The organism is Erythrobacter sp. W36 (assembly GCF_057364935.1).
This window is the reverse complement of record NZ_CP200281.1, coordinates 3,136,053-3,191,073: the sequence shown is the minus strand read 5'-3', so window position 1 is coordinate 3,191,073 and position 55,021 is coordinate 3,136,053. Positions and strand designations below refer to the sequence as shown.

Sequence of the window (55,021 nt, the reverse complement as noted above, 5' to 3'; positions counted from 1 at the left end):
GATCTATCGTGATCAGTGGCAAGTCGTCGCAAAGCCGGAGCGCGCGCGGTTCAATTGAGGTCGCGCGCGCCCATCACCACCCCAAATCGCTACTCGCTGCTTTCGCTGCGCCCGCCGGTGATGCCGAAGCCTTCTATCGCGCGGTCTTCGACGTGGCCGCGGTGGTACATGTCGATATGCACCAGCGTTTCGGCCGGTTCGCTGCCCTCACAGGTCACCGCATAGCCATCGACGATATTGCCATAGGGCGACATGCCCATGCTGCCCACGCGGTAGAATTTGGGCCGCGAAAGATCCTGGCAGCGCAGGCGCGAAAGATAGGCGCGCTGACCCGGCGGCATATGCGCGCGCACGGGGTTTTCGGCTGAGCCGAGCGGGTACGCGCTGGCCGCTTCAATAGCCGCCTCCAGCTCAGCGCCGCTGGTGGCGGAATTGCCCGCCAGCATGCTCGCCAGAACATCGGCATCCGCATCGGACGCCGCGCTGGCGGAAGCAACCCGGCTGTCATCGCCAGTGCTGCATCCGGCCAGGATCGCCGATCCCAAAACGCCCAGAACGCTGCTGGTCAAAACTCGCATGATATTGTCTCCCCCTTCAAGTCGCTGCGTCAGACCCTAAAATAAAGCCTGAGATTTTCCCAAAAGAAATGGTATTTATTGCCCCGGTTGTTTGAAATGGGGGGTGAAGACAATGCGATTTTCCATGAAACTCGGCGCGGCGCTGGCGATGATCGCGCCGATCGCGGTGGCGGCACAATCGGGCCTGACCCCGGCCAGCTTGAAGGCGAGCGGACTCAATTACGAGAGCGAAGTCACCGCGCTCTATCTCGGTGATTTTGCCAATGCGCGGATGCAGCCAGAGGGCAATGCCTATGCGTTTCTGCTGAACGAATATATCAACGCTTTCTCTCGGCGGTGCCCGGCGCAATTGCCCGCCAATAAGGTGGAGATCATGGCCACCCGCTGCGTCCGAGAAACGGTGACACGCGATGGTTGGGGCACAGAGATCAGCCGCACCTGCTCACAGTCTGAGACTTACGGCACTGGGCGCCTTGCCGATCCGGCCTTGCTGCGCATATCGAGCAATCTTGAGGCGAAGCAATCGCGCGAAATCCTGGGCAGTATTATCCCCAATGGCAATGATCCCGCCGCCACCGCGCGCCGGATGACCGATATCGCGCTCGCGGCGAAGGGCGATATGGATGCGCTGCTGGGCCAGAACAGTTGCAGCAGCGCGGCGCTCAAACGGTTTCAGGCCAATCTGGAGCGGTTTGGCACAGGCCAAGCGCCCCTGCAGCTCGCGAACAAAGCGACCCTCGCCTCCACACGCGGCGGCACAGCCTATGTGAAATCCGATTACGGCAAGCTGGTCGATGCGCTGATCCGGGAGAACGCGCGCGGTTGGATGATGAACCGCTATGTCGGGGGCAGCGTGTCGGGCGTGTCGGTGGCGAGCACCGATGCCGCTGGCTAAGCCCACCGCGATCAGCGCGCGTTACCAGTTTAACCAGCTGGGCCAGATCACCAATGGCAATGTTCGCGTGACCTACCGCGATGGCCGCCCGGCGTGCCTGTACTTCTTCGACGCCCCCAGCACATGCCGCGTGCCCAGCCCCGGCGTCGTGACCGCCTATGAGAAGGGGGAATTTCGGTAGGGGGATTAATCTATATGTTTCGACGCTCTTAGGATCGCAGCCTCTGCGTTCGTCTTGGGGCAATAGGACATAAACTCGCGCTTACCGAATTTCAGGCCTAGGTCACGCATGAGTGCTTGGTCCGTCTCTGAATAGAGAATCGCAATTCCCATGGGCGCTAGGATGTCCCGCGCTCCTCCATTGCGCCTCACACGTTTCATAAAGTCATCTTGCGCCGCAACGGCTTCGATTTGAACTCTAGAAATTGGCACTTCTTGAAATCGCTCGAAGAGCTTAGCAATCCGGCGAGTGCCGCCTCCTTGCATAATCTCAGTGCGATCCTTTTCCGTGGTGAGGGCCCAGAAGTTCGGTGTGTATTCAAAGCTATTTGCAATCCACCAAATGTTTTTACGGCCTTCAGCTGAGAAGCTCGTCTTTGCATCGCGATTTTTACCGGAACGAAGATAGGCTGGCCGTGCGCGCGCAATACCAAAATCACAAATAGCGTTGATCTCATCAACTTGGATCAGAATGCATAGTTCATCAATGGCCTCTGGAGGGATCATCCAACCTCCAGATTGCGAAGAAGTAGTTGTCTTCACATCGACTTCTTCGCCCCCAATCAGCAGGTCTAGCTTTATCCCTTTGGGCACAGCCAACCAGTCTCGAAGGATTATCTCGAACTTTGTCCCAAGGTAGGTCTTCTCAGTCTTCTCTAAGTCGGCAAAGAAAAAACGACCTGTCCTAGCGGTATCGATCACTTCATCGATCGCAGATCGGAAAAATCCTCTCAGCCTTTCCTCGAAACTGCCCCAGCCACCTACAGCCGAAATTAAGTCTGATTCGAGTTTTGAGAGATCCTCAAAGTCTGCATGCGCATCGGGCAGTGGAGCCCGGGAAAGGTCGCCAAAAAGGCTCACGCAGCCGCCATTGAAATCACTTTGTTGGCGCGAAGAGCTATGCTTAAATTCCGTGCAACAGCCTTGGCCACTGGCGGCGGAAACGCGTTGCCGATTTGACGATAACTGGTCGTCTTACCGCCTGAGAATTGCCAACTATCCGGAAAGCCTTGAATTCGTGCCGCCATTCTCAGTGTTAATCGAGGCATGCCAACAAAGTCCGGTTCAGGAGCGTCGTTTGCCAGACTTTTGCCCTCTACGCCCAGCGATGCCCAAGCACGGCGTGCACGTGTAGGGCCTAAATCAGGGCCGCCATGCTTTTTTGATCCTCCAACAAGAGTTGGAGCAATTTCATTTGCTCGCTCAGCCCACTGATCAACTCCACGCCAACCGTTGGATCCCATCAAGTCCCGCAAACATTCCCCGACGGTCGGTGGGTTCTGTGGTTGGACTTCCGGCCAATCAAAAGCATCGACGAGATCTTTTCGAAGCGCAACGATCACTACTCTAGGGCGGAGTTGTGGTACGCCAAAGTCAGATGAATTCAGCAACCGCCAATCGACATGATATCCAAGTTTCGAAAGCTGCCTTTTAAGCTGCCCGCGATAGTCTTCAAATACAGCAGAAAGAAAACCGCGGACATTTTCGATCATGACCGCTTTTGGTTTAATCTCATCAATCAGTCTAATCGCCGCAGGGAACAGGTTACGCTCATCTTTTTCGCCAAGCTGCTTCCCAGCAACCGAGAATGGTGGGCAAGGCAGTCCCGCCGTTAGCAGTTCTACCCCTTGAAACGGCCTTCCATCGAATTCAGCCATATCCGTTGCTCGAACGTCCCAATGAGGGCGGTTGAGCTTCAGCGTCTTGGCAAACTCAGGTTCAATCTCGACTAGCGCCTCATGCCGAAACCCGGCTTGCTCAAGACCAAGAGCTTGGCCGCCGGCACCGGCGCAAAATTCGATGGAATGCATGCGATACTCCCTATCTATCGCAAGCGATATGTTCTTTATCTGTTCCGGTCAAGCGGAACCCTACTCCGCCGCTTCGGTTTCTCCGAACATATCCGGGCCATCGCTGTCCGCTGCCACTTCGTTTGCGGCGTTGGCTTTCTGGCGGTTGTCGAAGCTGGACCATACGGTGTTCCAGTCGCCCTTGGTCGCGCCTTTTGAATATTCGGTTGCGCGGGTTTCGAAGAAGTTCGCGTGCTCAACGCCGTTCAGCAGCGGGCTGAGCCATGGCAGTGGGTGCTCGTCGATCATGTAGATCGGCTGGAGGCCCAGCTGGCCCAGGCGCCAATCGGCGATGTAGCGGATGTACTTCTTGATTTCCTTCGCGCTCATCCCGTTGACCGGGCCCATTTCAAACGCGAGGTCGATGAACGCATCTTCGAGGCGCACGGACTTCTGGCAGACATCGACGATGTCTTCCTTCACCGCCTTGGTCAGGCAGTCGCGTTCCTCCACGAAGGTGTGGAACATCTTGATGATGCCTTCGCAGTGCAGCGTTTCATCGCGCACGGACCAGCTGACGATTTGCCCCATGCCCTTCATCTTGTTGAAGCGCGGGAAGTTCATCAGCATCGCGAAGCTGGCGAACAATTGCAGCCCTTCGGTAAAGCCGCCGAACATGGCGAGCGTGCGGGCGATATCCTCGTCGGTGTCGACGGTGAATTGCTGCATGTAATCGTGCTTGTCGGCCATTTCCTCATATTCAAGGAAGGCGGAATATTCGCTTTCGGGCATGCCGATCGTGTCGAGCAGGTGGCTGTATGCCGCAATGTGCACCGTCTCCATATTGGAGAAGGCGGTGAGCATCATTTTGATCTCGGTCGGCTTGAACACCCGGCCATATTTGTCGTGATAGCAATCCTGCACTTCGACGTCGGCCTGAGTGAAGAATCGGAAGATTTGCGTGAGCAGATTGCGCTCGTGCTCGGTGATCTTTTGCGCCCAATCGCGGCAATCCTCACCCAGCGGCACTTCCTCTGGCATCCAGTGGATCTGCTGTTGACGTTTCCAAAAGTCGTAAGCCCACGGATATTCGAACGGCTTGTAGGTCTTACGGGCTTCGAGCAACGACATGTGGTGTTCCTTAGATTGGTGTTCTTGAGCTCTTATAGGGAATCAAACTACGAAAACGAAGGCAAGGATGGACTCAACGCCGGGGATAAACCGTGCAAAATGTGAGTCGAACCGTGTGAGCGCTTAAGGGCTTTCCGCAGTCTTGCAGACCATGCAACGAGCACACGCGCGTCTGGTGCAAGTGACACCGCCTGCGCGCATAAAGTTCATAGCATATTACGGGATACTAACCCAGAATTAAGCACCTCTTGCTAAGCACGCGGTAATGGGAGTTTTACAGCAATTCTTTCCAGCGCATGGTGGGCTGGCGCGCGCTGCGCGAAACGCGAAACGCGCGGATGCGGGCGGGCGCGTGGATGCGGCGGCTGGCCGTGCGCCTGAACCGGCGTCTGAGCTGGCACCGCAAGCGCTTTCCTCCGCTCCGATTGCGCCTGCTCAGGATGCGATCGATGCGAAAGCGCGCGCGGCAGAGACCAGCGGGCCTTATCTCGATGCCGCCGCGCTCGACGCGGTGATCCGCGATGGCTCAGCAGAGCGATCCTGGCCCCTGGCGATCCGCCAGAATTATGCGCGTGCAACCGTGGCCCGGCAAAAATCGGACCATCAGTTTTTGCTCGTGCTGGGCTTTCTGGTCGCGGTGTTCACGATTGCGCTCGACTTTATGATCCACCCGGAATCGGCTGTAACAGGAGCATGGCTGAGGGCGCTTACGATCATCCCGATCACCGTGCTCGGCCTGGTCGCGGGCGCACGCGGATGGCACTGGATTATGTCGGTGAGTGTGGGCGCGGCGCCGATCGCCTTTGCGGTGATCATGGTCTATCTGGGCCTGCAAATGTCGGCGGAAAACACCGCGCGCTATCTCACGGCGACGGCGCTGATCATCGGCATTGCCAATATCATCCTGCCCTATTCCATGCGCCAACTGCTGGCCTTCAACGCCGCCTTTATCGCGGCTGCGTTCGGCACGGTGATCCTCACCAGCCCGCATGGCTATGAGCCCTATTACGATTATCTGTTCTTGCTGTGCGTGGTGACCGCCGCGACGGTGCCGCTGGCATTCCGGATTGAGCGCCTGCGCCAGCGCAATTTCCTGCTCAACCTGCGCGCTGCAGAAACCTCGCGCGAGCTGACCCTGGCCAACCGCGCCCTGCGCGACTTGTCAGAGCGAGACCCGCTCACCGGCATGGCCAATCTGCGCTATTTCGAGCAAGCCTTTGCCAAGAAGATCGCGCTGGCGAACCGGGGCGATGATGCTGGCGCCATGCTGTCACGCGGGCGGACGGCGGTGATGATGATCGATCTCGACAGCTTCAAATTGTTCAACGACACCAATGGGCATCAGGCGGGCGATCAATGCCTGTTGCTGGTGGCGCGCGCATTGCAGCGCGTGTTCAGCGACAGCGATGGGATCGTCGCGCGTTATGGCGGCGAGGAATTTGTCGCCGCCATCCGAGAGCGCGCACCGGGCGATGCCGCGCGCCTGGCCGAGGACGTTCGCGATGCGGTGGCGACGATGAAACTGCCCGCCAATGTGAACAGCGCATCGCGTATAACGGCATCTGTGGGCGTTGCTCTAGCACCAGCCAAGGCGGCCTTGCCGCGCGAAGATTTGATCGAGATGGCGGATGCCGCGCTCTACAATGCGAAGCGCGGCGGCCGGGACCGGGTCGAAGTGGTCGAGGTTGAAAAGCCTCTGCGCCTTAGCGCGTAACTCCTGCGGGCACTGCGGTGCGCTTAGCCAGAGCTGCGGCTTTTTGATCCAAAGAAGCTTCCGCCGCCCAGCACCGTAATGCCAAGAAAGAAGCCAAAGTCATACCACGCGCCCTTATTGGGCACGGCGTAGACGGCGATGTCTGGATTGAATAGCGATCCGATCCAGGCCCATGGGAAGACGAACCCGTGCCACATTCCCCACAGGAAACCCGGCGTGCCTTCCTCGGCCGCGACCCCGGCATCAATCTGGCTGGCGCAGGCCGACAGCAACACCATCAATCCGGCGGCGGTGATGATGCGCAGCGGGCTCATGACATCGTCGCCACAATCGCAACCCATAAAAACGGCAGGAAGACGAGGCCCATCACAATGTGCAGCCGCCCAGCATTGGCGGCGTGGCCCGACTGATCGCCGCGGCTGCTGCGCCAACCATTGAAGATGAAAGCGAGCGCAAAAATCGTCCCGGCTATTCCAATCCAGATCTGTGGTTGCATCACTAAAACACCTCGATTGCGCCGATATCCGGCAAGAGGAATTTCAAGATAACATAGGCCAGCAAGGGAAGCGATGCTGAGGCGAGCATCATCAGATTGGCGGCGTTATTGCCCACCATTCCGCGCGCGCGCATGAACATAAAGATCGGAACTTCGGTGATTGCGATGAACAGCAGAATTCCAGGCAGCACAATATCTAGGGTCATGTATGCCTCGCATGGATCAAGAGCGTCGGGCGGCGCTTAGACAAAACGTCGGGCCGATCCGCCCCTGCTTTCATCACGGTACGCCTTTGCCGCCGCATTCCAATCCGCCGCTGCCAGCGCGGTGAAGACCCGGTCTGGCAAGGGCCGGGTAAAGGCCAGCCCCGCATTGCCGCCGATCTGCCAGGCGACCTCGGCCAGATGCGGACCCGTGCCTGCGATATACAGGCGGACATATTCGCCCAGCTTTAGCCGCCCCTGCCGGTCGTGGATCATACAGCCACCAGCGGACAAATCCTCCAGATCAACATCCCACTGCATCCCGCGCGATGTGCGGTATGAACCAGTGGCGTTGAGCGGAACACGTGTGGATTGCCGAGTTTTCATAGCGTTAGCCATTCAACCATGAGTTTGACGCAAAGAAAAGCCCCCATGCGCATTTGCTTGAGGCGGCGGGGAAATGCGGGACGCGGATCGTAGCTCTAAGTGGCGCATCACTGAGCGAGGCGGCCACGAAAAAGCCCCCGAGAGCATGGCGCTCGCGGGGGCTTTTTGTCATTGATTTGGCTCTGAAAACTTACTGGCAGCTCAGGCACTCATCATAATCTGTTTCTGGCACGCCGAGTTCAGCCTTCAGCTCGATCTCTGGTGCGTTGGCGGTGTTGTCCGCCTCCACGCCGTCGGCAAAGCCTGCGCGCTGGATCGATTTCGAGCGGAGATAATAGAGCGATTTGATGCCTTTCTCCCACGCTTGGAAGTGCAGTTGCATCAGGTCCCATTTCTCGACATCGGCCGGGATGAACAGGTTCAGCGACTGCGCCTGATCGACATAAGGCGAGCGGTCAGCGGCGAATTCGAGCAACCAGCGCTGATCGATTTCAAAGCTGGTCTTGAACGATGCCTTCTCTTGGTCGGTCAGGAAGTCGAGGTGCTGGACGCTGCCGCCCTTTTCCAGGATTGAATTCCAGATATTGTTGGAATCCTTCGACTTCTCGCGCAGCACTTTTTCCAGATATGGGTTCTTCACGATGAAGCTACCCGACAGGGTTTTGTGCGTGTAAATATTCGCCGGGATCGGCTCGATACAGGCGGAGGTGCCGCCGCAAATGATCGAGATCGACGCGGTTGGCGCGATCGCCATCTTACAGCTGAAGCGCTCCATGGCGCCCATTTCGGCCGCATCCGGGCATGGCCCGCGTTCCTGCGCCAGCAGCATGCTCGCCTCAGACGCCTTGGCCTGAATATGCTTGAACATTTTGAGGTTCAGCGCCTTGGTCATCGCGCTTTCAAAGCCGAGCCCCTTCGATTGCAGGAAGGAGTGGAAGCCCATGACGCCCAGACCAACGCTGCGCTCGCGCATCGCTGAATATTTCGCCCGCTCCATTTCTGGCGGGGCGCGGTCGATATAGTCCTGCAGGACGTTGTCGAGCATGCGCATCACGTCTTCGATGAATTGCTTATCGCCGTTCCACTCATCCCATTTCTCAAGGTTGAGCGAGGACAGGCAGCACACAGCTGTGCGGTCATTGCCGAGGTGGTCAATGCCGGTTGGCAGAGTAATTTCGCTGCACAGGTTCGACGTTGAAACCTTGAGGCCGAGATCGCGGTGATGCTTTGGCATCATGCGGTTCACTGTGTCGCTAAACACGATATACGGCTCGCCAGTGGCGAGGCGGGTCTCGACCAGTTTCTGGAACAGGCTGCGAGCATCGACTTCGCCGCGCACTTCGCCGGTCTTCGGCGATTTGAGGTCGAACTTGTCGCCTGCGCGGACCGCTTCCATGAATTCGTCGGTCAGCAGCACGCCGTGGTGCAGGTTCAGCGCCTTGCGGTTGAAATCGCCCGATGGCTTACGGATTTCGAGGAATTCCTCGATTTCCGGGTGCGATACATCGAGATAGCACGCCGCCGAGCCGCGCCGCAGCGAGCCTTGCGAAATTGCTAGAGTGAGGCTGTCCATCACCCGCACGAATGGGATGATGCCGCTGGTCTTGCCGTTGAGGCCGACCGGCTCACCAATGCCGCGCACATTGCCCCAATAGGTGCCAATGCCGCCGCCTTTTGAGGCGAGCCAGACGTTTTCGTTCCAGGTACCAACGATGCCGTCGAGGCTGTCTGACACAGAGTTCAGATAGCAGCTGATCGGCAGGCCGCGCGCCGTGCCGCCATTCGACAGCACTGGGGTTGCGGGCATGAACCACAGCTTAGAAATGTAGTCATACAGACGCTGGGCGTGATCCTGATCATCGGCATAGGCATCGGCCACGCGGGCGAACAGGTCCTGGAAATCTTCACCGGGAAGCAGATAGCGATCGATCAGCGTCTCTTTGCCGAATTCGGTCAGATTGTCATCGCGCGAGGAATCGGTTTTCACGTCGAACCGGCGGTCGTTGACCTTCTTGCTATCAGGTTCAGCCGCAGCCTTCGCCACTTCCGTCATCGCGCCAGCCAAGGCCTCGCCCGCTTTCGCGGCGACCAGTTCTTCGCTGCCTTTATCGTCTGCTTGCATGTCAATCGCCTGCTTTTCGGTTGTGCTGCCTTCATCGGCTGATTTGGCCTCTGCTGGGGCCACATCAGTCTGCTGGTCGAGACCGTCGGTCACACCCATGGCTGCATCATCTCCGTTCCGAAAATCCATTATATCCTAGCCCCGCTTGTGCCTCGCACTGGTTTTATCCGCACCCGTGCGATGTTCTTTATGTGTTCGACTCGGCGAGATGTGTCTCACCTAGCATTATTTATCTCCCGGGGCGCGGATTACTTATCCCCGCTACCCACAGCCCTGGCCGCATTTCCACCCACCTTCAGACCGAATCTGCCCCCATCGCAGATATGGTGTCTGCGCCTGACTTTAACTAGGTCTTGTGGGTGTCCTTGCGGCAAGAACCACTAAATACTGAATCAGAGGGGCCTCAGACGCAAGAGGGTAAATGTAAATTTACCATCCAGATCGGCTCAAACGGCCGGTGTGTTATGTGGCTGCAACGCCGCGACGCGCCGGAAATGCTAGGCTCGTCAATCGCGCAAGCCCTAAAATGAATCTGCGAAAAAATTTTTGCGGGCAAAACCGTGGTGAAGGCCCTTTGAATCATTCGAATCGAGCCGCGCAATTTTTGAATATGCTTGAGCCTCGCCGCGCAAAATGACACAGGCGTTACCTGATCATGAGGGCAAGCAAGACGCAATGAACAGATCAGCGCTCCAACGCAGCTTTAGCCGATCAGTGCTGAAGCGCTCTTTGGGAGTGTCGGCAGTGGTCGGCACCGCATTGACTGCGATCAATCACGGCGATGCGATCCTGGCCGGAGAAACCCCCGACCTCGTCAAAGTCGCGCTGACGTACCTAGTGCCGTTCGTCGTCGCATCATACGGCGCCTATGCCGCCTTTGCGGCGAACATCGACTAGGCCGCCTATGCTTAGCTCTGTCCCAGCCTCCATGCTTGCGGCCCTCAAGGCTAGCCATGCTGAGCCCCAGCGGCACTATCATGATTGGTCCCATATTGATGCTCTGCTGCGCCATATGGATGCGCAGCGCAGCGCATTGCACGATCAGCAAGCGGTGACATACGCAATTCTGTTTCACGATGCGGTTTATAACCCGCGCGCCAATGACAATGAGCGCCAGAGTGCGAAGCTGCTGATGGAAAGCGAGCCGCCACTGCCGGAGGCGAGCCTACTGCTCGCGCGGCGAATGATCGAGGCGACCGACGGGCATTTTCTGCCGGAAGAGTTGGCGGACGAGGCGCGATCCGATTGCGCTCATTTTCTCGACATGGATCTCGCGATCTTGGGCGCAGATGCTGAGCGCTTCGACATCTATGAGGATCAGATCCGCCGCGAATATGCGCATGTGCCCGATGCCGCCTTTAAAGACGGTAGGGCGAAGGTCCTGCGCCATTTTGCGCAACGGGATGACCTCTATTTCAGCGCTTGGGGCAAAGAGCGATTTGAAGAGAAAGCTCGAAGCAACATCGCCCGCTCTTTGGCAAAGCTCGAAGTCTAAGCGGCGACTGTCTCACCGGCACCGACCGACGCAGTATGCTCAGCGATCTCGCCGGCGATCTGATCGATCAGCGGCACGGGCAGATCATGGCCCCAGCCTGGGATCGTCACCAGCTTTGCGCCAGGGATGGCTGCTGCGGTTGCGCGGCCGCCTTCGACCTTTACCAGCGGATCATCCTCGCCGTGCAGCACCAATGTTGGCGTGCTGACACTGGCCAGCCGGGCGGTGCGGTCACCATCGTCGATGATCGCGGCGAGCTGGCGCGGCAGGCCAGCGGGATAGACGCTGCGCTGGACACCGGCGCGCACCCGCTCTCGCTGCCAATCGGGATCGGCGCGGTAGCCGGGCGAACCAATCGCCTGCACCACTTTCATGCCGTGCTCGACCAGATGCTCTTCCTCCATTGAGGTCAGCGGCGCGGTGAGCGTTTCAATCGCTTGCTTATCCGCCTGAGGCAGCTTGGGATTGCCGGTGGTGGAGAAAATCGAGGTCAGCGAGAGCAGCTTGTGCCCGTGATGCACCGCCATCAATTGCGCGATCATCCCGCCCATGCTCGCGCCAACCACGTGCGCTTGGTCGATGCCCAAGGCATCCAGCAAGGCCGCGCCATCATCGGCCATGTCTTTGAGCGTATAGGGCACCTTGGTAGGCCAGCCGATCTTTGCGCGCAGCACCTGCCACACAACGCCGGGTGCCTTCGCGCCTTCAAATTTCTGCGACAGGCCAATGTCGCGGTTGTCATAGCGGATCACGCGGTGACCCTTGGCCACCAGAGCCTCCACCAGCTCAATCGGCCAAAGGGTCATTTGCGCGCCCAGCCCCATCACCAGCAGCACAGGCGGATGGCCCGGATCGCCATGTTCCTCATAAAACAGTTCAATTCCATTGGCGGTGATGCTGGGCATATTGGGTGTTTCCTCTCACTCTTGCGAATGACGATACCACGCGATTCTGCCCGGGCAAGGTGACGTAAGGGAAGCCAATGCCGCCCGCACCGCAACCCGCCCCCTGTTTTGGCAAGAGGCGGGCGCGGGTCATGCCGCCGAGGCGGCAAGGGCGTAAAACGTTAGGTCAATCAGATGCCGACGGAGATGTATTCGCCGTCCACATCGGCGGAAGCCATGCGAGTTTGCTCTGATTTTTTGAGCTTGGCCGCGAGCCGCTCGTGGATGTCAGCATTGTCGGCAAAGATGATGCTGGCCAGAAAGCGCGCCTGTGCCCGGTTCTTAACCGGCACCTCGTCGAGCGTGCCGAGCTTACGCACCGCGCGCTTGGCGATCCGCACAGCGGTCAGATTGGCGCTCCGATCATACAGCTCGATGTTCTCAGCCTTGCCGTCTGCGCCGAGCGTAAAGCTGATCTGGACGATGCCATTGTCAGCCCGGAGCTTTCCGGAGGTCGGGCTGAATGCGAGCGCGCGGTTGAGGTCGCGCGTTGTCTGTTTCTGCCACTGCTCCATCACAGCTTTGGATTGAACAACGATCGGCTCATCGCCGCCCGCCATCGCGGGGGTGGCAGCGGTTAGCGACAGAGACAGGGCAAACGCACTGCTGGCGGCTAGTTTGGTAAGGGTATTCATTGGATCATCCTTTTAAAAACAACTCTGGATGATCGGCCTTGAGACCGTCAGCGCCGAGCACAGTCCCAACACTCGTGCAAAGGCATCTTTGGTCGATCGGACGCGGCGGATTTGCGCAATTCAGCGGGAAGAGAAAAGCACAGGGGGTTTTTCCGCTCGCGTCCAATTGCAAACTGGAACAGGGCCGGGGTCCGCGCAATTGCCGCTCGGCTAGTGCGCGATCAGGCTGGACGAACGGCGGCTGTGATCGGCCAGCGGGCGATGAGAGCCGACGAAGGGAAAGCGGGCTTGTGCGCGAAGGCGGCTTATCGGGCGCGCTTAGGGCCGCCAGTCAGGACCGCCGATCTCAAAACCTAGGCTCTCCAATTGGTCCAGCACGCCGCTCGGCTCCGCCAGCACACGCAAAGGCAGTACGGCCAAAGTGACGCCTTCCACCTCCACAGAGCCTTCGATCATACCGGTCCATTGATCGCGGATTTCCGTGCCCAGCTCTTGATCCGCCCACGGCCAGCATTGGCCCAGCGCAATCTCTAGCGGGTTCGCCATCACGGCGGGCACATCAAAGCTGCGCCAATCATCACCGCGCTTCTCAATCAGCTCTGGCCCGATCTCGGTCGCCGTCATCGCCGCCTCTAGGCACGGGATGTGCGAAGCAGGCTCTGCCGCGGCCAGATCATCGAGCAGGTCTTCACCGCGAAACCGCTCTGGGCGGATAATTGGCACATCGGCCTTAACCGCCGCCTTGCGCACGATATCGGTCGCGTCCTTGGTCGTCTCATCATCAAAATCGAGCCGCCGCGCAAGCAGATCAAACGATGTCATCAGGAAGCTGCCGCGCGCGTAATCCTTGTCATAGGTCTCCTCCAGCGCGCTCAGCCGCGCAAGCTGCGCCTCATCCAAATAATCAGCCGCGACGGTTTTCTTGGGCAACTTGGTGAAGCTCCCGCCGCTGAAAATCAGGCGGAAGACATCGCCCGGCGACACCTTGGGCTGAGCACGGATGATGACGCGCTGCGCCTCGCCCGCGACCTCTTTCAACCGGTCGGGCTGCCACGGCGTCGCCTTGGGCACGGCGGCAATCTCGCCGACCAGAATGATGGTGCCGGTGGCGGTGTCGATGGTCCACATCGGCGCGCCGGATCGCTGAGCGGTGACGACGATTGAATTGGTGGTTCCGCCTTGCGGCGGCTCCTCACCTTGCGCCTGAGCTTGAAGCGGCACGCCGACGATCATAGCAAGCGCAGCGAGGCACGCTGCCGATCCGGCAATACGCTTCATTTGGGTGGCCTTCCGAGTGACGCGGCTATTCGCTGATATCGGACACATCAACAGCCTTCAGCTGAACAATGAATGAAGTCAGGCCATCCTCCTCGCCGCTGGTGCAATTGATCCGGATCAGCTTGCTCCACCCTCGGCCAAAGGAGAAGTATTCGAGCACTTCATCTGGCTTGCAATAAGCCATCGGCAATTTCCGATCAGCGAACATTGCGCGCGTCGATACAGTCGACAGCCGCAGCGATAATCGACGACTGTGCTGGCCATGAAATCAACCAGATTGGACTGAGCACTCGCCACCTCATCCAAGGTAATGCGGTAGTCCGTGTCCGCGCCATAGCTCACCGAAATGGCGTCTTCGCCCGGGATAATCTGGGGTGTGATCCATCCTGCCCTCACAGCGCCGCCCCAAGGAATTGCGTCATGCTCAGCCAAAATCGCATAAGGATTTGCTGGCTCCAGCCCCTCGTCGCGCCGGGTGACGAAGTCGAGCTGGTCGCCTTGCTCGTCATAGTCGCGAAACTGCGTGACCCGGTCCAGCACCCAGCTCTTTTCCTCACCCGTCTCAAGGTCGATCCGCACCAGATGGCTTTCGGACCGCAGGCTTTCATGCAGGCCGAGATTGTCGGTCGATGTGCGGGTGACGAACAGATGCGTGTCGCTGACGCCGAATGGCTCCTCGCGGATGTCGATAACATCGGGCGGGGTAGCGTGGGCGGGCTGCGCGGCGACGGTGAGAGCTAGGGCGGCGAGGAGGTTTTTCAGAATCCTCAAGGCACCAGCACCGTGTCCTGCGGCACCTCATCCATCTCCGGATAATCGAGCGTGTAGTGCAGGCCCCGGCTCTCGTGCCGCGCCAGCGCGCTCCTGACGATCAGCTTTGCCGCCTGTAGCAGATTGCGCAGCTCGATGAGGTCGGTGGTGACGACAAAGCTGCCGTAATAATCCTCAACCTCTTGGCTCAGCAGATCGATCCGGTTGGCCGCGCGTTCCAGCCGTTTGGTGGTGCGCACGATCCCGACATAATTCCACATGAAGCGGCGGATCTCTGTCCAGTTTTGCTTGATCACCACCTGCTCATCGCTGTCCGCCACGCGGGTCGCGTCCCACTCGCGGATGGTGGGCGGCGGCGGCAGGTCGTCCCATTTCGACAGAATGTCAGAGGCGGCCGCTTCGCCGTAGACAAAGCACTCCAGCAGGCTGTTTGACGCCAGCCGGTTCGCGCCGTGCAGGCCGCTTTCGGTGCATTCGCCCGCCGCCCACAGGCCGGGCAGGTCGGTGCTCGCATCCAGCCCCACGACCACCCCGCCGCAGGTGTAGTGCTGGGCCGGGACAACCGGGATCGGCTGGCTCGTCATATCGATCCCCAACCCGGTCAGCTTCTCGTCGATGGTCGGGAAATGCTCGCGTACAAACTCGGCTGGCTGATGGCTGATGTCGAGATGGACATAGTCGAGGCCATAACGCTTGATCTGATCATCGATCGCGCGCGCCACGACATCGCGCGGGGCGAGCTCCATCCGCTCCGCATCGTAATCCGCCATAAATCGGTGCCCGGTTTCCGGGTGCAGCAAATGCCCGCCCTCGCCGCGCACCGCCTCTGTAATAAGGAAGTTTTTGACCTCCAGATTATAGAGGCACGTCGGGTGGAACTGCATCATCTCCATGTTGGAGACGCGCGCGCCCGCTCGCCATGCCATCGCAATCCCGTCGCCGGTTGCCCCGCGCGGCGCGGTTGAGAATTGATAGACGCGCCCCGCACCGCCCGCCGCCAGCACGGTGGCCCGCGCAACATGGCTTTCAACCTCGCCGGTTTCCTCGTTCAGAGCATAGACGCCCCAGACATGGCCCGCGCCGGAATAGCTGGTGCGGTGACGATCGGTGATGAGATCGATGCAGGTCCGCCCAGCCAGCATGGTAATATTCGGATTGGCGTTCGCCGCGTTCAGCAGCGCCTCTTGCACCGCCCAGCCGGTCGCATCATCGACATGCACGATGCGGCGATGCGAGTGCCCGCCTTCGCGGGTCAAATGCAGATCGCCGGAATCCTGATTGAATGGCACGCCCAGCTCCACCAGCCGGTCGATGCTCGCCGGGGCCTGCTCGATCACAAACTCCACCGTCTCGCGGTCGTTGAGGCCCGCGCCCGCCACCATCGTATCGCGCACGTGATTGTCGAAAGTGTCGCCCGCATCCAGCACGGCGGCGATCCCGCCCTGCGCCCATGCGGTTGATCCGCCGGTCAGCGAACCCTTGGCCAGCACCAGCACGCGCTTGGTCTGAGCCATGGCCAGCGCCGCAGTAAGACCCGCCGCGCCTGAACCGATAACGATAATGTCGTGTTTTGCGTCAGTCATGCGGGCCTCATGCCGCGAAGCTGTGAGCCGGGCAAGCGCCCTTGCGCGAATTGCTGCAGCGCGCAGGGGCCCCTGTCAGAGGTCGGACTTGCCAGGCGGGCGATTGCGCGCCAATCCGCTGACATGGCGAAACACACTCCACCGACATCGCGGCAAGCCCTGATCGCGCGCCTCTCCAGCTATTGGAAATTGGAGGCGGGCAATATCGTGCTGCTGCCGGTGATCATGGTGTTTCTGGCGGAGGGTGAGGTGGGTATTGCATCGCTGCTGTCCATCATTCCGATGATGGCTCTGCTGGCGATTGGGGCGGTCTATTGGCGCGCGAAGCTGCACCAGCTTGAGCGTGGCACTTCGCCGGATGAGACGGTCCGCTGGATCGCGGCGCTAGACTTACCCATGGCCATCGCCAGCGTTGTCGCCGCGGGCGCGGCCACCGCCGCTTGGGCGGCTCCAGGGTTCGCAGTGGGCACCGCAGACCGCTGGGTCGCGACCACAGCCGGTGTTTTGGCGGTGCTGGAATATATCAATTACTACCACCGGCAATTGCAGCATTTTGATCATGTCGCCGATTTTATGCGGCTGATCTCAGGCGGCGGCTTTCGCAAAAGCCAGCTGCGGCAGGATATCGACCGATTAAGCGCAGGCTAAAGCGCGTAGCAATCCAAGTCCTGCGCAACGCTTACCGGGCCAGTGTAATTCTTGGCTATCGCGGCCAGGCCATTGTCCAGATCATCCAATGACCGCTTCATATTATGGGTCAGCACCACGCGCGCAGGCTTCATCGCGCCCGCCAGCTGGCCGATTTCCTCTGGCGTGCGGTGCAGGCCGCGCGGTTGGCCCGGCTGACCATTGATCACGTGATGTGCGAACAGGATTGTGGGTTTGGTCCCGGCAAGCTCGCTGGCAAAGATCTCGCTCTGGGCGCTTTGATCGCCAGTTATGACAAAGTTCGCATCCCCCACTTCGACAACATAGCCGAGCGCCGGGACCGGGCCGTGATGGACGGGATGAGCCATGACGGAATAGTCGTTGGAAATATCAAGGCCAACTGGTGCGCCTGCGCCTTCGGCCGTTTCAACCTCGCGCACTATCAGCTCGGGCTTATTCTCCGTCCCATCCTGATAGCCGCCATTATAGGCAAAAGCTCCATCGGCCTTCCCGATGAGGCGCTGCATAAAACTCGCCATACCGGGAAAGCGCGGCGCGGCATTTGGGCCTACTATCATGAGCGGCTGCGTTCGCCCTTCAAAACCACCGGTGTTGAGCACATCTACAAGATCGCCCGCATGATCGGCATGAAGGTGCGTGAGGAATATCGCATCCAGCGCCGCTATCTTACCGCCTGCCTGCGCAAACCTCAGGAAACTGCCCGACCCCGCATCGATCAGCAGCCGCGCCTGGCCATCGATCCACAGCAGATAACTCGTGCCCGCGCGGTCCGCCTCGGCAATCGGCCCGCCGCTGCCCAGCACTTGCAGGGCGGCGCCTTCGCTCGGGCATTTGGCGGGCTGCTCACCGCGAGGGATATTCGCAGCGACATCGGTTGTGTCAGCGACGGAAGCCTGCGCATCGCCGCCGATGCTGGCCGCCCCGCACGCCGACAGGCTGAGCATCGCCGCTCCGCCAAGAGCTATCCATGAAACCGTCCGCATCCTAGTCTCCTACCCGCATCTTTGCCTGACTGGGTTAGCGCACTATCAGCTTAGCGGGCTCAAGACCAAGCGCTGGAATTAGCGCGCAGGCGAGACTAAGCTGATGCTCTTCAAATGGAGGATATCGGCTATGCTCAAACATCTTTCGGCCACCGTTTTGGCGATTCCCATCTTGCTTAGCGCTCCTGCTGCAAGTTTTGCTCAGGACAAACCTAAGGCCGAAGTGCTGCTGCGAATAGACGAGGGCGCAGCGAATGTTCGGGTGGAGAAACAGGCAAGCAAATGCCACCTTATCCAATTCGACAAAGCCAAGCAGAGCGGCTTCACGATCACTATCGCGACGAGCGCATCTTCTAGCCGGTTCGCGCTGATTGGACAGGCCGATCTGGGCGATGATTTCGGCGGCGACATGATGCTACATATGTTCATCCGAGGTATCCCAGCCAAGCGCGCCGGATCATTTTTGAAAACGCCCTATGGCGGCGGCCTCTACCATTACAGCAACCGGCTGACCGATCTCATGCTCGACTACGGCATGCTGCGCCCAGTGCGGGGGTTTGCGCTGATCAACGACCGCGAAAACCCGGGCAGGCTCGACGTGCCATTTGAAGGAGAAGCCTATGACAGGGCCTATGCCGAGTTTGGCAAATGCCTCGATGCATTGCCGGGGTACTGGTCTCTAGAGCTTTAGCGGTACTGCTCGACAGCCAAACGGACACAACCCGCGAAATCTGTCAGCGCCGCCTTTGTGCTGGCCGATCTCTTGGTCAAAGCGCGCATATCCGATCCCTCATCCCTCGCTGACAATCAGGCGATATCCCGCATATAGTGTCTTGCCTGGGTGCCCGAGGTCTCAAATGAGGGCTAATCCTTGTTTTGAGCATCCTGCTTGGCTTGGGCTTCCAAGACTTTCGATGTCAGTGAACCCCACCCAAAAAACAATGCGATACCCGCACCAAACAGCCCGAAACCAATGACAGGATCTATCCCGGTCAATATCAAGCCGAGACCTACCACGCCTATGATCGCAGGTAAGATCCGGAGCTTAGCAAGCCGTGCAGCTGTTTCTTCAGGCGTTCTCTGCTGTTTCATCAATTGTCCCCCTCATGAAATCTGGAATTATTTTTTAGGTGTTCAAATTTGGTGGGGTCTTGCCCAGCTATGCCGTGCTCGTCAACTGGACGAACACATCCTCCAGGTCCGCCTCGCGCGTGGTCACATCCTCAATCGTCAGGCCCTGGCTTTGCAGGATCGCCAGCACCTGACCTGCGTTGAGCTCGTCTTTGTCGTAGGTCACCTCGACCCCGCGCTCCCCGGCGAGCTCCACCTTGGTGAAGGCCTCGTGCGAGGGCGCTTTGGTCAGGTCAGCATCCACTGTGACGGCAACGATTTTCTCGCGCGCCATATCCACCAGCTCGCGGGTTGGCTTATCGGCAATCAACTCACCGTGGTTGATGATCGCGATCCGGTCGCAGAGTTCCTCCGCCTCCTCGAGGTAATGCGTGGTCAGCACCACCGTGACGCCGTCATCATTGAGCTGAGTGACAAGCTCCCACAGCTGTCGGCGCAATTCCACGTCGACCCCGGCAGTCGGCTCGTCCAGCACCAGGATCGGCGGCGAATGCACCATGGCTTTCGCCACCAGCAGCCGCCGCTTCATCCCGCCGGACAAGGTGCGGGCATAGGCATCGCGCTTATCGGCGAGGCGGACAGCGGCAAGCAATTCTTCGCTACGCCGATCAGAGGCCGGAATACCGTAAAAACCGCCTTGGTTTTCCAGCACTTCATAGGGCGTGAAGAACGGGTCAAACACGATTTCCTGCGGGACAATGCCGATCGCGCGGCTGGCGTTGCGGCGCTGGCTATCAATGTCAAAGCCCCAGATGTTCACATTGCCGCTGGTCTTGTTGACCAGCCCGGCGAGCGTGTTGATCAGCGTCGATTTGCCCGCGCCATTGGGACCGAGCAGGCCAAAGATCTGGCCCTGCGGCACATCAAAGCTCACATCATTCAGCGCCAGCTTGCCGGCGGCATCGGCGCCCTTTGCACCTTTGGGCGCGGCGTATCTCTTGGTGAGATTGCGGATCGAGATGGCGGGTTCATTGCTCATGCGCGCAAGCCATAAAGAAGCGCCGGATCGGTGCAAGCCTTGCGCCGCAACTGTCATCGGTCAAAACGTGCAAACGAAAGATTGAATTTGCCCCGCTTCGCGATTATCGCGCGTCCTTATGAATACCGCTCCACCAGAAGTGCTGATCGTTGAAACCCGCCGCGTAAGCTGTGACGGGGCCAGCGGCATTCGCGGCGGCAAGGACTATCGCCCTGCCGCTTTGGGCCATCCGCGCATCTATCTGGAGATTGACGAGCACGGCTATGTCGATTGCGGCTATTGCGACCGGCGCTTTGTCCTGAAAGGCGGACCGGCAGACGGCGCGGATCAAGCGAACCTGCCCGATATTTCCGAAGGCGGCGATCCCGGCCACCGGTAATGGGCACACTGCGCCTGATCATGGTGCGGCCAGCAGCAATTTCGCGACCTCAGCGACTCGTTTCCAGAGTCAGCCATCGTTCACCTGACACGCTTTATCTGCTATGCATAAGGGTCTTAGCGTAGGAGAATGTTCATGGTTCGCTCGTCTAAATTTCTCGCCCTTGCGGCCGCCAGCCTGGCCGGAGCCGCCGCGTTTGGCGCCCCCGCTGTGATGGCGAAGGACAAGCCCACTGGCGAAGAGAAACTTCAAAAAATGCTCGAAGGACGCGTCGCCGGTGAACCGGTGCGATGCATTCGCGAGCAAGCCAACCGCAGAATGCGCACAATCAACGACACAGCCTATGTCTATGGCAGTGGCAACACGATCTATGTTCAGCGCACTCGGCGCCCGGAAAGCATCGATGATGATGACATTCTGGTGATCCGCAAGTTCGGCTCATCTCAGCTGTGCCGCTTGGATCAAATCACGACGGTTGATCGGTTCAGCGGTTTCTTCACCGGCGCGGTCTTCTTTGAGGACTTTGTTCCTTACACCCGCGAGAAAAAACCCGAAGGCGCCGACAGCTAGGGCCAGCGCGCTCTAAGCGTTTCCTTACGGGGCCGGGCAGGCAACCTGCTCTGGCACCTCAGTCTGATAGCGCTCTTCCAAAGCATCGCGGTAAGCGCGGCTGCGCGGGCGCGGTTCATCAATCGGCGGCGCGAATGCAGCCAGGGCATCATCTAGATCTTTCTGGATGTTGGCCTGAGCCATTTGCGTCACCGACACCTTATATTGGCTCAGCACTTCGGCCGCCTCTGGCGCCAATGCCCCTTCGTTCTCGCTCAGCAAAGCGGCCAGCTCCTTGCGGCGCCAATCGGCCTCTTCACTGCGCTGGGTGGGCGTTGGCATCTCTTCGTAAAGCGCGCTGCGCTCGCTCGCCGACAGGTCACGCGTCGCCGCGATGACCCGCTGCGGGCTGAGCGCTGCGTCGATTGCGCCGCTCAACGCGGCATTGGCGGCGGCTAGACTGCGTCCGGGCCGCAAAGCGGTGCGAGGCTTTTCAGCCGAAGCAGACGCGCCATGTTGCATCGTGAAACTGGCGGGCGTGCCAGCAATGCTTGCCGCCTCTTCCACCGTGGGTACGCGCTCTTCCATAAAATTGCGCACCCGCGCAGCGCCGTGAACTTCTCCGAGGATCCAACTAAGAATGCAGGGCGCTGCAATCGCTAAAATCCAAAACTCAAGTGCGATAAATTCCTGCATGGGCAGTCCCCGATTGTGCGCCAGCGTGAGGGCCGGTGCGGCTTTTCCAAGTTGTCGATCCCGCAGCAGGCCCTTTCCGACGCGCTGTAAAACCTAACTACCCGAAAGGTTCCGCTTTTTTCATTCGGTTGACTACTCAGAAGCGCGGTAAGGATTTGGATACCGACATTGCCGCGCGCGCCCTTACAGGCCCGCACTAATGGTTAACCCATAAGGGAATTTACGCAGCAGCGCCGCCCGCGAAACAGCGGATTGGCAGCGACTCGGCACCGCCCGCTCTTTCCGAAAATCAGCCCGCGGCCATTTGCCCGTTCATGCGTGCCAGGATCGTTTCCGCCTCACTCATGATGCCGTCGATCAATTCCTGACAGGTCGGGATGTCATTGATCAGGCCGACCACCATGCCGCAGCTCCACGCGCCCTTGTCCATGTCGCCTTCCATCATGATAGACGGATAGACGCCTGCGACCTCTTCGATGATGTCTTCAAACTTGAGATCATCGCCGAGCCGCTTTTCCTTCTCGATCAGTCGCTCAACCGCGGCATTGGTCATCACGCGCTCTGTATTGCGCAGCGGGCGCATCACCAGGCGGGTGTCGAGTTCGGAAGCCGCGACAATCGCCTTCTTCACGTTTTCGTGCACCGGCGCTTCTTGGGTGGCGATAAAGCGCGTGCCCATATTCATGCCCTGCGCGCCCATCGCCAGGCTGGCGACGAGCGAACGGCCATCCGCCATGCCGCCAGAGGATACGAACGGAATTTCCAGCTCATCGGCGGCGCGAGGCAGCAGGATGAAGTTTGGAATATCATCTTCGCCCGGGTGGCCGCCGCATTCAAAGCCATCGACGCTGACGGCATCACAGCCGATCTCTTGCGCTTTCAAGGAGTGGCGCACGCTGGTGCATTTGTGGATCACCTTGATCCCTGCGTCTTTCAGCGGGGGAAGCAATTCCGATGGATTGCGCCCAGCGGTCTCCACCACTTTCACGCCGCCTTCAATCACCGCCTTCACAATCGCCGGATAGTCTGGCGGGGTCAGCGTCGGCAGGATCGTGATGTTCACACCAAATGGCTTGTCCGTCATATCCTTACAGCGCGCGATTTCATTCGCGAGATCCGCAGGCGTCTTTTGCGTCAGGCCAGTGATAATCCCCAGCCCGCCCGCATTGGAAACAGCCGCCGCCATTTCAGCAAAGCCGACATAATGCATGCCGCCCTGAATAATCGGGTGCTGGATGCCGAACATTTCGGTGATTGCGGTTTTCATGGCTGTGGTTCTCCCAAAAGTTTTCTTGCGGGCAGGGATTACGAAGAATCGCGCCGCTTGCAAGCACGCTTTTGGGGAGGGGACCACGAAACGAAGCGCGTCGTAGCGTAAGGTGCAAGGTCCGGCCTTACCTGACCGCGCGTGTCGCATTCACCGTTAACGCAATGCCGCCCAAGATCAGCGCGCCGCCAATCACCACGCCCATTGTCAGCGCCTCGGCCAGGAACAATGCCCCGCCGAGAGCTGCGACAACCGGTGTTGCCAATTGCACGCTGGCGACCGTTGCCAGGCCGAGTTTTGGGGCGACCTTGTACCAAACGACATAGCCCAGCGCCGATGTGACCACGCCAGAGATCACCGCGAGCAGCGCGCCGTCCCAGCGCGGCATGGTGCTGTCGAGTAAGAGCATCGGGGTGACGATTACGCTGGCGATCAGGAAATATCTTGCGGTGCTGCCCGTCGCCCCGCCCGGCGCAGCGCCAGAGCCGCGGCCGATCAGAGTGTATACGCCCCAGGCCATGCCCGCGCCCGCCATCAACAGCCCGGGCAAGAGGCCCGCCGCGCTGCGCCCTGCCTCCCACGGCGCGAGCACGTAGATCAATCCGCCCAGCGCAATCACCAGGCCGAGCCAGCCGCGCGCAATCAATCGCTCGCCGCGCACCACGCCGATTGTGATGATCGTCGCTTGGACAAAGCCGAACAAGATCAGCGCACCGATCCCCGCGCCCAGATGGAGATAGGCGAGCGAGAACCCGGCGACATAGGCGGCAAGCGCAAATGCTCCGGGCAAATCTCGGCGGGATGGCCTCGCCCCCAGAAACGGCAGCAGCACCAGGGCGCCCGAGGCCAGCCGGATCGCAGAGTAGGCGCCCGCCTCAATCGCGCCATCAGCCAGAGCAGCCCGCGCGAGCAGCGAATTGCCCGCAAAGGCGGCGACCGCCAGCGCAGCGAGCAATGCGGTAACGTGGGCATTGTTCTTCATAAAAATGGCATGCCAGCATGTTCGCAATGCGCAAAGGGTTAAGCCCTCAGCCAGAGTCATCACAACCATAGCAAAGCTCAGGCTGTTCCTGATTGACAAGGCCGCGAACACTCCGCATCGATGACACTTGTAGTCAGAATTTGGGGATTGGGATGAAACTGTATTGGGCAAGTTTGGCGTTGATGCTCACAGCCTGCGGAGATCATGTCCAATCGACGCTAAGCCTCGCCAGAATCCAAGGCCAACCTAAACCAGCTGACTACCTCTGAAAAAATTCCTGAACTAATGGAGGCGTTCGAAGTCTCTGGACTGGCTGTCACTGCAGTTTCTGGCGACAAAGTGCTGCTATCCGCAGGCTTTGGTATGACCGCTGAGGGGGAGCCTTATAGTGCGGCAACGCCTTGCGGACTATATTCCGCTACGAAGGTTTTGGCCTCGCTGACATACGCAAATTTGTCAGCAGCAGGCCGTCTCGATTTGAACGCACCGCTTGGCGATTACATTGAGGACGCGCCAAAAAGCTGGCAGTCGATACCGTTCTACCGCCTGCTCAATCACACCTCGGGCATTACTATGGCCGTGAACAAAGAGGCGTTTGGCAAGTTGGCTTCTGACCCCTCAGCGCGCAACAATGACATCTACCGGCTCGTGCGTGATCTTCCGCTCGACTACCAACCGGGCGAGTATTCTCGTTATCGCCAATCCGGATATGCGACCGCCGAGATGATCTTAAAGGACGAGTTAGGCGCCGAGTTTGATACCTTGGTTGGTGAATACATCACTGGACCTGCTGGCTTATCCGCGACCCGGCATCCCGCCGTGACATCCGCAGATGAACCAGCGTTTCTTCTAAGCGCGGGCGGGTTTCAAACCACCGCCAATGATATGTCGAAGCTGCTGCTGCGCATCAATGATGGAACGGTGATCGCGCCCGCCGCTTGGAAGGCACTGTTGCTGAACGAGACCTATCGTTTCGGCGATTACAGCCTTGGCAGCGTTATCGAAAACAGAAACGATGTCCTCACGCTGGGCCATAGCGGTGGGGGTGCGCGCGCCAACATCCGGTATGCACCGGACCGCCAAATTGGCGTGATGATCTGTACCCATGACCGCGATAACAACGGGCTCGCCATAGTATTGGCGCGGATGCTCGTTGATGAGATCGCTTCAGGCAAGGCGCCGCCCTTGCCGCTGCAGATCGCGATGAAGGGCTACAAATCTATGACCGGGGCCGAGGTGGTTGCCGCATATAAATTGGCTGAGAGCTCTGCCGAGCGCTACGATTTTTCCAATGCCGAGGCTTTCCTCAACAGAATTGGCTATTCGCTGCTGACGCAAGAGAAGAAGACGGATGCGATCGAGGTCTTTTCCCTGAATGCAGAGACTTTTCCGGAGTCGCCCAATGCCCACGACAGCCTGGGTGAAGCCTTTCTTGCCAATGGTGACCGGAACTATGCGTTGCTCAGCTACAGGCGGCTCTTGGAGCTCGATCCCGGCAATGAAAACGCTAAAAAGATGATTGCGCAAATCCTCGCTGACGCGGAGTAGTCGCTAGGCTTGGGCCCGGCCCGTATCGCAATTGTCGCGCGCGGGGCAGCCATCACACGCGGCTTTACGCGGACGGCAATGGGTTTGACCCAATTTCTTCAATAGCAGATGATGCTCGTCCATATCCTCTGCCGACCATTCAGGCGGCACAATCGGCATTAGCGCGTCATAGGTGCGCGCGGTGTCCGCCTTGGCTGGGACGATTCCCATACGCTGCATGATCCGCCGGTGATGCCCATCAATCACCATCGCTTTGCGGTTGAAGGTGCTGGCGTTCATAACCCCGGCGCTGTTCTTGCGCGCGACGCCGGGCAGCGTCTCCAGCCACGCCATCGCCTCTTCAGTTGGCAGATTGGAGAGATGCCGCAGATCAACCGAGCCGCGCTCTTCGATAATCGCATTCAGGCATTGCTTGAGCCGCTTGGCCGCGACGCTGGGGAAGGTCTGGCGCTGCAATCGCGCCTCCAGCTCCGCCTCATCCACCTTGGCCGCCGCTTCCCACGATCGATATTCCGCCAGCAAAGCATCGGTCGATGCGTTGGAGGCCGCCGTCTTGGTCTGCGCCCCGATGACCCCGTGCACGAGCACCCAAACAGGGTCGCGGCGCTTATTATCCGGGCGAATGATCCGGCCAAAGCTCGCGGTCAGCCCCGCCTGCAAACGGCGCAGAGTTTCCGTGCGCGGATCAGAGCCGAGGTCAAGCTGCATTGCCGCCTTACTTAGCGCGAAAAGCGGCCCTGCATAGCGGCCTCACAATTGCGACTCGCTGGCGCGCTTCATTCATGGCACGGTGAAGTTGCTGGTCCGACATTGGGACCGCCCAATAATACGGCGCATAGGAGAATTGCCTGATGACATCCGCCCAAGCCCCCATCACCTCCCCCTTCGGATATCGCTCAACTGCGCGCGAAGTGGCGGACGGGATCGACCTTTCTGGCAAAGTGGTGGTGGTAACGGGCGGCTATTCCGGGCTTGGGACCGAGACCGTGCGGGCGCTTGCTGGCACGGGGGCGAAGGTAATTGTCGGTGCGCGCCGAACGGAACAAGCGCGCGAGGTCTTGGCCGATATGCCGGGCGAGATCGCGATCCTGGAACTGGATCTATCCGCGCCCGGCTCCATCGACGCCTTTGCAATTGCGCTGGCCGAGCACACGGACCGCGTGGATATTCTGGTCAACAATGCCGCGATCATGGCCTGCCCCTTGGCGCGCGATGAGCGCGGATATGAGGCGCAATTTGCGACCAACCACCTGGGCCATTTTCACATGACCGCGCGGCTCTGGCCCATGCTGAAGGCGGCGGGCAGTGCCCGCGTTGTCGCGCTTTCATCCATCGGACACCGGCTCAATGGGCTGGACCTGGATGACCTCAATTTTGAAAGGCGGGATTATGACAAATGGCTCGCTTACGGTCAGGCCAAGTCCGCCAATGCGCTGTTCGCGCTCCATCTCGACAAACTCGGCGAGCCACACGGCGTGCGCGCCTTTGCCGTCCATCCCGGCGGCATCGCCACCCCGCTCCAGCGCCATTTAACAATGGAAGAACAAGTCGCCATGGGCTGGTATGACGAGGAGGGGAACGTGCACGAGGCGTTTAAATCCACCGAGGAAGGCGCCGCGACCAGCACTTGGTGCGCCGTCTCGCCGCTGCTCGATGGGATGGGCGGGGTCTACTGCGAGGATTGCAATATTGGCGCGATGGCGAGTGAGGACACGCCGCGCGGCTCCGGCGTCTATCCGCATATCCGAGATGAGGCCTTGGCCGAGGCTTTGTGGGTCAAATCAGAAGAGCTGACCGGCGTTAAATTCGCGGCCTAAGCGCGTGCTTTCCGCCGAATGATCCAACCGCTCAGCGCCGCAGCGATACAGGGCAGCCAGATCCATTTAAGCTCTGATACCAGCGTCACCACCCCGCGCGCGGAGAAGAAATCCGCGCCAATCGGCGAGACCCGCACCGGCGTGTAAGGCGCAAAGATGCGGGCATTGTCAAACGGCCACCACAATGCCGCGCCCAGCCCGCCGCTGGTCAGCGTATCGAGCAGGCCGTGGCTGGCCATCGCCAAGGTGAGGAACACCCAGGCGCCCAAACTTCGCGCCTCTTTCCAGATCAACGCAGTGGCGGCGGCAAATATTGCGGCAAAGGCAAGCGAATGCGTCGCGCCGCGGTGCCCCCATTCATGCGCATAATCGATCCCAAGCGGGAAGCCGATGACATCAGCATCCGGCAGGATCGCAAAGGCCGCCCCGGCAATGGCAAGCTTAGGCGAAATACGCCCCCGCCCAGCAGCAGCAGCGATGGCTAACGGGACAATGGCGTGGGTGAAGATGGTGGGCATGGGCTTATGAAACTGAGTTTTGACCGATTTGAGGTCCTATTTCTGAGCGAGTTCCTTCGCAATTTCAGCTTCGATCCGCTCAAATTCCTTATCGAACTCGTCTTTTGGGACTGGCGGTGTGGGAAGCCTAGTCGACCCCGTCCCAGACAGTCCCATTTGCTGTGCGCGGTAGGCCCAATAGTCAGCCTGAGAGAACTTATTGTCCAGCATGGAAAGCCAATAATGTGTGTAATAGATCAGGTGCTTTGCAAGCTGATCATCCTGATCTTTGCATTCCTTATGAACTTCGAGGAATAGCGCACGAGACTGCGCAGGCTCTCCGGTGCGGAGCAAAAGCTCAGCTTCATATGCCCTCATTTTCAAAAGGAATGTCGGGGGAGCTCCGATTTTCTTAACTTCGGTTTGAATGTCTCTGGTAGCCAGCAGCTCGGCCTGGCGATCATTTTTAAGTATCGACCATGCGCGACGAAAAACCGCGACAATATAGGCTGGGTGCCGCAGTAATTTCAGGAGCTTACGCATCACTCCCACTCAATCGTGCCCGGCGGTTTGCTGGTGTAGTCATAGACCACGCGGTTGATGCCTTGCACTTCGTTGACGATGCGGGTTGCGCAGCCGGTTAGGAAGCTGGCGTCGAAGGGATAGACATCTGCCGTCATGCCGTCGGTACTGGTCACCGCGCGCAGGCCGCAGACATTGTCATAGGTGCGGTGGTCCCCCATCACACCAACGGTTTTGACCGGCAGCAATACGGCGAACGCTTGCCAAATCGCGTCGTACAATCCGGCGTTGCGGATCTCTTCGAGATAGATCGCATCCGCTTTGCGCAGGATATCGCAGCGTTCTTTGTTCACCTCGCCCGGAATGCGGATCGCGAGGCCTGGCCCCGGGAAAGGATGGCGGCCCACGAATTGCTCGTCGAGGCCCAGTTCGCGGCCCAGCACGCGCACTTCATCCTTGAACAATTCGCGCAGCGGCTCGACCAGCTCCATCTTCATCCGCTCTGGCAAGCCGCCGACATTGTGGTGGCTCTTGATCGTCACCGATGGCCCGCCAGTGAAAGAGACGGACTCAATCACATCGGGATAGAGCGTGCCCTGCGCGAGGAAATCAGCCCCGCCCAATTTGTTCGCCTCTTCCTCAAACACGGCGATAAACTCGCCGCCGATGAATTTGCGCTTCGCCTCTGGATCGGAGACGCCGTCGAGGCCCGCCATAAAGCGTTCCTCCGCGTCCACCACGACCAGCGGAATGTTGTAATGATCGCGGAATAGGCTCTCGACCTGCTCGCGCTCGTTAAGGCGCAGCAGGCCATGATCGACGAACACGCAGGTCAGCTGATCGCCGATCGCCTCGTGGATCAGGATCGCAGCAACGGAGCTGTCGACCCCGCCGCTAAGGCCGCAGATTACGCGGCCAGAGCCAACCTGCTCGCGGATCTCGGCGATCTTGGTTTCGCGGTAAGCGGCCATGGTCCAATCGCCCGCCAGCCCGCACACTTTGTGCACGAAGTTTGCGAGCAACTTGCCGCCGTCGGGCGTGTGGACGACCTCTGGGTGGAATTGCGTACCGTAATATTGGCGCTGCTCATCGGCGATGACGGCGAAGGGCGCACCGTCGCTGGTCGCGACAATCTCAAAGCCGGGGGCGAATTTGGTGACCTTGTCGCCGTGGCTCATCCACACCTGATGGCGCTCACCCTCGGCCCAAAGGCCATCGAACAGAGCGCAGGATTTCGTGACGGTCAGGAACGCGCGGCCAAACTCGCCGCCTTCGCCGGTCTCGTGCCCGCGCCGCACTTCACCGCCGAGCTGGTGCGACATCACCTGCTGACCATAACAAATGCCCAGGATCGGCACGCCTGCATCAAACAAGACCTGCGGTGCGCGCGGGCTACCCTCATCCGGTACGCCCGCTGGCGAGCCCGACAAGATAATGCCCTTCGGCTTCATCCGGTGAAAGGCCTCTTCCGCCTGGGTGAAGGGGGCAATTTCTGAGTAGACCCCGGCCTCGCGCACGCGGCGCGCGATCAGCTGGGTCACTTGGCTGCCGAAATCGACGATCAGGATGGAATCGGGCGTATGGGTGTCTGACATGCGGGCCGGGTTAAGCAGCGGCTGCGGCCAAGTCTAGTGGCGCGCGAGCGGCTTTGCGCAATCATGCGAAGCGTGCATCAAATATGTTGCAAAAAACGCAAACGTTTTGCGAATTTTGGCATTTGTGTTCGATTGCATGAAACACCATTTGCTTCTTGCAGCAACGAACCGAGCCTTCTCTCCCGCTCCCTTCGTTGTCGCACAGGTGATGGCCAAGCTTCCCCCGCTAGCCATCGCCAGCCTGCTTATCGCCCCCGGTCACGGGGCCATGCGAGCCAGCGGACGCGGAAAGCCTGAGGCGCGAGCAATCGCGCCGTACGGCCCAGCCGGACGCAGCCCGCCCGCCAGCGCTCTACCCCGAGCGCATGATGCGGACCCTCCCTTCCCGTGCGAAGGGGGCGATAAGCGCACAGGCATAAGAGACGCGGCCAGCTTGTCCTCCCTCAGGGCCTCCCCTCGGCCCAACTGGCGGCCGCGTCTCGATTGCCTGCGATCTGCATATTGACCGGGACGGCCTGAAATTGCGGCGCATATGCGGCGCGATGCACCCCCTGCGCCTGAGGTCCTGCGAAATATGTGGTCGAGGATACGTAATGAACGCATGATGTCATGTAACTTTATTACGACCTTTGCGAACTAACCGCCGACACCAAGTTAAAGACCCCATTTCAAGGAATTCAAAATGCGTATTATCTCTGAGAAAATTCTCGCCCTGACCGTTGCCCTCGCCGTAAGCGGCGCTTCGTTTCAGGCTATTCTCGTCTAAAATCTGAAAATAATTTCCCAATCTTTTCAGTCCTCTGATCGAAAAGATACGGGAAATGAAAAAAGTCCGCAGGCGCTTGTAACCCAATCGGCAAACCCCGCGAACATCATAGTGTAAGCTCAAGACCACCCTGACTTGAGCCAACACAATGCGCGGTCACCGGCTCACCCCCTGACCCCCCTGAAAGGCTGGTGGCCGCGCATCCCCCTCCCCCTTACGAAGCATCGCTTTACACATGAGTCACGTGGCCGTAGCGTCATGGGATCATATCTCAGGCAGAGCGGGGCAACATGCCAAACATCGTCACAAGAGCTGCATTGCTCACAATTGCCGCAATGATGCCTGCCACCGGATCGGCGCAATCCATCAATCCCGCTTTGGATAGAGCACAGGGAGAGACGCAGGTTGCCGCTGCGATCACCATTCCACTCGGGCATTCGGCCGATCGCACACAAACCGCGCCGAGAGTGGAGCTAATCACTCGCTCGCGAACAGCATCAAGCGAACTCGATTTTACACTCCGCAGTCATCAAACTCAGTGGCAAGAACGGCGGCTGGGTTTTACACTGGATGGCAGTGATCGTTTCATGATCAACGGCCAACCTTTGGCCGCGCCCGATACGAAGAACAATCTCAACACCGGTGAAACTTTCCTCGTGATCGGCGGAGTTATTTTGGTTGGCGCAGTAATCGGCGCTGCCGCTTGGTATAATGCGGTTAACAACGACACGGGCGAATAGAACTTAGAGCGCGGCGCTCACCGCCAAGCGTTCCGCCCGTTCGCGCAGCTCCGTTTTGAGCAGCTTGCCAATATGGCTACGGGGCATTTCATCAATCACATAGAGCGCTGAGACGCGCTGGGTCTTGCCCAGCCGCGCGTTCACCGCGCCGCATATCTCAGCCACATCGCGCGCCGTCCCTTCCAGAACCACAAAGCCAACCGGGGTCTCGCCCCATTGCTTTGACTCGATCCCGACCACGGCTGCTTCGATCACGTCGGCCTCTTTCTCCAGCTCCGCCTCCAGATCGCTGGGATAGATGTTGAACCCGCCAGAGATGATCATGTCTTTGGCCCGCCCGACCAGCTCGACAAAGCCATCCTCATCAACGCGGCCAATATCACCCATCCGCATCCACGCCTCGCCGGTTGCTGGATCGGTCCATTGGGCCTCGGCGGTTTTGCCAGGCTGGTTTTTATAGCCCGCCATCATGGTGTGGGATCGCCCGATAAGATTGCCCGGCGTGCCAGCGGGCACGGGCGTGTCTTCGTCATCCAGCACTTTAAGCTCGCTGCCGGGCGCGGGCCGCCCGACTGTGTGCAGCTTGTCCGGAAACTCGTGACAGGCCAGCAGGCACACGACCCCGCCTTCGGTCATCGAATAGATCTCGATCAGCCCGCCCGGCATGCGCGCAAGCACCTCGCGCTTCAGCTCAGCGGAAAACGGCGCAGAAGTGCAATATTTGAGCGCGATGGGCGAGAGATCAAAGTCATCAAACTGCGCAAAGTCCATCAGCCGCTGATATTGCACCGGGACCAGCATGGTCACATTGGTGCGATCCGCCTGAGCGTGGGTGAGCCAGCGCTCGCAATCAAATTTGCCCATAATGCGCACTGTCCCGCCCGCCAGCAGCGGCGGCAGAAAGGCGACCATGGTCGTGTTGGAATAAAGCGGCGTACTGGCGAGCGAGCGGACCTCCAGCCCCGCTTCCAGATAAGAGGCAGCGGTCGTGGCAAATTGCCGCCAGCGCATTTGATGCGAATGGACGATTCCCTTGGGAATGCCGGTCGTCCCGCTGGAATAGATGATGTTGAAGGCGTCTTTGGGATCGGGCTCAAATGCGGGTGCAGGGGTGCCCGCAGGCGCCATCCAGCTGCGGACGTCTTCGAGCGGCACGTGCTCAAACTCTGGCAGAAACCCAGCGCCCAGCTCATCCGCCTTCACGCCGTCAATAAACAGATGCCGCGCACCGGAATCCTGTCCCATCCCCGCCAATTGCTCAGACGACGCGCTGGTCGTCAGCGGCGCAGCAACACCGCCCGCACGCACGGCGGCCAGAAACACCAAAGCGTAATTGATGCAGGACGTGCCAAGGATCGCGACCGATTGCCCGCGCTCCAGCCCAGCCTCCACCAACCGCGCTGCCAGCCTTGCGGTCAGCTGATCCAGCTCGGCCCAAGTGACCGAGCCCTGCTCATCAAGCAGTGCGGGCTTGTCGGGCTGGATTTCGGCCCATGCGCTGAGGATTTCGGGAAAAGAGCCGTAGGGCTGCGTCAGACGGGCAAGCATTGTGTCGGTTGTCATATCGGCGGACCTTAATGGCCAACGCGCGCCGCGCAATGGTTCAAGATGGTGGCACAATCCGTTAAGGCTTGCCTGCAAGAATGCTCCAAACATTCGCGAAAGGCGCTGAAGACCTATGACACAGCAATGGATCAATGCCGCAAAGGCTAGCCTCACTTGTGCAGCGCTTGCTTGTCTCTCCACGCCTGCACTGGCGCAAGACCAAGTGGAGCAGGACCAAGCTCAGCAAGAAGAAGGCGAACTGGTGCCCGAAAACGCGCCGCAAGGCCTGCGCCGTGTCGGGGGACCGAGCATTCTCGTGATACTCGCGCATCCAGATGATGAGGTGACGATCGCGCCGATCCTCGCCCGTGCGGCCCGTGACGGTGCGGACATCAGCCTGGTCTTTGCCACCAGCGGCGATGCCGGGCCGGGCACCAGCGGCCTCGAACCAGGCGAGAAACTGGCACGCCTGCGAGAGGGTGAGGCTCTATGCGCTGCGTCAGCCTTAGGCCTGGAAGACCCCATATTCTGGGATTTGGGCGATGGCACATTGGCGGACCAACCGCGCGATCCCGGCAGCGCACCGCGCCAAGCGCTCGCCAAAATTGCGGCGATTATCGCGGAAAAACGCCCGCAGGTGATTATGACCTGGGGGCCCGATGGTGGCTATGGCCACGGCGACCACCGCATGATCAGCGCTGCTGTCACTCAGGTTGTGCAAGGGATGGACGGGCGCCGGCCTGACCTGCTCTATTCCGCCATACCCGCTGGATCGCGCCCTGACCTGCCAGAATTTGAAGCCTGGGCGACCACGGCCCCGCAGTTGGTGACGGACCGGCTGCGCTATCAACGGCAAGATGTTGAAACCGCAGCAAGTGCGATCGATTGCTACAAAAGCCAATTCAGCGAGGAAGTTCGCGAGGCGCTTGCACCGCTTTTGCACCGCACAATCTGGCGTGGTTCGGTGCATTTCCGGCTCGCTTTTCCAGCGCAAAGATAGGCGCAGCGCAAGCGCCAAAACCCTAGCCTGATCCGCCCCAAAAATCGGCTTTCGGGCGGACAGTGGAAAACCTCGAACTATACCCTGCATTCGCTTGGGGTTCGCCCGCAGAGCGCCTATATGATGGGCATGGACGACAACACCTCAGAAACACCCGAAAACACTCCTGAAACTGGCTCCAGGCCGGAAAAACAGCAGGGCGAATATGGCGCCGATTCGATCAAGGTTCTCAAAGGCCTTGATGCGGTGCGCAAACGCCCCGGCATGTATATCGGCGACACCGATGACGGTTCGGGCCTGCACCACATGGTGTTTGAGGTGTCTGACAACGCGATTGACGAAGCGCTCGCGGGGCATTGCGACCTCGTTCTGATCGAGATGAACGCCGATGGCAGCGTCAGCGTTGAGGACAATGGCCGCGGCATTCCCGTGGGCATGCACAAGGAAGAGGGCGTCTCCGCCGCAGAGGTCATCATGACCCAGCTGCACGCAGGCGGTAAGTTTGAAAACACCTCTGACGACAACGCCTATAAGGTCTCTGGCGGCCTGCACGGCGTGGGTGTGTCCGTGGTCAACGCCCTGTCTGAATGAGCTCGAGCTGAAAATCTGGCGCGACGGCAAAGAGCACTGGATGCGCTTTGAACACGGCGATGCGGTGAACAGCCTCGAAATTCTGGGCGATGCGCCCAAGGTGGATCAGAACCCGGACGATAACGGGTTTAAGAAGGGGACGCGCGTCACCTTCCACCATTCGAACGACACGTTCAAAAACGTCACCGAATACGATTTTGATAAGCTGGAACACCGCTACCGCGAGCTTGCTTTCCTCAATTCCGGTGTGCGCATCCTGCTGCGCGACAATCGCGGCGAGGAAGTCGTAGAGCATGATCTGTTCTACGAAGGCGGGATCGCTGCATTCGTGCGCTATCTTGACCGCAATAAAGAGGCGCTGATCACCAATCCGATCTCTGTCTCGGCAGAGAAAGAAGGCATTGGGATCGACGTCGCGCTGGAGTGGAACGACAGCTATTACGAGAACGTCCTCACCTTCACCAACAACATCCCTCAGCGCGACGGCGGCACGCACCTTGCGGCCTTCCGTGCGGCGCTAACAACCACGCTCAACAATTATGCTGCCTCCAGCGGCCTACTCAAGAAAGAGAAGGTCACGCTGTCAGGCGAAGATATGCGCGAAGGGCTGACCGCGATTGTCAGCGTCAAACTGCCTGATCCGAAATTCTCCTCGCAGACCAAAGACAAGCTGGTAAGCTCTGAAGTGCGCCAGCCGCTGCAATCGCTGATGGGCGAAAAGATGACCGAATGGCTGGAAGAAAACCCAGCCGAAGCAAAGATCATCATCCAGAAGATCATCGATGCCGCCGCCGCTCGCGAAGCCGCCAAGCGCGCCCGCGAAATGAGCCGCAAGGGCGCGATGTCGGTCGCATCCCTTCCCGGCAAGCTTGCCGATTGTCAGGAACGCGACGCGACCAAGGCCGAACTGTTCCTGGTCGAGGGCGATTCCGCTGGCGGTTCTGCAAAGCAAGGGCGCGACCGCAAGACCCAAGCGATCCTGCCGCTCAAAGGTAAGATCCTCAATGTGGAGCGCGCGCGGTTTGACCGGATCATCTCATCAAAAGAGGTCGGCACGCTGATCCAGGCGATGGGCACCGGCATTCGCGATGAGTTCGACCTTGAGAAGCTGCGCTATCACAAAATCGTGATCATGACCGATGCTGACGTCGATGGTGCGCACATCCGCACGCTGCTGCTCACCTTCTTCCACCGGCAAATGCCGGAGATCGTGAAAGCCGGGCACCTCTTCATCGCGCAGCCGCCGCTGTATAAGGTCGCGAAGGGCCGAAGCGAGGTCTACCTCAAGGATGACCGCGAGCTTGATCGCTATCTGATCCAGGGCGGATTGCAGGGCCGCGTGCTCGACAGCGGAGCCGCGCAGCGCAGCGGCAATGAGCTGGAGGCGCTGGTCGATCATGCGCTTCGCATGCGCAATCTCATCGCTTTTGCGCCGCGCCGTTATAACTCCGCCATTATCGAGGCGATGGCGCTCGCGGGCGTGTTCAACCCCGATGATCTCGGCTCTGCCGAAGCGCTCGATAAAGCCGCCGCGCGCCTGCAATCGGGCGATGCCGATGCGAAATGGAGCGCGCGCCGCACCGAAGATGGCAGCATCGCCTTTGAGCGCCTGTGGCGCGGCGTCACCGATGCGCATTTGTTTGAGGCGAAGTTCCTCGAAAGCGCCGAGGCGCGCAAAATGCACAGCGTCGCTGGCGAAGAGGCGGATGTCTACGGCACGGCCAATGTGCTGGTGAAATCCACCGCCAGCGATAGCGATGACGCCAGCGAAGAAAACAGCGATGATGCGCCGGTCGCCGCTAGCGGTGACGATGCGATCACCCGCCCGACAGAATTGCTCGATGCCGTGCTGGCTGCCGGGCGCAAAGGCCTTTCGATCAGCCGCTATAAGGGACTGGGCGAGATGAATGCGGAGCAGCTGTGGGAGACCACGCTTGATCCAGAAGCGCGCGTGCTGCTGCAGGTGAAGGTCGAGGATGCGGACGTTACGGACGAGATCTTCACCCGACTGATGGGCGATGTGGTGGAGCCGCGCCGCGAGTTTATTCAGGATAATGCTCTCAATGTCGCGAACCTGGATGTGTAGAGGCTAGCGGGGCCGCTCGGCGGCTCCAATCCCCCTACCCATCCGTCATCGCTAACGGGCCTTATGGCGCGGAGACTCTTGAAACCGCCCGTGTTTTAGCCGAGATGGAACTCTATGAGCGAAGTCCATCACAAAACCCCGCTAGAGCAGTCCAGCTTCCTATTGCTGGTTGCCGCTGTCACCGTCTTGTTGCTGGTGATTGTCTGGCCGTTTTTTAATCCGCTGCTGTGGGCTGCGCTGGCCGCCGTCATGTTCCGCCCGCTGCACCGCTGGGTGCTGGCGCGGGTTGGCGGACGGATGAACCCGGCGGCCGGGATCACCATGCTGATCATCACATTTGCGGTGCTGCTGCCGGCGATGTTTATTGGCGGATTGGTGATTGACGAGGCGGCCGCCGTGGTCGCGGCCTTCCAGAATGGCGAGATCGATATCGCCGCCTGGTTCAACACGATTTATGCCGCCGTGCCGCTGTCGATCCGGGAATCTCTGGAAGCCTCAGGCTGGACCGACCTTTCCAATCTTCAGGCCCGCGCGCAGGAAGTGATCGGCGAAAGCGCCGGGATCATCGCGCGCCAAGCGGTAGCAGTCGGAGGCGGGGCGCTCGGCTTCTTCCTCAGCTTCACCATTGGGCTGTATGTCACATACTTCCTGATCCGCGATGGCAAGCGGGTGGGCGAGACGATCCTCTCCAGCCTGCCATTGGAGCGGCCGATCGCAGACCGATTGGCAGAGAAATTCCTCTCTATCGTACGCGCGACGATCAAGGGCTCGCTGGTTGTTGGTGTGGTTCAAGGGGCTTTGGGCGCAATCACATTCTGGATCGCGGGCATTCCCTCCGCGATTCTTTTCGGAGTGGTAATGGCGATCCTCTCGCTGATCCCGGCGGTGGGCACGGCTCTCGTGTGGTTGCCCGCGGCGCTCTATCTGCTCGCAGTAGGCGATATATGGCAGGGCCTGTTCGTGCTGTTTTCCGGCGCATTGGTGATAGGCATGGCCGACAATGTCCTGCGCCCGATCCTGGTGGGCCGCGACACTGGCATTCCCGATTGGATCATCCTGGTCACGACATTGGGCGGGATCGCTTTTGCGGGCTTTTCCGGCATTGTCCTGGGCCCGCTGGTCGCAGGCCTGTTCCTTGCCAGCTGGTCAATCCTGCAGGAACAACGCGCCGAGGGAGAGGATAGCGTTCCTGCCGCGCCGACATACTGACGCACCTCGCGGGCGCACCGATCCGCTGGCGGATTGAAAAATCCGCTGCCCCTGCCCATGTTGGGCGGGTGAGAGACAGCCAAGCAACATCGGATAGCGCCCAGTAATGCAGTCTGTGGTCAAACCCGGCAGCCAGGCCGAGCAGGTCGGGCGACTCATCCTGGCGGTGGTGGTGATCCTGTTCATCCCCGCTTTGCCGTTTGGCAATTACATCATCTATCCCTTCTCGATCCTAACCACATGGTTCCACGAAATGGGGCACGGGATGACCGCGATTTTGACCGGTCAGGAATTTGAGCGCCTGCTGATCTATGCCGATGGTTCAGGCGTTGCCGAGAGCCGTCTTGACGGTGATGCAGGCCCCTTCACCAGAGCCGCGATTGCCGCTGGCGGTCCGCTGGCGCCCAGCGTGGTTGGCGCGGCGTTGATCCTGGCGAGCGCCAATGCGAGATATTGGCGGCCTGCCCTGTTTGCGCTGGCGGGAGCGATTGCGATCTCAACCGTGTTCTATGTCCGCTCCGGCGTGGGACTGGCGATGCTGCCGCTGGTCGGCGCGCTGATCGGTGTGATCGCGTGGCGCGCGCCCGATGGGCTGGCCCGCTTCGCGCTGCAGTTTCTGGGCATGCTGGCGGCGATGAGCATGCTGCGCGATTTCGACTATCTGTTTACTGAGCGCGCGGTGATCGGGGGCAATTCCATGCTGTCGGATACGGGCGCGATTGAAGCGGCGCTGTGGCTGCCGCATTGGTTCTGGGCCGGGGTGCTGATCGCGACATCCACGCTGATGATCGGGGCGAGCCTGAAGTACGCTTTGTCTGACAATAGCAAACCGCGCCGCCCGCTGCCGCGTCCCAACAATGTGCTGCAATTCAGGGATCGCAAGGATTAAGTCGCGATGCGCAGGGTGTTGACCCCGCCAGCGCCAGATCCCGTTTCGCCTGACAATCCGGCAAAGATCGTGTCGACAATCCGCGCGAGTTTTTCTTCCGTAAGCTTATCGCCCATCATCACCAGAGCATCGGGCAAGGTGTAGATGCTGACCATTTGGTTGATCAGCGACAGCGCCTCATCAATCTCCAGCCCGGTAAAGAAACCATCGGCCTGAGCCTCGGCAATCAGCTCGCACAGATAGTGATCGGCAAGATCGATGTTGGAGCGGATGCGTTCGAAATTGTCCGTGCCCATGCGGCACAGGATCGCGAAATAGACCGGGTTCTCGCGGTAGCGATCGCGCGAGATAACAAAGCGGCGGCGGAAGAATTCGTAGATCTTGCGATTGGGCGGCAGATCGCTCGCCATCACCTCTTCCATCACATCATTGTGCGGCTTTAGCCAATGCGCCGCCGCGGCATCATAGAAGTCGTCTTCGTTCTCAAAGATTTCATCGAAACGCGCGCGCGACAATCCGCTTTCGGCGATGACAGTCTGCATTTCGATCACACCGCCGCGCTGGTCCACCAGATCAAGCGCAAGCTGCACGATCCGCGCGCGCTCGCTGTCGATTGCTTGTTTGCTCAACGGCATCTGGACTACCCTCCTAGTCTAGACGCTAATGTAGGGGCGGAGCGAGGCGTGTTAAAGGCATAAGGCAGCACTTTTACAAGGTAGCCTGACAAATCACGCGCGGGGCAGCTTCGCCCGCCCGCTTTCAGCCTTCGGTCTTGCCCTCAATGATCGCGCGGGCCTGGGCCTCCAGAACTTTGTAGCGCGGATAATCGGGCCGTTTGGAACGCAGCCACGCGGCAATTTTTGCCAGATCTTCGCCGTAATTGCCGCTGGGGATCATCGGCTCGCTAAAGCCCATGACTCGGTCTTCCCAGCTCACCCAGGCGAGCACGATCGGCACCTTGGCAGCCTGCGCGATATGGTAGAAGCCAGACCTCCATTTGCCATCGGATTTGCGCGTTCCCTCTGCCGCCATGACGAGTGCCAAGTGATCGCGTGCGGCAAACTCGTCCGCCACCTGTTCAACCGCGCTGTTGCTCCTCGTCTTGTCCACCGGAACACCGCCCATATCGAGCATGAAATTGCGAAGGATCCCTTTAAACAGGGTGTGTTTGCCCATGAAATTTGGCTTCACCCCTTCGACGGCAGTTGCGCCGACAAAGAACACAAAGTCCCAATTGGAGGAATGCGGCGCGCCAGCCAAAACATACTTTTTGATGTCCTTGGGCAGGCGAGTGTCGATTTTCCAGCCCTGAAATTTGTAGATCGCCAAGATGATGCGGCGCACGATGCGCGAGAGGATCGTCGGCTTGCGCAGCTCTTTGCTCGGTATGGTTTCGGTCAATTCTCTCTCCCCCAGCAAGTGGGTGAGGGCGTTGTGCCCTTATTGTAGGCAGTTACGCAAGGGTGGGGATGAGGGTTTCAGTCAAGCTTCGTCTATCTACTCGTCATGCTGAACTCGTTTCAGCATCCATCTTCAATCAATCAGCAAAGTTGGGAATTGGGGATGGACCCTGAACCAAGTTCAGGGTGACACTCGATTTAGGACAAGTCTTCGAAATCCTTGCGGGCTTCTTGCCATGCTTCCCATGCATTTTCAGGATCAATGTCCAAGTAGCCCCGTCCCTCAATCACTTCGAGATGCTGCTCTCGAGTCATTGCAATTGCCTCGGATGTATCTCGTATCTCAATCACCTCCTGCTCAGTGAGGGAAGCGCCTTTCTCACGTTCCTTGTTCAACAAAACAGCCACCAGCGCAGGGACATGTACAATATCGAGCAAACCGACCTCCTCTACATCCTAAACACGCCAAAGCTTGGGCGCTCTGGGATCGGCGCTTCGAGCGTCGCGGCGAAGGCCAGGCCCAGCACGTCGCGGGTCTGCGCGGGGTCGATCACTCCATCATCCCACAACCGCGCGGTCGCGTAGTAGGGATTGCCCTCGTCTTCATACTTCTGCCGGATCGGGGCCTTGAAGGCCTCGGCTTCATCCTCTGACCATTTGTCAGCATCGCGGTGAACCGTGGCGAGCACGGATGCGGCTTGCTCTCCGCCCATCACACTGATCCGCGCATTGGGCCAAGTGAACAGGAAACGCGGAGAGTACGCCCGCCCGCACATGCCGTAATTGCCCGCGCCGAAAGACCCACCGATCACCACGGTGATCTTGGGCACGGTCGCGGTCGCAACCGCCGTCACCAGCTTCGCGCCATGCTTCGCGATGCCCTCTGCCTCGTATTTCCCGCCGACCATAAAGCCGGAGATGTTTTGCAGGAACAGCAGCGGAATGCGGCGCTGCTGCGCGAGTTCAATGAAATGCGCGCCCTTTTGCGCGCTTTCTGAAAACAGCACGCCATTGTTCGCCAGAATCGCGACCGGCATGCCCCAGATATGCGCAAATCCGCACACTAGAGTGCTGCCATAATGCGCTTTGAATTCATGAAATTCGCTGCCGTCGACCAGGCGCGCAATGATCTCTTTCACATCATAGGGCGCGCGCACATCATCGGGCACGACAGAGTACAACTCGTCCGCATCAAACTTCGGCGGGCGCGGGTCTTTGCTCGCAATATCACTTGCGGCTCCGGTGTTTTCGCCAAGGTGCGAGATGATATCGCGCACAATCGTCAGCGCGTGCTCATCATTCTCGGCCAAGTGATCAACCACGCCCGATTTCTTCGCGTGCAGATCGCCGCCGCCCAGATCCTCTGCGGTGATTTCCTCGCCCGTCGCCGCCTTCACCAGCGGCGGCCCGGCGAGGAAGATCGTGCCTTGCTCGCGGACAATCACTGTCTCGTCTGACATCGCCGGCACATAGGCGCCGCCTGCGGTGCAGCTGCCCATGACGCAGGCGATTTGCGGAATGCCCGCTGCGCTCATGTTGGCTTGGTTGAAGAATATCCGGCCAAAGTGATCGCGGTCGGGGAAGACCTCGGCCTGATGCGGCAGGTTGGCCCCGCCGCTATCGACCAGATAGATGCACGGCAGACGGTTCTCCATCGCAATCTCTTGCGCGCGGAGGTGCTTCTTCACCGTCATCGGATAGTACGTGCCGCCTTTGACCGTCGCATCATTGCACACGATCATCACTTGGCGGCCCGATACGCGGCCAATCCCTGCGATCATGCCCGCACCGGGAATATCAGTGTCATAGAGGCCATTGGCCGCGAGCTGGCCGATCTCAAGAAACGGCGAGCCGGGATCGAGCAGGCGCTCCACCCGCTCGCGCGGCAGCAGCTTGCCGCGCGAAACATGCCGCTCGCGGCTGCGCTCCGAACCGCCAAGGGCAGCTGTTGCCACCGTCGAACGCAGGTCGGCGGCGAGCGCTTTGTTATGCGCAGCGCGCGCCTTTACCTCTGGGCTTTCAATGTCGAGTTTCGAGGTCAACACGGGGGCGGTCATCTGTAGGCTCCGATCAGCGCGAGAATTCCGGCGAGCCCCATGGGTATCCAGCCGGGATGTTTAAAATGAGAGGTCGCAATATCCGCTAGACCCAGAGCGATCCAGAACAATCCGATCAGTATGACCAGTCCGCGCGGTGTGTCTGGCCATGCCACGGCGGCGGCGCTCAAAACCATAAAGGCGGATAGCGAATGCCACAGATAGCGCAGCAAGGTCGGCGCGATTTCCATATCGGGGTGAGGATTGCCGCCCTCTAACATCGGCCCAAGCACAGAGCTCGCCCCGCCGGTCGAGTGCAAAATCGCGGTGATCACCATGACGGCGGCAGACATCAGCAGCCAGATTGACGTTCCGATCAAGCGGAGTCCTCCGTACCCTTCACGATGATCGATTCCGCCGTGCTGCCCGCATCGCGATATTTGCCGATCGCCTTGTACTCAGGCGAGAGGAGCCATTCGAACAGCTTCGGCTTATCCGGAAACTCGATCAGCACGCTGCGGGTCGCGTTCCATTCCCCGCCGACAACTTGCGGCTCTTCATCAACGCTCAGCATTTTGCCGTCGAATTTCTCAAAGATGTCCATGAACTGCGCTTCGTATTTGTCGTATTCGGCGCGGTCATGGATGGTCATGCGGGAGATCATGTAGACGGGCATTATCCCGCCGCTCCAATCAGCTCCCGCCCGATCAGCATCCGGCGAATTTCATTCGTGCCCGCACCGATGTCGAGCAGCTTCGCATCGCGCATATAGCGCTCTACCGGCCAATCCTTGGTGTAGCCCGCGCCGCCCAGCGCCTGCACACTTTCAGCAGCGACGCGGAAAGCGTTTTCGCTCGCGAGCAGGATCACGCCCGCGGCATCAAACCGGGTGGTCTGATCGCCGTCACAGGCTTTCGCCACCGCATAGGTGTAAGCGCGCGCCGATTGCAGCGCGACATACATGTCGGCGACCTTGGCCTGCATCAATTGGAAGCTGCCGATGGGCTTGCCGAACTGCTTGCGCTCCCGAAGATAGGGTATGACGCAATCAAGGCAGGCCTGCATAATGCCGAGTTGCAGCCCGGCGAGCACAACGCGCTCATAATCGAGCCCGCTCATCAGCACGCCAACGCCGCCGTTTACCGGCCCCATCACGCGGTCCTCCGGAATGTGGCAATCGTCAAACACCAGCTCTGACGTGGGCGATCCGCGCATGCCGACCTTGTCGATTTTCTGGCCGATAGAGAAGCCTTCGTCATCCTTCTCGATCAGGAATGCCGTGATCCCGCGCGAGCCCGCATTGCCGTCGGTCTTGGCATAGACCACCAAAGTATCCGCCTCTGGCGCATTGGTGATCCAGAACTTGGTGCCGTTGAGCACATATCCGCCCTGAACAGCTTCGGCTTTCAGCTTCATGGAGACGACATCAGAGCCAGCGCTCGCTTCGCTCATCGCCAGCGATCCGACATGCTCGCCGCTGATAAGGCCGGGCAGGTACTTGGCCTTTTGCTCTTCATTGCCCCAGCGGCGGATTTGATTGATGCAAAGATTGGAATGCGCGCCGTAAGACAGGCCAACGCTGGCCGATGCCCGGCTAACCTCCTCAACCGCGATCACATGCTCCAGATAGCCCAGGCCTAGGCCGCCATCGGCCTCGTCCACGGTCAGCCCGTGCAGGCCAAGCTCGCCCATCGGCTTCCACAATTCGCGCGGGAACCAGTCTTCGCGGTCGGCCTTTTCGGCCAGCGGCATGATCTGCTCATCGGCAAACCGGCCAACGCTGTCGCGGATCATCTCAGCCGCTTCGCCGAGTTGAAAGTCAAAGTCTGGGGTAGCGCGCATTTTTCATTACCTTGCGTGAAATAATATGTTCCCCCTGCCATATCATTGCGCAGGCTAAGCGCAAACTTTCTAAGCGCATTTCCCTCGGTGCTCATCCTCAATTTGAGCTCAGACGCGTTTACTGTATGTGGGGTCTGAAAGGACCAATTCCCTGACACTTTTGGATGCACCCCCTGGCCATCTGACCAGTCTCCCGCAAAGGAGTTTTGCGACGAGCGCAGCCGCCTGCGCGTGCTGGCGAGCTTTGATCTTGATGGTGTGAGCGGCGATCCAGAACTGGCACGCTTGGTCAAATTTGCCGCGAAATTGTGCGATGCGCCGTCCGCCTCGGTCAGCCTGGTCGAGGAAGTGCGGCAGCGCTTTATCGCCAGCGAAGGGCTGGACATTTCCGAGACTCCGCGCTCGACCAGCTTTTGCGCGCAAACCATGCTCGGCGATGATCTGTTGGAAGTGCTCGATGCCGCCACTGACGCGCGGTTCCAGGACTACGCTTTGGTGCGTGAGGCCTCGCACCTGCGCTATTATGTCGGTGCGCCGCTCATCTCTTCAGAGGGTGCGCCGATGGGCGCCCTTTGCGTGACGGATACAACGGCGCGGACCCAGGGCTTGTCGGACTTGCAACGCGAAGGCCTGATCGTGCTGGCCGAGGCGGTAAAGCGCCGTTTGGAAGCGCATAGGCAAGCGCATCTCGCCGTATTTGAACTGAAAGAAAGCGCCGAGCGGGTGCAATTCATCCTCGACGGCGTGCCCGATATCGCCTGGTCGGCGGCCCCCGGCCCGGTGTTCGACAATTTCAACGCGCGCTTCACCGAAGTGACCGGCGGCGCGCCGCCCAGCAGCGTGGATGATTGGCGCGCATTCATCCATCCTGATGACTTCGAGGCCTCTTCAGTGAAGTTCGAAGAAGCCATCTCAACCGCCAGCGAATTTGCCGATGAATGGCGCCTGCGCCAGGCCGATGGCTCCTATCGCTATGTCATCTCGCGCGCGGTTCCCTCGACCGATGATCCGGCCACCGCGCGTTGGTTTGGCACGCTGACCGACATCGACGATCGCTATCGCATGTCGCAGGAGCGCGAATTGCTAGCGGGCGAGCTCGCGCACCGGATCAAGAACATCTTCTCGGTCATCACCGGGCTGATCTCGCTGCGATCACGCGGGGATGACGCCAATCAGAAATTTGCCGAAGAGCTCAACACCAATCTTCGTGCACTCGCCCGGGCTCAGGAATTCGCCATGCCGGTCAGCGGCAGCCGCGGCGAAACATTGGCCGATCTGCTGAGGGTGCTGATGGCCCCATATGGCGCAGACAGCTCCGACGTGGTCAGCATTACTGGCGATAACGTGAATTTCGGCGGAGGCGCGGCGATCCCGCTGGCGCTGATATTCCACGAGCTCGCAACCAATGCGGCCAAATATGGCGCGCTCAGCGCTCCTGCAGGCCGGGTTGCGATTGATATCGCTGAAGCCGGCGATGAGGTTGTGATCACATGGCGCGAAAGCGGCGGGCCAGAAACCGCCGAGCCGCAGGAAACAGGCTTTGGCTCGCGCTTGATCAGCATGGCCATCAATCATCAATTGGGCGGCACCATGACCCAGGATTGGCAGAAAAGCGGCCTGATCATCACCATAAGGGTTCCGCGAGAGCGCCTAACCCAGTAGGCTTCTCGCCATGCTTTTACGAACACGCACACTCAGCCTTTTCCTTGGCGGCCTGTCTTTAGCGCTTGCCGCCTGCGCCCCAGAGGAAGAGGGCGGCTCCGACGGCGCAGACACTGCATCCGAAACGCCGAGCGATAGCTCCGCGCCGACCGCCGCATCCAACGATGCGCCAATGGCGGAAACGGGCTGGGTCGCAATCGGAACGGACGGCGCGGTCTACACCACATTCTTTGATGCCGATGGCACCTACCGCGATTTTCGCAATGGCGATCCGGTGCAGCAAGGCAGCTGGGAACGGCGCGAAGATGCGCGGCTATGCCTGATCCCTGCGGGCGAGCAGGTGCGCGGCGAATGCTGGTCAACCAGCGCGGTCGATGATGAAGGCAATATGCGCAGCACCGATGGCACAGGCCGAACGATTGAGCTGAAACGCGTAACCTACATCGCGCCAACAGCAGCTGCCGAGGATGGCGACGCGGCATCCACCGAGGGCGAGGGCTAAGCCATCACCTCACAGGCCTTGCTGAAATTTGAAGGCGCCAGCCGCCGATATGGCGATGTGATCGCGGTCGGCTCGGTCGATCTTGAGATCGCCAAAGGCAGCTTCGTCGCTTTGGTCGGGGCCTCCGGGTCCGGCAAATCGACGCTCCTCAAGATGGTCAACACGTTGGAGGTGCCAAGCGCTGGCAAAGTGCTGTTCGCAGGCGATAATGTCGCCGCGCAGCCGCCAGCCGCTCTGCGCCGCCGGATCGGCTATGTCTTTCAAGGGATCGGCCTATTCCCGCATTTGCGCGTAGGAGAGAATATCGCGATAGGCCCCCGCCTGGCGGGCGAGACTTTGAGCGCGGAACGCATCACCGAGCTGCTGGAGCTGGTCGAGCTGGAAGGCGAAATGGCGGGCAGAATGCCGGATGAGCTATCGGGCGGTCAGCGCCAGCGGGTCGGCGTCGCCCGCGCGCTCGCAATTGAGCCGGAGCTGCTGCTGATGGATGAGCCATTTGGAGCGCTCGATCCGATCACCCGCGATGCCTTGGGGGAAACCGTCAGAGAGCTGCATAAGCGCCTCGGCCTCACCACCATCATGGTCACCCACGATATGGCCGAGGCTCTGCTGTTGGCGGACCGAGTGCTGGTGATGGAGGCGGGCGCGATCGTCGCCGATGAAACGCCCCATGCCCTGCTCGCTGGCAAAGGCGGAGACATTGCTCAAGGCCTGGTCGCTGTGCCGCGTCAGCAAGCGGAAAGGCTCGCGGCGATGGAGGCGAGCGGGCCAAAGTGAGCGAATTTCTCGACCTACTCTTCGGGCTTGGCGACAAGCTGACCGCGCATATCGTGCTCGCGGCCAGCGCGATTGGCCTTGGCATCGCGGTCGCCCTGCCGCTTGCGGTCTGGGCCAGCCGCTCACGCAATGTTGCGCGGGTCGCGCTGGGCTTTGCGAGCCTCGTCCAGACGATCCCGGCGCTGGCCCTGCTCGCGCTGTTCTTCCCGATTCTGCTGAGCCTGCGCGCCATCTTCGGCGAGGGCCTGCCCACGCTCGGCTTCTTGCCCGCGCTGCTCGCGCTTGCGCTCTATGCGCTGCTGCCGATCCTGCGCAATGCGGTGACCGCGCAGGCCAATCTCGACCCCGGCGTGCTGGAGGCGGCCGATGGCGTCGGCATGACCAGCTGGCAGAAATTGCGCCTGGTTGAGGCGCCGCTCTCCGCGCCCTTCATCATGGCAGGTATTCGAACCGCCAGCGTGTGGACCATCGGCGCGGCCACGCTCTCCACCACGATTGGCCAGCCCAGCCTTGGCGATCCGATCTTTGCCGGGCTGCAAACGCAAAACTGGGCGCTGGTGCTGGCTAGGCTGTTTAGCCAGCGCGGCGCTCGCCTTGATCGCGGACAATTTGCTGGGCCTGATTGAACGCGGCCTCGCCCGCCGATCAAAGGTCATGTGGGGCAGCGGGCTGATCGCGGTTGCCGCCGGGATCATCGCCGCGCTCAGCGTGCAGTTTGGCGGGGAGGAAGAAGACACGATCATCATCGCCTCGAAGCAATTTTCCGAGCAATATATCCTCGCGCAATTGATCGGATCGCGGCTGGAGGCGGCGGGCTATGCCGTGGAATATCGCGACGGCATGGGCTCCGCTGTAGTCCACAATGCGGTCGCCAGCTCAGCCATCGATATCTCGGTCGATTACACCGGCACGATCTGGACCAACAATCTAAAGCGCACCGACAACCCCGGACGCGAGGCGATGTATCAGACCATCAAGGACTGGGAGGCTGAGGAGAACGGCGTTCTCGTGCTTGGGCGGCTAGGGTTTGAAAACGCCTATGCCTTTGCCATGCGCGAAGACCGCGCGGCAGAATTGGGCCTCACCTCGCTGGAGGATTTGGTCCGCGTTGCGCCGCAGCTGACCGTTGGCGGCGATCCTGAATTCTTCGAGCGCCCGGAATGGATCGCGGTGCGCGATGCTTACGGTATGCGCTTTGGCGAGACACGCAATTTCTCGCCCACCTTCATGTATAATGCGCTGACCTCGGGCGAGGCGGACGTAATCAGCGCCTACACCTCCGACGGGCGCATTGCAGCCGACCGCTTGGTGGTGCTGGAGGACCCGCGCGAGGCTCTGCCCAGCTATGATGCGATGCTGATGATTTCCCCGCGCCGGGCAAATGATGCGGCCTTGATCGCTGTTCTGGAGCCGCTGATCGGCGCGATCAGTGTGGACGCGATGCGAGAGGCGAATTTCGCGGTCGACCGGCAAGAGGACAAGCTAAGCCCGAAAGAAGCGGCGAAGCAATTGGCCGAGGAGATTGGGCTTTAGTTCAGCCCTAAGACACGAAACCCGCGCCCTGTTTTGGCCAGCCGCCACCCGATAGTCCCATCACTTTAAACAACTCGCCCATTTGCTCGGCCTCCACGAGCCGATCCCGCTGCCGCTGAAGCTTCGCTGCATTTTCCGGCGACTGCCGCTGCAAGGCCTCCAGCCGCGCGTCGATCCCAAGTGCGCTCAGCCACCTCCCCTGCGTCGCCAGTCCCATGACATGCGCGCCGTGCTGCGCTGCCGTCTCGCTCAGCTGGCCAAAATCGACATGCGCGGTCAGGTCTGCCTCACCCGGCGCGGCAAAGGCATCGACCTTTTGATGCGACCGGATCGCTTGCAGGGTTGACCCGGCGCTGAGCCGAGCCGTGCCATAATCCACCACCAGCGCCGCGCCGCCTTGGCCCGCCAGCCGCTCGGCAATCTCAGCCATAACGCTCGCGGCGGCAGGGCAGGTTTCGATCAAAGTGCCTTCATCCGCGCCGCGCCATTGCTCCGGCACGGCGGCGTCCATCGGCTTGTCTCCGGCGACGAAGACGAGCTCGTCGCCTTCCAGCCCGACCATCCGCTCGCGCCAGCCACCCGGCGTGCGCAGCAATTGGCGGATCGGCAGCGCATCGAAAAACTCGTTCGCCACCAGCAGGATCGGCGCGTCATCGGGCAGGCTGCTGACATCATCATGATGCGTGACACCCGGCACAGCCCCGCGCTGAACTGCGCGCAAGCTTTCAGATCCTTCGACAAAATGCACCTGGGGCTTAAGCCCAAAGCGCGCCACCGTGCGCAGCGCATCAGCGGCCAAAGTTCCGCGCCCTGGGCCAAGCTCGACATAAAGAACCCGCTCTGGCGAGCCCATTTGCGACCACAAATCCGCCAGCCACAGGCCGGCAAGCTCGCCGAACATCTGGCTAATCTCAGGCGCGGTGATGAAATCGCCGCCACTGCCAAGCGGATCGCGGCTGGTGTAATAGCGCGCGTTGCTCTCACCCATGAATTGCAGCAGGCTGATCGGGCCGGTCTCGCGGATCAACCGGCGAAACATGGCCGTCAGCTCGCCATTGGCGCGCTCACTCATGCGGAGGCCGACGCGCTCCCGCCGGTGCCGACAGGCTTCTTCATGACCGCCATCAGGGTGACCGCCAAGCCAACCAGAATCACAGGGATCGTGAGCCACTGCCCTTGGCTAAGGCCGGTTTCGCTGACCCTGAATGCCCAATCCTTGTCAGGCTCGCGGAAGAATTCATTGATGAAACGCGCAGCACCGATGCCGAGCAGGAAGACACCGACCAGCAAGCCGCGGCGATAGCGCGCGCCGGTTTTCCAGAACAGCAGCAGCAGGATAATCAGCAGCAGCAGACCTTCGAGCCCCGCCTGATAGAGCTGGCTGGGGTGGCGAGCGACGTCGCCCCCGCCGGGAAAGACCATGCCCCAGGCCACATCCGTCGGGCGGCCCCACAGCTCGCCATTGTTGAAATTCGCCAGCCGCCCCAGGAACATGCCCATCGGCACTGTTGTGGCGACGTAATCTGTCACCCGGATAAAATCGAGCTTGCCTGCCCAAGACACCCAGCCCATCGCCAACATCACACCAAGAAGGCCGCCGTGGAAGCTCATCCCGCCATCCCACAGCCTCAGCAGCTTCCAGCTGACAAACCCTTCGCCGCTGAAATCAGTAAACAGTTCAGGCTGATAGAACATCGCATAGCCCAATCGTCCGCCCAAGATCACACCCAGCGTGCAATAGAAGAACAGGTCATCGGCATGCCGCTGAGCCATCGGCGCGCCGGGCTGCTTGAGCATTTTGGACACTTGCCAATAGGCAAAGATCACGCCCAGCAGATAGGCCAGCGAATAATATCGCAAGGTGAAGAAGCCCAGATCAATGCCCGGCGTAAATCCAAGCTCTGCCCAATAGATTGGGTCGGCGGCGCCGCTGGCGGCGAGTAGTGACAGCACGAAGCGAACCTCTTATTCACGCAAATGAGACGTCAAAGCGCAGATGACGCGCCCTTGATGCGCGGCTTTTGGCACAGCGGGTGGTCCGGGGGAACCCTCTGCTATCAGTGAGCATTACAAGTGAGAGAAAAACGCACGTCGGTTTGCGCTTGCCGCACGCTGGCGCTCACCTAAAAAGAATAAAAAATTAAGGAGAGAGATTCGCATGCCCACACAGTTGGACACTGCACTAGAGGCCATCATTGGCGAGCTGACCAAAGAGGGTCAGCCATTTGTCACCAAACAGGTTGAGCGCGGCGGAGTAGAAATGCCCGCCTTCCTCGGCGCGCCGCCAACTTTGGCGCATTATTTCGCGCATTTCTGCAACGAGCACAAAGACGTCGAGTTTCTGGTCGACGGCGATCTGCGCCTGACCTTTGGCGAATGCTGGCATGCGGCGACCCATGTCGCGCACGGCCTGGCGACCCAGCATGATGTGCAGAAAGGCGACCGGATCGGAATCGCTGCACGCAACTCGGCCAATTGGATGATCGCCTATATGGGCATTGTCATGGCTGGCGGCTGCGCGACTTTGCTCAATGGTTTCTGGTCGGGTGATGAGCTTGCCTACGGCATTCGCCTCGCTGAATGCAAAGCGGTGGTGGTTGATGCAGGCCGGGCGAAACGTCTGGAAGGCACAGATCACAGCGCAAAGCTGATCATGATGGAGCATGACTGCGCGCCATCAGAGGGCCTCAAGGCTACTTGGGCCGAAGGGCAAACCGCCATGGCGATGCTCGGCCAGCTGGGCGCAGATGATCTCGCGACCATTCTCTACACCTCTGGGTCGACCGGTCAGTCGAAAGGCGCCTGGTCCGATCACCTCGGCGTTGTCAGCGGCACGATGAACTATGTCGCGCAAAGCGCAATGGCGAAACTGCTGCTGGAAAGCCAGGGCCAGGAACTGACGGATCAGCCATGCGCGCTGATCGCTGTGCCGCTGTTCCACGTCACGGGCGAGGTTCCGCTGTTCCTCCAATCCTATGCGATTGGCCGCAAGCTGGTGCTGATGCCGAAATGGGACGCGGAGGAAGCGCTGCGCCTGATGGAGGCTGAAAAGGTCACCTATTTCGTCGGCGTGCCGCTGATGAGCTATGAAATTGCGACCCATCCCAACCGCAGCAGCTATGATCTTACCGCGTGTAAGAGCTTTGCCGCTGGCGGCGCACCGCGCCCGGTTGAGCACGTCAATAAGATCAAGGAAGCCTTCCCAGAGGGCTTCCCGCTGCTCGGCTATGGCCTCACCGAAACCAATGCGGTGGGCTGCGGCAATTTTAACGAGAACTATATGGCAAAGCCCGGCTCAACCGGAAAAGCCAGCCAGCCATTGGTTGATCTGCGCATCCTCAATGATGACGGCGCTGAGCTGCCTCAAGGCGATATCGGCGAAGTGTGCATCCGTTCGGTCGCGAATTTCCGCGGCTATTGGAACAATGACGAGGCAACCGCCGCCGCCTTTACCGACGATCAATTCTTCCGCACTGGCGATCTCGGCTATCTCGATGAAGACGGCTATCTCTTTATCGTTGATCGCAAGAAAGACATCATCATTCGCGGCGGTGAAAACATCACCTGCATCGAAGTGGAAGATGCGATCTATGCGCATGCCGATATCGCAGAATGCTCTGTCTTCGGCCTGCCGGATGAGCGCATGGGCGAAGTGCCAGCGGCGATCTTCCGTGTAAAGGACGGCGCAGCGGCGATGAATCAGGCGCAGCTGCGTGAGTTCCTGCTCAGCCGGATTGCGCCGTTCAAGGTGCCACTGGAGGACCATATCTTCGTCTCCACCGAAGTGCTGCCGCGCCTCGGCACGCAGAAGATCGACAAGAAGAGCCTGCGCGAGCAATTCACCGCGCAAATGGAACAAGCATGAGGGCGCCGGGCACGCTGCATAAAACATGACGGCCGTGCCCGGCCCTGCCAAGACGCCGCGCGTGCCTCGGCAGCGCGCGATCGTCGATCGCCGTCTTCTCGCGGAGCAGGTCACTGCTCTTGCTGAGGAGCACGGAGCCGATGCGCGCCCGCAAATTGTCGAGGCGCTGCACAGCGCCTTGGACGCTGGGCGCGCTGAACTGGCTGAGCGGCTGAAGCAAAAACCCGCTGCCGGATATGAATGCGTTCACGGCCATTCGTTCCTGATCGATCAATTGGTGCGCGTGATCCACGATTACGTGACGGTCCATGTCTACCCGATAGCCAATCGCACGACCGCAGAGCGCCTCTCAATCCTGGCGGTTGGCGGTTATGGTCGCGCAGAAATGGCGCCGCATTCCGATGTCGACATCGCCTTTATCACGCCCATGAAACGCGCGCCCTGGTGCGAGCAGGTGATCGAGGCGATTCTCTATCTGATGTGGGATCTCGGCCTGAAGGTCGGTCATTCCAGCCGCACTATTTCCGACACGATGAGCATGGCGAAAGAGGATTTGACGATCCGCACCGCTCTGCTCGAAGGGCGTTTCATCTGGGGTGATCAGCAGCTTTATGATGAGCTGAGCGCCCGTTTCTGGAGCGAGGTTGTCAGCGGCAGCGAGCGGCAATTCCTCACGCAAAAGCTCGACGAGCGCAATGAGCGGCACAAGCGGATGGGCAACAGCCGCTATGTCGTGGAACCGAACATTAAAGAGGGCAAAGGCGGCCTGCGCGATCTGCAAACGCTCTATTGGATCGGCAAATATATCCACCGCGCCCGCAACGCCGCCGATCTGGTCGATGTCGGCCTGCTGACCAGCCAAGAATACCGCAGTTTCCGCCGCGCAGAAGGGTATCTGCTGGCGGTGCGGTGCCACATGCACGATCTCACCGACCGGGCCGAGGACCGGCTGACCTTTGATTTGCAGCGCCAAGTGGCTGAGCGGATGAATTTCGCTGATCGGCCGGGCAAGAGCGCGGTTGAACGCTTCATGCAGTTCTATTTCCTGCAGGCAAAACGCGTGGGCAGCCTGACCGGTGTCTTCCTCGCTCACCTCGACCAGAAATTCGCGAAAAAGCGCGCCTCCAGCGGCTTCTTTGCCGGTTGGGGTCAAAAGTCTCGCACGCTCAAGGGCTACACCGTTTTTGGCGGCAAGATTAAGGCCCCGACCGACAAATGGTTCCGCGATGATCCGGTGCGCCTGATTGAGCTGTTCCAATTGGCGGAGGCTGAGGGTCTTGAGGTTCATCCCGAAACCATGCGTCAGGCCGACCGTGACAGCCGCCTGATCAACCGCGCGGTGCGCCGGGACAAGCGCGCCAATGCTCTGTTCCTGTCGCTGCTCGGCGGGCGCAATGATCCTGAGACTGCACTGCGCTGGATGAATGAGGCAGGTGTTTTTGGCCGCTTCGTGCCCGATTTTGGCCGCGTGAACGCTCAGATGCAGTTCGACATGTATCACCATTACACCGTCGATGAACACACGATCCGCGCGATTGGCCTGCTCAACAAAATCGAGAAGGGCGAGCTTAAGGATGACCATCCACGCGCAACCCGGATCATCCACAAGCTCAAATCGCGCCGCGCACTCTATGTTGCGGTGCTGCTGCATGACATCGCCAAGGGGCGTGGCGGCGATCACTCGGTGCTCGGCGCGGAAGTCGCCGAAGAGCTGTGCCCGCGCTTTGGCTTGGACGAGGAAGAGACCGAGCTGGTCGCGTGGCTAGTGCTGCAACATCTGCTGATGAGCTCCACCGCGCAGAAGCGCGACCTCACCGACCCGCAGACCATCGAGACCTTCGTGGCCGAGGTGCAAAGCCTGGAGCGTCTGCGCAATCTCGCAATCCTGACCGCGGTCGACATTCGCGCCGTTGGCCCCGGCACTTGGAACAGTTGGAAGGGTCAGCTGCTCGGTGAATTGTTCGATGGCGCGCAAGAGCGGCTGCGGCTGGGCCATATGCGCCACGGCCGCAAGGAACGCGTCGCGGCCAAGAAAGCAGCGGCGAGTGAATTGCTCGGCGATAATTCGGCTCTGGTCGCAGAAGTCGGCGATCTGCTGGGCGATGCCTATTGGATTGCTGAGCCCGAAGACATCATCGCGCTCAACCTGGTGCAATATGACGTGGCCCGCAAAATCGAAGATCACCTCTCAATCCATTGCGAGGTCTATGAGAAACGCGGCGCGACCCTCGTCAGCGTTATCGCGGCCGATGACGCAGGCCTGTTTTACCGCATCGCTGGCGGCATCCATCTGGCCGGGGCGAACATCATCGATGCCCGCATCCACACCGCGAAAAGCGGCTATGCAGTCGATAACTTCCTGGTCCAGGACCAGCATGGCCAGCCCTTCAGCGAAGACACGCAAATTGCCCGGTTGAAGACAGCGATCACCGATGCGCTGACCGGCAAAACGTCGTTGGTGCCAAAACTCGCCGCTCGCCCGCTGCCGCACCGTCAGTCAAAGGCGTTTTCCGTCGCCCCGCGCGTCAATTTCGACAACGAGGCCTCTGGCCGCTTTACCCTGATCGAGGTGACCGCGCGCGATCGCCCAGCTTTGCTCAACCGCCTGGCCCATGCGCTCTATCAGTCGAACCTGATCGTCCAATCAGCCCATATCACCGCCTATGGTGAGCGGGTGGTGGATACTTTCTACGTCACTGATTTGACCGGCGCGAAGGTGACAG

At 59.9% G+C, this 55,021-nt stretch carries 55 protein-coding genes and 2 pseudogenes (2 of these 57 only partly in view); 23 read left to right on the top strand and 34 right to left on the bottom strand.

Features of this window, described 5'->3' with window-relative positions:
• Positions 1–58: the 3' end of a hypothetical protein gene (locus AC0V6U_RS15710; RefSeq protein WP_472644066.1), read on the top strand. The gene continues 332 nt to the left of window position 1, outside the view; 58 of the gene's 390 nt are visible here — the last part of the coding sequence; its start codon lies off the left edge, out of view; the stop codon is at positions 56–58.
• A gap of 31 nt (positions 59–89) precedes the next feature.
• Here AC0V6U_RS15710 and AC0V6U_RS15705 read toward each other — a convergent pair whose 3' ends face one another.
• A complete protein-coding gene (locus AC0V6U_RS15705) occupies positions 90–578 on the bottom strand; it encodes a hypothetical protein (protein ID WP_472644065.1) in 489 nt (162 codons plus the stop codon).
• Positions 579–690: 112 nt separating this feature from the next.
• On the opposite strand from AC0V6U_RS15705, the gene AC0V6U_RS15700 reads away from it, so the two are divergent.
• Positions 691–1,473 (top strand): hypothetical protein, encoded by a 783-nt coding sequence (locus AC0V6U_RS15700; RefSeq protein ID WP_486169520.1) that lies wholly within the window; start codon positions 691–693, stop codon positions 1,471–1,473.
• Positions 1,460–1,654: a hypothetical protein gene (locus AC0V6U_RS15695; protein WP_472644063.1), complete on the top strand. Its 195-nt coding sequence runs from the start codon at positions 1,460–1,462 to the stop codon at positions 1,652–1,654. Before AC0V6U_RS15700 ends, AC0V6U_RS15695 begins: the two co-directional genes overlap by 14 nt.
• A gap of 5 nt (positions 1,655–1,659) precedes the next feature.
• Here the strand turns inward: AC0V6U_RS15695 and AC0V6U_RS15690 are convergent, their stop codons facing one another.
• From AC0V6U_RS15690 to AC0V6U_RS15680, 3 genes are read right to left on the bottom strand one after another with little or no spacing between them, the layout of a single operon-like run.
• On the bottom strand, positions 1,660–2,553 hold the full coding sequence (locus AC0V6U_RS15690; RefSeq protein WP_472644062.1) for a NaeI family type II restriction endonuclease: 894 nt from the start codon (positions 2,551–2,553) through the stop codon (positions 1,660–1,662).
• Positions 2,550–3,503: a DNA cytosine methyltransferase gene (locus AC0V6U_RS15685; RefSeq protein ID WP_472644061.1), complete on the bottom strand. Its 954-nt coding sequence runs from the start codon at positions 3,501–3,503 to the stop codon at positions 2,550–2,552. The genes AC0V6U_RS15690 and AC0V6U_RS15685 overlap by 4 nt, the downstream gene beginning before the upstream one ends.
• A 60-nt stretch (positions 3,504–3,563) precedes the next feature.
• On the bottom strand, positions 3,564–4,613 hold the full coding sequence (locus tag AC0V6U_RS15680) for a ribonucleotide-diphosphate reductase subunit beta (protein WP_472644060.1): 1,050 nt from the start codon (positions 4,611–4,613) through the stop codon (positions 3,564–3,566).
• A gap of 265 nt (positions 4,614–4,878) precedes the next feature.
• Here AC0V6U_RS15680 and AC0V6U_RS15675 point away from each other — a divergent pair, with 265 nt between their 5' ends.
• Positions 4,879–6,327 (top strand): GGDEF domain-containing protein, encoded by a 1,449-nt coding sequence (locus AC0V6U_RS15675; RefSeq protein ID WP_472644059.1) that lies wholly within the window; start codon positions 4,879–4,881, stop codon positions 6,325–6,327.
• Positions 6,328–6,350: 23 nt separating this feature from the next.
• On the opposite strand, the gene AC0V6U_RS15670 is transcribed toward AC0V6U_RS15675, so the two are convergent.
• From AC0V6U_RS15670 to AC0V6U_RS15650, 5 genes are all read right to left on the bottom strand, one after another.
• On the bottom strand, positions 6,351–6,641 hold the full coding sequence (locus AC0V6U_RS15670) for a hypothetical protein (protein WP_472644058.1): 291 nt from the start codon (positions 6,639–6,641) through the stop codon (positions 6,351–6,353).
• Entirely contained in the window at positions 6,638–6,823 is a 186-nt protein-coding gene (locus tag AC0V6U_RS15665) for a hypothetical protein (RefSeq protein ID WP_472644057.1), read from the bottom strand. Before AC0V6U_RS15665 ends, AC0V6U_RS15670 begins: the two co-directional genes overlap by 4 nt.
• 2 nt (positions 6,824–6,825) lie before the next feature.
• Positions 6,826–7,029, bottom strand: a complete 204-nt coding sequence (locus AC0V6U_RS15660; protein ID WP_472644056.1) for a hypothetical protein — start codon at positions 7,027–7,029, stop codon at positions 6,826–6,828.
• A gap of 36 nt (positions 7,030–7,065) precedes the next feature.
• Positions 7,066–7,413, bottom strand: a complete 348-nt coding sequence (locus tag AC0V6U_RS15655; protein ID WP_472644055.1) for a PilZ domain-containing protein — start codon at positions 7,411–7,413, stop codon at positions 7,066–7,068.
• Positions 7,414–7,603: 190 nt separating this feature from the next.
• Positions 7,604–9,664 (bottom strand): ribonucleoside-diphosphate reductase subunit alpha, encoded by a 2,061-nt coding sequence (locus tag AC0V6U_RS15650; protein ID WP_472644054.1) that lies wholly within the window; start codon positions 9,662–9,664, stop codon positions 7,604–7,606.
• Positions 9,665–10,210: 546 nt separating this feature from the next.
• Between AC0V6U_RS15650 and nrtS the strand changes: the two genes are divergently transcribed.
• Positions 10,211–10,432, top strand: coding sequence for a nitrate/nitrite transporter NrtS (gene nrtS / locus AC0V6U_RS15645; RefSeq protein ID WP_486169519.1), 222 nt, complete (start codon positions 10,211–10,213; stop codon positions 10,430–10,432).
• Between the two features lie 7 nt (positions 10,433–10,439).
• A complete protein-coding gene (locus AC0V6U_RS15640; RefSeq protein ID WP_472644052.1) occupies positions 10,440–11,030 on the top strand; it encodes an HD domain-containing protein in 591 nt (196 codons plus the stop codon).
• Here the strand turns inward: AC0V6U_RS15640 and AC0V6U_RS15635 are convergent.
• The 5 genes from AC0V6U_RS15635 to nadB all read right to left on the bottom strand — a co-directional run bounded on the left by AC0V6U_RS15635 (position 11,027) and on the right by nadB (position 16,241).
• On the bottom strand, positions 11,027–11,935 hold the full coding sequence (locus tag AC0V6U_RS15635) for an alpha/beta fold hydrolase (RefSeq protein ID WP_472644051.1): 909 nt from the start codon (positions 11,933–11,935) through the stop codon (positions 11,027–11,029). The two genes, AC0V6U_RS15640 and AC0V6U_RS15635, sit on opposite strands and share 4 nt — an antisense overlap.
• A gap of 170 nt (positions 11,936–12,105) precedes the next feature.
• The gene (locus tag AC0V6U_RS15630; RefSeq protein ID WP_472644050.1) at positions 12,106–12,609 is read right to left on the bottom strand and encodes an energy transducer TonB; all 504 of its coding nucleotides are present in this window, start codon (positions 12,607–12,609) and stop codon (positions 12,106–12,108) included.
• A gap of 318 nt (positions 12,610–12,927) precedes the next feature.
• On the bottom strand, positions 12,928–13,887 hold the full coding sequence (locus AC0V6U_RS15625; protein WP_472644049.1) for a TraB/GumN family protein: 960 nt from the start codon (positions 13,885–13,887) through the stop codon (positions 12,928–12,930).
• Positions 13,888–14,004: 117 nt separating this feature from the next.
• Entirely contained in the window at positions 14,005–14,658 is a 654-nt protein-coding gene (locus AC0V6U_RS15620) for a hypothetical protein (RefSeq protein ID WP_472644048.1), read from the bottom strand.
• Positions 14,655–16,241 (bottom strand): L-aspartate oxidase, encoded by a 1,587-nt coding sequence (gene nadB, locus AC0V6U_RS15615; protein ID WP_472644047.1) that lies wholly within the window; start codon positions 16,239–16,241, stop codon positions 14,655–14,657. Before nadB ends, AC0V6U_RS15620 begins: the two co-directional genes overlap by 4 nt.
• A 123-nt stretch (positions 16,242–16,364) precedes the next feature.
• Here nadB and AC0V6U_RS15610 point away from each other — a divergent pair, with 123 nt between their 5' ends.
• Positions 16,365–16,889 (top strand): hypothetical protein, encoded by a 525-nt coding sequence (locus AC0V6U_RS15610; RefSeq protein ID WP_472644046.1) that lies wholly within the window; start codon positions 16,365–16,367, stop codon positions 16,887–16,889.
• Here AC0V6U_RS15610 and AC0V6U_RS15605 read toward each other — a convergent pair.
• Positions 16,886–17,893: an MBL fold metallo-hydrolase gene (locus AC0V6U_RS15605; protein ID WP_472644045.1), complete on the bottom strand. Its 1,008-nt coding sequence runs from the start codon at positions 17,891–17,893 to the stop codon at positions 16,886–16,888. The two genes, AC0V6U_RS15610 and AC0V6U_RS15605, sit on opposite strands and share 4 nt — an antisense overlap.
• 130 nt (positions 17,894–18,023) lie before the next feature.
• On the opposite strand from AC0V6U_RS15605, the gene AC0V6U_RS15600 reads away from it, so the two are divergent.
• Positions 18,024–18,584, top strand: coding sequence for a hypothetical protein (locus tag AC0V6U_RS15600; protein WP_472644044.1), 561 nt, complete (start codon positions 18,024–18,026; stop codon positions 18,582–18,584).
• Between the two features lie 173 nt (positions 18,585–18,757).
• On the opposite strand, the gene AC0V6U_RS15595 is transcribed toward AC0V6U_RS15600, so the two are convergent.
• Both AC0V6U_RS15595 and AC0V6U_RS15590 read right to left on the bottom strand, forming a co-directional pair.
• The gene (locus AC0V6U_RS15595; protein ID WP_472644043.1) at positions 18,758–18,985 is read right to left on the bottom strand and encodes a hypothetical protein; all 228 of its coding nucleotides are present in this window, start codon (positions 18,983–18,985) and stop codon (positions 18,758–18,760) included.
• Between the two features lie 67 nt (positions 18,986–19,052).
• On the bottom strand, positions 19,053–20,003 hold the full coding sequence (locus AC0V6U_RS15590; RefSeq protein WP_472644042.1) for an ABC transporter ATP-binding protein: 951 nt from the start codon (positions 20,001–20,003) through the stop codon (positions 19,053–19,055).
• Positions 20,004–20,121: 118 nt separating this feature from the next.
• Here AC0V6U_RS15590 and AC0V6U_RS15585 point away from each other — a divergent pair, with 118 nt between their 5' ends.
• Together AC0V6U_RS15585 and AC0V6U_RS15580 are read left to right on the top strand one after the other, a co-directional pair.
• Entirely contained in the window at positions 20,122–20,382 is a 261-nt protein-coding gene (locus AC0V6U_RS15585; RefSeq protein ID WP_472644041.1) for a zinc-finger domain-containing protein, read from the top strand.
• Positions 20,383–20,517: 135 nt separating this feature from the next.
• Positions 20,518–20,952, top strand: a complete 435-nt coding sequence (locus AC0V6U_RS15580; RefSeq protein WP_472644040.1) for a hypothetical protein — start codon at positions 20,518–20,520, stop codon at positions 20,950–20,952.
• 24 nt (positions 20,953–20,976) lie between these two features.
• On the opposite strand, the gene AC0V6U_RS15575 is transcribed toward AC0V6U_RS15580, so the two are convergent.
• From AC0V6U_RS15575 to AC0V6U_RS15565, 3 genes are all read right to left on the bottom strand, one after another.
• Positions 20,977–21,531, bottom strand: a complete 555-nt coding sequence (locus AC0V6U_RS15575) for a hypothetical protein (RefSeq protein WP_472644039.1) — start codon at positions 21,529–21,531, stop codon at positions 20,977–20,979.
• Between the two features lie 385 nt (positions 21,532–21,916).
• Complete coding sequence (locus AC0V6U_RS15570; protein WP_486169518.1) at positions 21,917–23,044, bottom strand: NAD(P)H-dependent flavin oxidoreductase; 1,128 nt, start codon at positions 23,042–23,044, stop codon at positions 21,917–21,919.
• The gene (locus AC0V6U_RS15565) at positions 23,022–23,876 is read right to left on the bottom strand and encodes a DMT family transporter (RefSeq protein ID WP_472644037.1); all 855 of its coding nucleotides are present in this window, start codon (positions 23,874–23,876) and stop codon (positions 23,022–23,024) included. Before AC0V6U_RS15565 ends, AC0V6U_RS15570 begins: the two co-directional genes overlap by 23 nt.
• A 285-nt stretch (positions 23,877–24,161) precedes the next feature.
• On the opposite strand from AC0V6U_RS15565, the gene AC0V6U_RS15560 reads away from it, so the two are divergent.
• Complete coding sequence (locus tag AC0V6U_RS15560; RefSeq protein ID WP_472644036.1) at positions 24,162–25,424, top strand: serine hydrolase; 1,263 nt, start codon at positions 24,162–24,164, stop codon at positions 25,422–25,424.
• Between the two features lie 3 nt (positions 25,425–25,427).
• Here AC0V6U_RS15560 and AC0V6U_RS15555 read toward each other — a convergent pair whose 3' ends face one another.
• The gene (locus AC0V6U_RS15555) at positions 25,428–26,132 is read right to left on the bottom strand and encodes an endonuclease III domain-containing protein (protein WP_472644035.1); all 705 of its coding nucleotides are present in this window, start codon (positions 26,130–26,132) and stop codon (positions 25,428–25,430) included.
• A gap of 143 nt (positions 26,133–26,275) precedes the next feature.
• Here AC0V6U_RS15555 and AC0V6U_RS15550 point away from each other — a divergent pair, with 143 nt between their 5' ends.
• The gene (locus tag AC0V6U_RS15550) at positions 26,276–27,241 is read left to right on the top strand and encodes an oxidoreductase (RefSeq protein ID WP_472644034.1); all 966 of its coding nucleotides are present in this window, start codon (positions 26,276–26,278) and stop codon (positions 27,239–27,241) included.
• Here AC0V6U_RS15550 and AC0V6U_RS15545 read toward each other — a convergent pair.
• The 3 genes from AC0V6U_RS15545 to guaA are packed head-to-tail and all read right to left on the bottom strand — an operon-like array spanning position 27,238 to position 29,855.
• Positions 27,238–27,759, bottom strand: a complete 522-nt coding sequence (locus AC0V6U_RS15545) for a metal-dependent hydrolase (protein ID WP_472644033.1) — start codon at positions 27,757–27,759, stop codon at positions 27,238–27,240. The two genes, AC0V6U_RS15550 and AC0V6U_RS15545, sit on opposite strands and share 4 nt — an antisense overlap.
• Positions 27,760–27,795: 36 nt before the next feature.
• Positions 27,796–28,281 carry a hypothetical protein gene (locus AC0V6U_RS15540; protein WP_472644032.1) on the bottom strand — a complete coding sequence of 162 codons (486 nt, stop codon included), beginning with the start codon at positions 28,279–28,281 and terminating at the stop codon, positions 27,796–27,798.
• A complete protein-coding gene (gene guaA, locus AC0V6U_RS15535) occupies positions 28,281–29,855 on the bottom strand; it encodes a glutamine-hydrolyzing GMP synthase (protein ID WP_472644031.1) in 1,575 nt (524 codons plus the stop codon). Before guaA ends, AC0V6U_RS15540 begins: the two co-directional genes overlap by 1 nt.
• Before the next feature lie 1,056 nt (positions 29,856–30,911).
• On the opposite strand from guaA, the gene AC0V6U_RS15530 reads away from it, so the two are divergent.
• Positions 30,912–31,361 (top strand): hypothetical protein, encoded by a 450-nt coding sequence (locus AC0V6U_RS15530; protein ID WP_472644030.1) that lies wholly within the window; start codon positions 30,912–30,914, stop codon positions 31,359–31,361.
• Between the two features lie 3 nt (positions 31,362–31,364).
• On the opposite strand, the gene AC0V6U_RS15525 is transcribed toward AC0V6U_RS15530, so the two are convergent.
• Positions 31,365–32,924 (bottom strand): class I adenylate-forming enzyme family protein, encoded by a 1,560-nt coding sequence (locus AC0V6U_RS15525; protein WP_472644029.1) that lies wholly within the window; start codon positions 32,922–32,924, stop codon positions 31,365–31,367.
• A gap of 115 nt (positions 32,925–33,039) precedes the next feature.
• Between AC0V6U_RS15525 and AC0V6U_RS15520 the strand changes: the two genes are divergently transcribed.
• The 4 genes and pseudogenes from AC0V6U_RS15520 to AC0V6U_RS15505 all read left to right on the top strand — a co-directional run bounded on the left by AC0V6U_RS15520 (position 33,040) and on the right by AC0V6U_RS15505 (position 38,681).
• On the top strand, positions 33,040–33,906 hold the full coding sequence (locus tag AC0V6U_RS15520; RefSeq protein WP_472644028.1) for a PIG-L family deacetylase: 867 nt from the start codon (positions 33,040–33,042) through the stop codon (positions 33,904–33,906).
• 129 nt (positions 33,907–34,035) lie between these two features.
• A pseudogene (gene gyrB / locus AC0V6U_RS15515) lies at positions 34,036–36,583 on the top strand (DNA topoisomerase (ATP-hydrolyzing) subunit B).
• Positions 36,584–36,697: 114 nt separating this feature from the next.
• A complete protein-coding gene (locus AC0V6U_RS15510) occupies positions 36,698–37,792 on the top strand; it encodes an AI-2E family transporter (protein WP_472644027.1) in 1,095 nt (364 codons plus the stop codon).
• A 106-nt stretch (positions 37,793–37,898) separates the two neighbouring features.
• Positions 37,899–38,681, top strand: a complete 783-nt coding sequence (locus AC0V6U_RS15505) for a M50 family metallopeptidase (RefSeq protein WP_472644026.1) — start codon at positions 37,899–37,901, stop codon at positions 38,679–38,681.
• Here AC0V6U_RS15505 and AC0V6U_RS15500 read toward each other — a convergent pair.
• The 7 genes from AC0V6U_RS15500 to AC0V6U_RS15470 form a co-directional block, all read right to left on the bottom strand.
• A complete protein-coding gene (locus tag AC0V6U_RS15500; protein ID WP_472644025.1) occupies positions 38,678–39,316 on the bottom strand; it encodes a hypothetical protein in 639 nt (212 codons plus the stop codon). The two genes, AC0V6U_RS15505 and AC0V6U_RS15500, sit on opposite strands and share 4 nt — an antisense overlap.
• A 124-nt stretch (positions 39,317–39,440) precedes the next feature.
• Positions 39,441–40,082 carry a 1-acyl-sn-glycerol-3-phosphate acyltransferase gene (locus AC0V6U_RS15495; RefSeq protein ID WP_472644024.1) on the bottom strand — a complete coding sequence of 214 codons (642 nt, stop codon included), beginning with the start codon at positions 40,080–40,082 and terminating at the stop codon, positions 39,441–39,443.
• A 197-nt stretch (positions 40,083–40,279) separates the two neighbouring features.
• Positions 40,280–40,519, bottom strand: a complete 240-nt coding sequence (locus AC0V6U_RS15490; RefSeq protein ID WP_472644023.1) for a hypothetical protein — start codon at positions 40,517–40,519, stop codon at positions 40,280–40,282.
• Positions 40,520–40,530: 11 nt separating this feature from the next.
• Positions 40,531–42,138, bottom strand: coding sequence for a carboxyl transferase domain-containing protein (locus tag AC0V6U_RS15485; RefSeq protein WP_472644022.1), 1,608 nt, complete (start codon positions 42,136–42,138; stop codon positions 40,531–40,533).
• The gene (locus tag AC0V6U_RS15480; protein ID WP_472644021.1) at positions 42,135–42,497 is read right to left on the bottom strand and encodes a hypothetical protein; all 363 of its coding nucleotides are present in this window, start codon (positions 42,495–42,497) and stop codon (positions 42,135–42,137) included. Before AC0V6U_RS15480 ends, AC0V6U_RS15485 begins: the two co-directional genes overlap by 4 nt.
• On the bottom strand, positions 42,494–42,793 hold the full coding sequence (locus AC0V6U_RS15475) for a DUF1330 domain-containing protein (protein WP_472644020.1): 300 nt from the start codon (positions 42,791–42,793) through the stop codon (positions 42,494–42,496). Before AC0V6U_RS15475 ends, AC0V6U_RS15480 begins: the two co-directional genes overlap by 4 nt.
• Complete coding sequence (locus AC0V6U_RS15470; protein WP_472644018.1) at positions 42,793–43,959, bottom strand: isovaleryl-CoA dehydrogenase; 1,167 nt, start codon at positions 43,957–43,959, stop codon at positions 42,793–42,795. The genes AC0V6U_RS15475 and AC0V6U_RS15470 overlap by 1 nt, the downstream gene beginning before the upstream one ends.
• Before the next feature lie 231 nt (positions 43,960–44,190).
• Between AC0V6U_RS15470 and AC0V6U_RS15465 the strand changes: the two genes are divergently transcribed.
• The 4 genes and pseudogenes from AC0V6U_RS15465 (at position 44,191) to AC0V6U_RS15450 (ending at position 48,433) form a co-directional block, all read left to right on the top strand.
• On the top strand, positions 44,191–45,621 hold the full coding sequence (locus AC0V6U_RS15465) for a sensor histidine kinase (RefSeq protein ID WP_472644017.1): 1,431 nt from the start codon (positions 44,191–44,193) through the stop codon (positions 45,619–45,621).
• A gap of 10 nt (positions 45,622–45,631) precedes the next feature.
• Complete coding sequence (locus AC0V6U_RS15460; RefSeq protein ID WP_472644016.1) at positions 45,632–46,123, top strand: hypothetical protein; 492 nt, start codon at positions 45,632–45,634, stop codon at positions 46,121–46,123.
• 18 nt (positions 46,124–46,141) lie between these two features.
• Positions 46,142–46,900, top strand: coding sequence for an ATP-binding cassette domain-containing protein (locus tag AC0V6U_RS15455; protein ID WP_472644015.1), 759 nt, complete (start codon positions 46,142–46,144; stop codon positions 46,898–46,900).
• Positions 46,897–48,433, top strand: a pseudogene (locus AC0V6U_RS15450) (glycine betaine ABC transporter substrate-binding protein). Before AC0V6U_RS15455 ends, AC0V6U_RS15450 begins: the two are co-directional and overlap by 4 nt.
• Before the next feature lie 7 nt (positions 48,434–48,440).
• Here AC0V6U_RS15450 and AC0V6U_RS15445 read toward each other — a convergent pair.
• Positions 48,441–49,505 carry a class I SAM-dependent methyltransferase gene (locus tag AC0V6U_RS15445; protein ID WP_472644014.1) on the bottom strand — a complete coding sequence of 355 codons (1,065 nt, stop codon included), beginning with the start codon at positions 49,503–49,505 and terminating at the stop codon, positions 48,441–48,443.
• On the bottom strand, positions 49,502–50,386 hold the full coding sequence (lgt, locus tag AC0V6U_RS15440) for a prolipoprotein diacylglyceryl transferase (protein ID WP_472644013.1): 885 nt from the start codon (positions 50,384–50,386) through the stop codon (positions 49,502–49,504). The genes AC0V6U_RS15445 and lgt overlap by 4 nt, the downstream gene beginning before the upstream one ends.
• Before the next feature lie 205 nt (positions 50,387–50,591).
• Here lgt and AC0V6U_RS15435 point away from each other — a divergent pair, with 205 nt between their 5' ends.
• On the top strand, positions 50,592–52,298 hold the full coding sequence (locus AC0V6U_RS15435) for a class I adenylate-forming enzyme family protein (protein ID WP_472644012.1): 1,707 nt from the start codon (positions 50,592–50,594) through the stop codon (positions 52,296–52,298).
• 25 nt (positions 52,299–52,323) lie between these two features.
• Positions 52,324–55,021: the 5' portion of a [protein-PII] uridylyltransferase gene (locus AC0V6U_RS15430; RefSeq protein WP_472644011.1), read on the top strand. Its footprint extends 83 nt past the window's final position; 2,698 of the gene's 2,781 nt are visible here — the first part of the coding sequence; its start codon is at positions 52,324–52,326; its stop codon lies off the right edge, out of view.

Bases quoted from the DNA above. Each gene is read 5' to 3' on its own strand.
- AC0V6U_RS15570 (WP_486169518.1), bottom strand. From the start codon at position 23,044: ATGCGACACGCGCGGTCAGGTAAGGCCGGACCTTGCACCTTACGCTAC.
- AC0V6U_RS15705 (WP_472644065.1), bottom strand. From the start codon at position 578: ATGCGAGTTTTGACCAGCAGCGTTCTGGGCGTTTTGGGATCGGCGATC.
- AC0V6U_RS15675 (WP_472644059.1), top strand. From the start codon at position 4,879: ATGGGAGTTTTACAGCAATTCTTTCCAGCGCATGGTGGGCTGGCGCGC.
- AC0V6U_RS15500 (WP_472644025.1), bottom strand. From the start codon at position 39,316: ATGCCGTTGAGCAAACAAGCAATCGACAGCGAGCGCGCGCGGATCGTG.
- AC0V6U_RS15630 (WP_472644050.1), bottom strand. From the start codon at position 12,609: ATGAATACCCTTACCAAACTAGCCGCCAGCAGTGCGTTTGCCCTGTCT.
- nrtS (WP_486169519.1), top strand. From the start codon at position 10,211: ATGAACAGATCAGCGCTCCAACGCAGCTTTAGCCGATCAGTGCTGAAG.
- AC0V6U_RS15610 (WP_472644046.1), top strand. From the start codon at position 16,365: ATGGCGAAACACACTCCACCGACATCGCGGCAAGCCCTGATCGCGCGC.
- AC0V6U_RS15555 (WP_472644035.1), bottom strand. From the start codon at position 26,132: ATGCAGCTTGACCTCGGCTCTGATCCGCGCACGGAAACTCTGCGCCGT.
- AC0V6U_RS15650 (WP_472644054.1), bottom strand. From the start codon at position 9,664: ATGGATTTTCGGAACGGAGATGATGCAGCCATGGGTGTGACCGACGGT.
- AC0V6U_RS15680 (WP_472644060.1), bottom strand. From the start codon at position 4,613: ATGTCGTTGCTCGAAGCCCGTAAGACCTACAAGCCGTTCGAATATCCG.
- AC0V6U_RS15590 (WP_472644042.1), bottom strand. From the start codon at position 20,003: ATGAGCAATGAACCCGCCATCTCGATCCGCAATCTCACCAAGAGATAC.
- AC0V6U_RS15635 (WP_472644051.1), bottom strand. From the start codon at position 11,935: ATGCCCAGCATCACCGCCAATGGAATTGAACTGTTTTATGAGGAACAT.
- AC0V6U_RS15655 (WP_472644055.1), bottom strand. From the start codon at position 7,413: ATGAAAACTCGGCAATCCACACGTGTTCCGCTCAACGCCACTGGTTCA.
- AC0V6U_RS15670 (WP_472644058.1), bottom strand. From the start codon at position 6,641: ATGAGCCCGCTGCGCATCATCACCGCCGCCGGATTGATGGTGTTGCTG.
- AC0V6U_RS15695 (WP_472644063.1), top strand. From the start codon at position 1,460: ATGCCGCTGGCTAAGCCCACCGCGATCAGCGCGCGTTACCAGTTTAAC.
- AC0V6U_RS15625 (WP_472644049.1), bottom strand. From the start codon at position 13,887: ATGAAGCGTATTGCCGGATCGGCAGCGTGCCTCGCTGCGCTTGCTATG.
- AC0V6U_RS15700 (WP_486169520.1), top strand. From the start codon at position 691: ATGCGATTTTCCATGAAACTCGGCGCGGCGCTGGCGATGATCGCGCCG.
- AC0V6U_RS15435 (WP_472644012.1), top strand. From the start codon at position 50,592: ATGCCCACACAGTTGGACACTGCACTAGAGGCCATCATTGGCGAGCTG.
- AC0V6U_RS15585 (WP_472644041.1), top strand. From the start codon at position 20,122: ATGAATACCGCTCCACCAGAAGTGCTGATCGTTGAAACCCGCCGCGTA.
- AC0V6U_RS15545 (WP_472644033.1), bottom strand. From the start codon at position 27,759: ATGCCCACCATCTTCACCCACGCCATTGTCCCGTTAGCCATCGCTGCT.
- AC0V6U_RS15600 (WP_472644044.1), top strand. From the start codon at position 18,024: ATGCTCAAACATCTTTCGGCCACCGTTTTGGCGATTCCCATCTTGCTT.
- AC0V6U_RS15580 (WP_472644040.1), top strand. From the start codon at position 20,518: ATGGTTCGCTCGTCTAAATTTCTCGCCCTTGCGGCCGCCAGCCTGGCC.
- AC0V6U_RS15595 (WP_472644043.1), bottom strand. From the start codon at position 18,985: ATGAAACAGCAGAGAACGCCTGAAGAAACAGCTGCACGGCTTGCTAAG.
- AC0V6U_RS15470 (WP_472644018.1), bottom strand. From the start codon at position 43,959: ATGCGCGCTACCCCAGACTTTGACTTTCAACTCGGCGAAGCGGCTGAG.
- AC0V6U_RS15485 (WP_472644022.1), bottom strand. From the start codon at position 42,138: ATGACCGCCCCCGTGTTGACCTCGAAACTCGACATTGAAAGCCCAGAG.
- AC0V6U_RS15665 (WP_472644057.1), bottom strand. From the start codon at position 6,823: ATGCAACCACAGATCTGGATTGGAATAGCCGGGACGATTTTTGCGCTC.
- AC0V6U_RS15550 (WP_472644034.1), top strand. From the start codon at position 26,276: ATGACATCCGCCCAAGCCCCCATCACCTCCCCCTTCGGATATCGCTCA.
- guaA (WP_472644031.1), bottom strand. From the start codon at position 29,855: ATGTCAGACACCCATACGCCCGATTCCATCCTGATCGTCGATTTCGGC.
- AC0V6U_RS15530 (WP_472644030.1), top strand. From the start codon at position 30,912: ATGCCAAACATCGTCACAAGAGCTGCATTGCTCACAATTGCCGCAATG.
- AC0V6U_RS15525 (WP_472644029.1), bottom strand. From the start codon at position 32,924: ATGACAACCGACACAATGCTTGCCCGTCTGACGCAGCCCTACGGCTCT.
- AC0V6U_RS15640 (WP_472644052.1), top strand. From the start codon at position 10,440: ATGCTTAGCTCTGTCCCAGCCTCCATGCTTGCGGCCCTCAAGGCTAGC.
- AC0V6U_RS15460 (WP_472644016.1), top strand. From the start codon at position 45,632: ATGCTTTTACGAACACGCACACTCAGCCTTTTCCTTGGCGGCCTGTCT.
- nadB (WP_472644047.1), bottom strand. From the start codon at position 16,241: ATGACTGACGCAAAACACGACATTATCGTTATCGGTTCAGGCGCGGCG.
- AC0V6U_RS15685 (WP_472644061.1), bottom strand. From the start codon at position 3,503: ATGCATTCCATCGAATTTTGCGCCGGTGCCGGCGGCCAAGCTCTTGGT.
- AC0V6U_RS15560 (WP_472644036.1), top strand. From the start codon at position 24,162: ATGGAGGCGTTCGAAGTCTCTGGACTGGCTGTCACTGCAGTTTCTGGC.
- AC0V6U_RS15520 (WP_472644028.1), top strand. From the start codon at position 33,040: ATGACACAGCAATGGATCAATGCCGCAAAGGCTAGCCTCACTTGTGCA.
- AC0V6U_RS15660 (WP_472644056.1), bottom strand. From the start codon at position 7,029: ATGACCCTAGATATTGTGCTGCCTGGAATTCTGCTGTTCATCGCAATC.
- AC0V6U_RS15505 (WP_472644026.1), top strand. From the start codon at position 37,899: ATGCAGTCTGTGGTCAAACCCGGCAGCCAGGCCGAGCAGGTCGGGCGA.
- AC0V6U_RS15605 (WP_472644045.1), bottom strand. From the start codon at position 17,893: ATGCGGACGGTTTCATGGATAGCTCTTGGCGGAGCGGCGATGCTCAGC.
- AC0V6U_RS15475 (WP_472644020.1), bottom strand. From the start codon at position 42,793: ATGCCCGTCTACATGATCTCCCGCATGACCATCCATGACCGCGCCGAA.
- AC0V6U_RS15510 (WP_472644027.1), top strand. From the start codon at position 36,698: ATGAGCGAAGTCCATCACAAAACCCCGCTAGAGCAGTCCAGCTTCCTA.
- AC0V6U_RS15565 (WP_472644037.1), bottom strand. From the start codon at position 23,876: ATGAAGAACAATGCCCACGTTACCGCATTGCTCGCTGCGCTGGCGGTC.
- AC0V6U_RS15445 (WP_472644014.1), bottom strand. From the start codon at position 49,505: ATGAGTGAGCGCGCCAATGGCGAGCTGACGGCCATGTTTCGCCGGTTG.
- AC0V6U_RS15540 (WP_472644032.1), bottom strand. From the start codon at position 28,281: ATGCGTAAGCTCCTGAAATTACTGCGGCACCCAGCCTATATTGTCGCG.